We start from the raw sequence: 46472 nt of genomic DNA on the forward strand, positions 1-46472 counted from the left end.
ACCTCCTTTCTAGGGAGTTATCCCACTATCAGTATCGCTCTTGCTACGATGCTGCTGATGGATCACGCTTGCCTGTCCAGGTGCTACCCCCTGTCACGATGTGACAGGGGGTTTTTTTTATTGGTATTTCACGCTGCTATGTGAGGAGTTAGTGCGGCGATCTTCCTTTACCGGTGGCATGGTTTCTTGTTAATGTCAAATCTCTATTGATTCGGTTCATCACTGCTGAAGCCCGGTGATGTGTCGTTGCCTCGCGCCAGGGAGCGGAATTCCTACTTTCGCTTGTCTATACATCTATGCCACTGTTACAGAACGAGCGCGGAAGGCTGGAAGCCTGCTCAACGACTGTACTACCCGCTTATTAGAGCATCACGGACGATCTAACCAGACGAACGCGCTCTACTCACACGTCGTCCTTATGACCCGTGAGGAAATTGCTGCAACACGCTCCTGATCGCAGGCACAGCTTGGTGCGGGGGCACACTGCCGCACGCCAAATGATGCGCCACAGGTGCCCCCGTCGGCAACGCTACTCTTACCGAAAGGTGAGATCTCGGCGTGTGGAGCGGTGATACCGGTTACAGGCTTCCAAACTCGGGTGTAGTGGCAGGGTGATCGTCGGATCACGAGTTACGAACACTATGACACCTCTGGTAGTAACGAATGCCTGACACGCTACCCAACTATCACCCTGACGCTGCACTAGCCGCTGGTGCACTAAGAATACGGTTCACAACCGCTCCCATACCAGTTTGCGAACTAACTCAAGGAGATCACCCCGTCGATAATGCCCCTTCTGCAAAACGACGGCGCCAATACTGGCAAGAAATTCCAGCTCCTCACGCCGCAGTATCCGCTCTGATATCACAATCACCGGTGTTTCCAGATCAGCGCACACTTCGCGCAAGAGTACTAGGCCATCAACGTCCGGTAACGTCACATCCATGATCACCAGTTGTGGCTTATTGGTACGCCAGATGGTTGCTCCAATCTGCCCGTTGTTTGCTTCCAATACAACCCAACCATCACTCTCCAATGCCCGGCGGATCATCAGACGTGTCGGAAGTTCATCATCAATCACCAGAATGGTGCGCGACGTTGTAGTTCTTGAGCGGCGAGATAACACGACCTGCACCGTCTGAATAACCTGTTCCACCTCTCCCGGCCATACTGCATAATCAGTGCTACCGGTACGCTCAACGTTATCGGTCAACCAGATGATCGGTACATCTTGCCAGCCGGCAGCCTGTAAGGTCGCTACCACCAGATCACGATTTTCCGGGACATCAATCAGAATGGCAGCAGGTGGACGGTAGAGACGATGTAGCACATGTGAAAGACTGGCTTCGCTTTGCACCTGCCAGCCAAATTGTTCTAATGCTGCCTGTAGCACACGTGCCTGCGTTGCCGTAATCAACACCAGATCGGGTTGAGGGAGATACGTCGGCGGTGATACTTCTTCGGTATTGTGTAGCCTGCTAAGAGGGATACGAATAGTGAACCTGACACCACCTGTAGTACGAGGGACGGCCTGGAATGTTCCTCCCATCAACTCACACAACTGACGGCTCAGCGCCAGACCACATCCTTCATCAAACTGGCGTGTTGTGTCTGGAGGAACGGCGAATGGAGTGAGTAGTGCATTCAGATGCTCTGAACTCAGCGCGGGTCCAGTATCGGTAATTATGACTTCGAGTGTGTCTGTTTCATCGCCACTTAATCGCTGTACACGTAGTGTGATTACACCGCGTTTCGTGGTTGTGGCAGCAAAACGTAGCGGATAGATTAAGATCTGACGTAACCGATTCAGATCAGCCACGATCATCCCCACTTGCGCAGGGCGCTCAATGTCAAAACGATGTTGGTGTTGGTGGATGAGAGGTGATATTTCTTCAAGAGTATTGTCGAGCAGGGCATCAAAGATAAAAGGTTCTGGTTGTAAGCTGAGAGAACCGATCTCGATTTTTGCACTGTCGAGAAGGAGGTTAAACCGGTTCACCAGGTGACGTCCGGCACGCCGAATCTTCTCAACATCTTCAGCCATTGTCTGGGTAGCCAGCGTCTCGCGCAACAATTCACTGAGCGCAATGATGGTATTCAGCGGTTGACGAATATCGTGATCGAGACGAACCAGAAATGTACTGCGTTCCCGACTGGCTGCCTCGGCACGTTCTCTGGCACGCTGTAATTCAGTCATTATGAATGCCCGATTAAGCGCATAGGTTGTTAACTGTGCAGCCAGACGTAAGTTCTCAATATCAGCGTGATTGAAGGCGTGAGGCTGTGGACGATATACGACCAGTATAGCCTGGGGATGACCTTGCACAGCAATAGTTGCCACAATTGCCGATCCCTGAGCCTGGATCAGGTTTGTGATCTGATGCTGCCGAAGATCAGAGAGGTAGAACGGATTAGCCGTATGCTGCTCAAGTGTAGGCGGCGCTGTCAGTGTCAGTAGTGGATCATGCTGATAGCCATAGGTAATGTAGGGTAGCCATTGCCTTAAATCCGGATCACGGACGTAGATGCCAATCCGATCTTGATCTTCACGAAGGGTAACAAACATCTCAACGACAGATCGATAAATTTCCTCCTCGCTGTGCGCACTATTCAAACGTAAACTTAGATCAATCAGTGCCCGTTCACGCCATCGTTGCTGCTGCGAACGGACGAGAGCCATCTCTTTTTCGCGTAAGGCTTCTTGCAGTTGTACAGTACGCTGTTGGATTCGCTCTTCAAGTGTAGCAATCGTTGCATTCAAGCTGGCAGTTAGTCTCGCTAATGACCGGGCAAGGTCGCCAATTTCATCCGTACCCACGAGTGGGATTGGTGTCTCGCGCCATCCCTCGGCAATTCGGCGCGCTGCATTTGTCAATGTGATGAGTGGCTGGGTAAAGTAGCGGTTAATGAACCAGCCACCGCCGATGAAAATTGCGGCACTACTCCCGATCATCCACATCACGAGCCAGAAGCCAATCCAGATCGTTGTCGAAAAAGAAGCATTTACCTGTTGTTGTTCAAATTTTAGTATGCGCGAAAGTTCGTCGATAATCAGCAGTAAATCATCAGTCTGGTACTGTAAGGTGTTGGCGTGTTGCTGTAAATCGTGATCAAGTGTGGCTAACCGTAAAAAATGTTCCAGATAGTCAGCAACATCTCGTTCTACCACGACTCGTTCCGTATCCGGCAAAGTGGATGCAATGGCGTACAGTTGGTTAATCTGGAGGCGAACATTATCGATATACTCTTGCCGTCTGGTCGAGAGATAAGCCTGTTCGTCTAAGGAAAGACGTAAACCAAGTTCTTGAACGTCGGCAGGATTATGCTCAAGGTGTTGCCAGAGTTTATACCGTGCGTCACGTAGCTCTTGTTCAAGACCGTCAGTACGCTGACGTTGTTCAATCTGATCTTTGATCTGGTTCACCGTCGTCTGGTATTGCTCAAGCAGACGAGCCATTGCTTGTCGATGGAGCACCAGTGCCGGAACGTCTGCATCAAACGTCGCCAGTTCATGCAACCCTGTTACAACATTAGTGATGGCTGCTGAATGCTTCCTCTCAACAGTTGGATCGAGGCGCTGATTGTGATGCGCTAGCTCGATCAGGTCATAATCGTATTGGCGGGCTATCAGAAAGTCTGCCTTAAGATCGAGCGTTGTCTCCAGTATCTGTTCAAGTTGCCGTGAGCGCCGAATGGCCTGATCTTGAAGGAACAAGAACAAACCTAACCCAATGAATGAGATCAATAACGAAAACGAAACAGCGCTGGCAATTCCGACAACGAGACGACGTCGGCATGAAGGGGTTGATGACGTCATTGGCGTACCTCTATCCACGCCTCATGGTACAGCTCACGTATAGCAGGGTCTACATCAATAAGCCGAAAGAGTAATCCTCTCTGCTCCAGAGTTTGTTGATGTTGCATCTGCGCCTGGAGTTCAGCATCTAACAGCGGCCATGCAGCCTGATTGGGTGTGCCGTAGCGGGTGGTGTTGGCCAGAGCCGCACCGTTTTCAGCCTCCAGGATAAAATCGATAAACTGTTCGGCAGCCGCTTGCTGAGCAGAGCCGGTTGGTATGCACATGCTATCGACCGTAAACAGACTACCCTCTTGGGGAATTGCAAAACGCAGGTCATCATCGGTACGTGCCACTTGCAACAAATCACCGCTCCATTCCGCAGTGATGTCAACCCTGTCCTGTTGTAACATATCCTGCCCGTCATTCGCGGCAAGATGCTGAATATACGGTCGCACTGTTCGCAACCAATCCCGGGCAGTACCAATAGCGACTGGGTCACTGGTATTTGGGCTATACCCCAGCATAATCAAGACCAGCCCCAAACTTACCCGTGCATCATCGATCAAGGCCATTCGCTTGATTTGAGCCAGCTCAAACGCCGCTGCCAGGCTCTCGACCTCGCGACCGATGGCGGAATGACGATAGCCAAGACCGACGATGCGCCACAAGTATGGCACACAAAAGCGATAACCCGGATCAACACTCGATCTGGCAAAGGCCGGATCGATGTTGTTCAGATGTGTGATCCGTTCGCGATTAAGTACAGCCAGTCGTTGCTCACGACGCAAGCGCTCAGCCAGTTCATCGCTGACGATGATCAGATCGTAGCTTTGCTTGCTCGTTGTTAGCAGATTGTACGCCTCTTCACTACTCCTGTACGTATGATACGCAATATCTACCCCGTTTTCGGCAGTAAATTGCATCAGGAGCGCATGATCAATCGAGGTTTCCTGGTTCAGGATATACAACACCGGCAACGGAGGAGGCGGTGATGGCGGTGATAGTGGTATGGTACATCCGATCAGGATGTAGCATAGCAGGATTGCATAAGTGAGACGTGGTAGCATAAAATATGATGATAGTGCAACGATTTACCATTCTCAACGGTTTTAATAATAGCACTCCACTATTACCGACAAAGGGAGATACGTATGAAACATTGTTGCCATTACCTCTGAGCTGAAAACAGCGTATAATAATCGCCGCTTGCCATGACGCTATTGGCCAGGAGTTACAGTTATGTCAGCTCGCCGTCAGCGCTGGGAGATTCGTCCGCCAGCACCCACTTCGTTCGTTGAGCAACTTGGTCTGCACCCGTTGCTTGCCCACCTTCTTTATCAGCGTGGCTTGCATGAGCCATCCATCGCCAGGGCTTTTCTTGCTGCTGATTACAGCGCCGGTCTGCACGATCCGTTTGCTATGCGCGGTATGGCAGCCGCTGCCGGTCGCATTGCCGAAGCGATTGAGCGGGGCGAATTGATCGCTGTTTACGGCGATTTCGATGTCGATGGTATCACTGCGGTTGCCCTGCTGACGCAGGCGATCAAGGCGATGGGGGGACGGATTCGGCCATACATTCCGCATCGTGCCCGTGAAGGGTATGGTCTGAACAATCTGGCGATTAATCAGTTGGTCGCCGATGGTGTCACGTTGCTGATAACGGTCGACTGCGGCATTTCCAATTATGCAGAGGTAGCCGAAGCGAATCGGCTCGGCCTCGATGTCATTGTCACCGATCACCACCATCCACCGGTGTGGCTGCCGCCAGCCCTGGCGATAGTGAATCCACGCCAGCCCGATTGTGCCTATCCATTCAAAGGTCTGGTTGGAGTTGGGATTGCCTTCAAAGTTGTGCAGGCTCTGGCACGCTACGGTAAGCGGCCAGCCGGTTTACGTGGACGTGATCTGCTCGATCTGGTCGCGCTGGGCACCGTTGCTGATATGGGGCCACTCCACGACGAGAATCGGGTGTTAGTCCGGGCCGGCTTGATTGCGCTCAACGAAAGTTCCCGTCCTGGTGTCCTGGCGTTGGTGGCGGCTGCCGGCCTATCGCCGGGTATGATTGACAGCAGCACAATTGCGTTTGCTCTGGCACCGCGCCTCAACGCAGCCGGTCGGCTAGCCGATGCGCGTCGTGCGTATGAGCTGCTCCTGGCTGATGAGCGCATGAAAGCCGATCTGCTGGCTGCCGAATTGAACACCACCAATCGTGAGCGGCAGGCATTGACCCGGCAATTATATGCCATGGCTGAAACCATGGTGATGCAGAGTGGCCGCACCGAACATCCACTGATTGTCGTCTCGCATCCCGGTTTTAACGCCGGTGTTATCGGATTGGTCGCCGCTCGCATGGTTGAGACCTATCATCGTCCGGTGATTGTGATCGAGCAAGGCGAGGAGACGTCACGCGGATCAGCGCGCTCGATCCCCGGTTTTAGTATCATCGATCTGTTCGATCAATGTGCCGATCTCTTTGTCCGTTATGGTGGGCACGCTGCGGCTGCCGGTTTCACTATTCCCACGGATCAGATTACGGCGCTCGAACAGCGGTTACTGGCCCTGGGGAGCCAATACCTGTCAGCCGAACAGCTCGTACCACGATTGTTGATCGATGCTACCGTACCAGTAAGTGATTTGTCGTGGGAGCTATACGCTACCCTGTGCCAGCTCGAACCGTTTGGGCAAGGTAATCCACAGCCTGTGTTCATGACCCCCAATGTTACGGTCGTCGATCCGCAACCGACAACTGATGGCAATCATCTGCGGATGCGTGTGCGCGTCGGTCAGACCTCGTTCGAGGCCATCGGTTTTCATTTTGGTCGCTTCGCTGAGGCACTTCGCCGTCATCCAAACATCGATCTGGCGTACCAGTTGGCAGTTGATGAATGGAACGGACAGCGTCGCTTGCGCCTGCTGGTGCGCGATTTCCGGCGTGCAACGAAGAGCGAGTGAGTGGGGAAGACATCAGCAATCCTGGCATCGTGCAGATTGTTATGCCCGTGTCGGCGTGCTGTGAGGTTTACCATCGGTGAATCGTCGGTAGGTCGTCATCGGCGCACGAACTGGTTCACAGGTTATTGCGCTCAGGGGCAACGCCAGGATGATGTGAGGCTCACGTCTGAACGATGCATATTGTTGAGCAAGATTCGGGATACACCGCCCGCAGCAGTGGGAACCACCGGTGACGAATGGTTGCCACTGTCGCGAGCTAGTTCAGGTGGTGGGCGAGCCGGAGGCTTGCACTTCCAGGGGCGACCAGCGCTTGTAGCTGCTACGCGACGAGATATAGCACGTCGCAGCTCGCGCTCTCAGGGGCGACCAGCGCTTGTGCACCACGATGGAGCGCTCAAGGGCGTAGATAGCGTGCCATGACTTGATTAAACCAGACATAAGCCAACCCAACCATCGGATTAACGTCCCTGGCACTAAGTCGACCACTATACTGCCCCAAATGCAGGTCACTGCCTGCCGGCAGATACGTCTCCGTTGCGGTGTCGTGCCGTCAGGCTGGGCTATACTCGTCGCCCAAACTGGCGTTCGAGTTGGGCTGGTGTCATTAAAATCATTGTCGGGCGACCGTGGGGGCAGGTACGCGGACTGACGCACTGTTCAAGTTGTCGCAACAATTGACGCATCTCTTCGTAGGAAAGCGGTTGTCCGGCTCGTACCGAAGTATGACAGGCCAGCGTAATCAACATCGCCTCCCGCCATTCCAGCGGATCACTGCCGCCACGTCCGGCTAGCTTTTCGGCTATCTCGTGGATAGCTTGCGTCAGTTCATCGGTCGGTAAGGTGGCCGGGATAGCGCGAACCAGCACACCGGTGCCCCACGGTTCGAGGACAAAGCCCCATTCTGCCAGCCGCTCTGCATGACCCAGCAAGATCGCACTTGCTTCCGGGCTAACCTCAACCGCCTGTGGAATCAACAACTGCTGGGACTCAACCGCGTGTTGGGCGTACTGACTCATCAACTTCTCGTAGGTAATGCGTTCGTGGGCTGCGTGCTGGTCGATCAGATACATCCCTTCGGGGGCTTCGGCCACGATGTAGGTCAGGCCGACCTGCCCAACCACCCGTAACGGGGGCAGTGCAGAGGGTAGCGCTGCCGGAACTGCTGGGGCTGTCGGCTCGCTTGGGGCTTGCCGGGCAGGTTCGGGCTCAACCGTTGGCGATGGCGGTGGCAGCGGCGTTTCGGGCACAATGGGAAGGGGTGTGTTCAGAGCAGTTGCCGGCGAACCGACATCCCAGCGCGAGCGTTCGCGATCCCACGCCGAAGCCCCAACACTCCAGCCAGAGGAGGATGTGGCTGCTGCCTGACCCAGCCGACGTAACTCAAAGCGGCGCTGGGCCGTCGCTGGATCAGGGGCATCCCAGGTTGGAATATCGGCGCCGCGCAGCAAAGCGTCACGAATGGCGCGTCCTAGAACACTGTGAACGTGAGCAGCGTAGCGAAACTTCACTTCACTCTTGGTGGGATGGACATTGACATCGATAGCGGCTGGATGGACGCGCACATCGAGGATGGCAATCGGAAACCGCCCCTTCATCAGCATCGTATGGTACGCATTCTCAACCACCGCAGCCAATGCCCCCCGCGGTTGTAGCGCCCGGCGGTTGGCAAAAAGCGAAAGGTAATTCCGTGAACTGCGTGTCAATTCAGGTGGTGAAACCAGACCACTGACCGCGACCCACGTTTCATCTACGCCGGCTTCTGCCTGTACCGGCAATAGTGCTCGCCCGATTTCGAGGCCGTACAGCTCGACGACCACCGCCCGTAGATCGCCATCACCACTGGTCTGGAAGGCCATCCGGCCATCGATCAACAAACTAAAGCTCACTTCCGGGTAGGCCAGTGCGTATTGTTGAACAATTGCGCTGATGGCACCGGTTTCCGTCGCTTCGGAACGGAGATACTCCCGACGAACTGGCGTATTGTAGAAGAGGTTGCGCACCGTGATCGTCGTACCAACCGAGCAACCGCACGGCAAGCGGGATTGAATTTCACCGCCGGCAATACGCAATTCAACACCAAGTTCAGCATCGGCAACCCGCGAGATACAGATGACCTGAGCAACGCTGGCGATGCTGGGCAGGGCTTCGCCGCGGAACCCCAGTGTTCTAATTGCCCACAAATCATCAGCAGATTGCAATTTGCTGGTCGCGTGGCGGGCAAAGGCCAGTTCAATTTCGTCAGCCGGAATACCACAGCCGTCATCTTGCACGCGAATCTCGCGCAACCCGCCCCCCCGTACCTCGATCACGATCCGTCGCGCACCGGCGTCGATGGCATTTTCGAGCAGTTCTTTAACGACTGAAGCCGGTCGTTCAACTACTTCGCCGGCAGCGATTTGCGCGGCAATGGTTTCATCGAGGAGATGAATGGGCATATCACACCGTTGAGCTGTATTCCCGAAGTTCTACTGGTGTCTGATGAAGAGTCGTTGCTGAGTACCTGGTCAATGATACAAACAAATGTTCAATGCTATTGTACCATCTCTGTTCCTAAAGGGCAATCATCTGAATAAAACAAATTCATGCGTATAGCACTCTGCGAGCTGTTTCCCTGCCATACGCTGTATGTGCATATTGCGTTGAATAGCAGGTGAAGGCTGCGATCTATCCGCTTCCCATTCATCAGGGTGTCTCGGTGGGCCGTAGCAGGGGTGTTGGTGTTGTCGGTGGCAGGGTGGCGGTAGCGGCCAGCGTTGGCGAACTGAGCAGAGGTGGGATCGAAGGTTCATTGGTGACCAGCAGCGACGTTGCCAGCCCGACCAGCAACACGAGGATCAGGATGCTCGTGATCAGACCGGTTCGCGAAAGCGGACGGGCCATCGGTGGCGAAACCGGTACCGATGGTGATGTCACTGCCTCTGCCGACGTGTCGTGCCCGATTGGTTCAAGGCCATCAACCTGAGCAACAACGACGGTAATGTTATCCGGCCCGCCACGTGCATTCGCCTCATCGACCAGACGCCGACTCGCGATATCGAGCGGATGCATACTCGCAATGGCCGCAATCTCTTCGTCGCTCAGCAATCCATGCATTCCATCGGTAGACAGAACAACCGTATCACCCGGCAACAGTGGCTCACGGAAAATATCAACCTCGACCTGGGACTGATGACCGATGGCGCGGGTGATAATGTTGCGGATGTTTGATGTGCGTGCTTGCTCAGGTGTTAACAAACCGGCAGCAACCTGATCGCCAATCAACGAGTGATCGTTGGTCAATTGGCGGATAAGACCTTCGCGCACCAGATAGGCCCGGCTATCACCTACGTTGGCAACGTAGAGCATGTTGTGCCAGAAAAAGGCGGCTACCGCCGTGGTGCCCATCGTGCCACGGCCCTCGTGATATACGCGCTGATTGGCGCTGATGAGCGCCTGGCGCAGACCTTCGGCGGGGTCGTTGTCAGCGCGAAATGAGGTAATGATCGTTTCCACAGCCAGCCTGCTGGCAACCTCGCCGGCCAGGTGTCCTCCCATACCGTCGCAGACTACGAGCAGTGAGCCCTGATCGATCTTGGCACTGCCGTATGCATCTTGATTTACTTCCCGTCGCTGCCCGACATCAGTTCGAGCACTATACCGCACACGCATTGGCGACTCCGTTGCCTCCATGCTGATTGCTAGCAGTATACCATATGCTTTCTGTTATGTATGACGGGCCATCTGTGGTATTATTATGGCGAAGAATGTTTGACAAAGCAAGGATTGTCTTATGCCCGTAATTGATTTCACGCGCTATTACCGTCCACACGAAGTTGAAGTCGCATTGAAAGCCTGGGCCGAAGAGTATCCTCACCTTTGTTCTCTGCGTAGCATTGGTACCAGCTACGAGGGACGTTCGATCTGGTTGTTGACGTTGACCAATCAGGCTACCGGAGCCGATGACGAAAAACCGGCTTTCTGGCTTGATGCCAACATCCATGCGACCGAAGTGACCGGTTGTATGGGGGCGCTGCACGTCATTCAGACTGTGCTGACCGGCTACGGTCACGATCCTAACCTGACCGCTTTGCTCGATGAACGTGCGCTCTACATTGTACCGTGCCTCAACCCCGATGGCATGGAACAGGCTCTCACCTCACCGGTCTACGTGCGTTCAGGTACCCGGCGTTACCCATTCACCGACGACCGGGACGGTCTTTATCCGGCTGATATTGATGGCGACGGTCTGATTTTGCAGATGCGCGTGGTCGATCCCGATGGGGGCTGGAAGGTGAGTGAGCGTGATCCGCGGCTCATGCGGCGGCGGGCTCCCGATGAGCGCGGTGGCACGTACTACCGGGTCTATACCGAGGGATTGATTCGCAACTTTGATGGCTACGAGGTCAAGATTGCACCACCGGCCCAGGGGCTGGATTTTAATCGCAATTTTCCCTACATCTGGGCACCGGAAGGGGTACAGCGTGGTGCCGGCCCGTATCCAACCTCTGAGCCAGAGATTCGGGCGGCGGTTGAGTTTCTTACCTCCCATCTGAACGTCAGTGGTGCCATCTCATACCACACCTATTCCGGTGCTATTCTCCGTCCCTACTCCGACAAACCCGACGATCAGATGCCGATTGATGATCTCTGGACATACAAAGAGCTGGGGAATCGCGGCCAGGAGATTACCGGCTACAAACACGTCTCGGTCTACCACGGCTTTCGCTATCACCCGCGCGAAGTGATGCGCGGCGCCTTCGACGATTGGGCCTATGAGCAGCTTGGCATCTTTGCCTTTACCGTCGAGTTGTGGGATATGATCGGTGAGGCCGGCATTAAGGATCGTGATTTCATCGAGTGGTTCCGCGATCATCCCGAAGAGGATGATCGCAAGCTCTTGCGCTGGAATGATGAGCAGCTTGGTGGTGCCGGTTTTGTCAACTGGCGACCGTTCAATCATCCGCAGCTTGGCCCAGTCGAGATCGGCGGATGGATCGAGCGCCGCACGTTTGGCAATCCACCCGAACAATTTCTGCTACGGACGCTGGAACCCAATACACGCTTTGTTCTGGCCTTCGCTCAGACCGGCCCACGGCTCGAATTGCGTCATGTGCAGGCCGAAGCGCTAGGGGGTGATCTCTATCGCTTGCAGGCAGTTGTGGTCAACAGTGGCTATCTGCCGACGTATGGCAGCCGCAAGGCTTTAGAAGTAAAAGCAGTGCAGCCAATTGAGGTTGAGGTGTTGCTCCCCGCAGGCGGTGACATCGTGAGTGGTGAACGTCGCCAGGAGATCGGCCAACTGGAAGGGCGGGCGAACAAGCGCGCCTTGTGGGGAGGGAGTTTTCCAACCGATCATCTGCGCCGCCTGACCTGGACGGTACGCGCACCGGCGGGCAGTAGCGTCACGGTGGTTGCCCGTTCCCAGCGCGCCGGCACGGCCCGGGCAACGGTGCAGCTAGACGGTTAGCGTTGTGTTGTGGTATAGGCGGCACTGCACATGCACGACTTCTGGGAGGGTGGAACATCTGCTTCCGCCCTCCTGATACGTTACCCGGTGCAGATATGAGCCATCACGGCCCCGTAGTGTTGATGGCTGATGGTCAGGCTTGCAGACTGAACGGCAGGTGAAGGGTCTGATCGTGGTTCGTGGTTTATTGAACGGCGTTCCCAGTCGCGCCCCGGGATCGCGAGCCACCGGCTCGCTTATCGCCAGACATAGCACGCTCTGTTTACTCACCCTGACAGGCGTTCTCCCAACTCCAGCGGGGCACACCAGGCGAGGGCTTATCAAGATATAATACAACTCTGGCGTGGAATGCACTACCCGATGCGATCCCTGCCTCACACTCACCCACCCATCAAGACACCGCCGATCACAAGCGCCAGGCCAATCACCCCACTGGCAATAGCAGCGTAGCGCATATTTCTGGCCCAGGTCGCAGCGGAGTTTGCCAGTTCGTGTTCACTTTTGCGGCTGATAATAAAGGGCTGTTTACTGTTGGTCGGATGGCGGGCAATCACGACCTGCCCATTCTGATCGATGGCGGTACCAGACACGAAGACACGGGTCCCTACTTCCAGACCACGCTCAAACTGGCGTTGACCGAGCGTGCGGGTTGCGTCTGTCCACGGTTGAGTTGTTTCAACGAAGCGGTTTGCGGTTTCAATCAGATCAATCTGAGCACCATCGGCTACAACCAGCACTTGACCGCTATCATCACGAATGGTAAACGGCACGCGCCGCTCGTTCTGTTCGAGCTGCTCACTCCGGCGCTCAATACGGGTTGTACTCCGTCCACTCTCCTGGGTTGTGATCCGTTCCTCATATTCCCGATGAGTCGTGTACAGATACGCAACCAGCGCCTGTCCTGAAACCGGACCGGTGAGTGGTGTAGCACATTCGATCACTCCCATCACTTCGCAGGGTTGGGCAAAATCATTTGCCCCCAGCGCTGTCGTGATCCGACGGTGAATTGCCGACAGGGTGGCCGTATCGTAGGTGTCAACCGCATTCAGGGCTTGCAACTTGCCGGCATTGGCCCGTGCAATAAAAGAGAAGATGACGGCCAGCACAAGCAACAAGACACCGCCGACAATCATGGGTATACCTCAACGATAGCTAAAACGAGGTTGCCAAGGGGCTGAGATGGGTAGCGAACAACGTTGTTTACTGTAACACGGGCAAAGGCACTATCGATATGCAGTTAGGATTGCCGGCGATAGATGATCGAAGCGCTATTCGTTTTTCTTCCCACCAAACAGACCGCCCAGCATCGTTTTGGCTGCATCGATCTGATCGGCGAGGGCGCTGATGTCACCTTTCAACACCTGATCCACTTGGGCTGCAATCGGTTCCGGCAAATTCTCCTTGAGAAAACCAACCACCACATCAACCGCTTGTTGAGCCTGTTCGGCGCTAACCCCCGTCTTCTCGCGGATCAACTCAACCAGTGTCTTTCCTGAACTCATCGTTGACTCTCCTTAACTTTACCTGTATGCTCGGTGGAACAATCACCAGTATACCATCTGTCGCACACTCTTGCCGTCTGCTATAATGAGGTTTAGCATACGTTCATCTTGTTGCAACCCACCAGCAACACTGCTGACGAAAAGGAGGCAGGAGTGAATACTTCGCATTCTACCACAACCTTACGGCGCCGTCACACCAGTAGCGGTAGTGAACCGACGGCCAAAGAGCGCGAATATCTTGAGGTCATCTATTATCTGGCATCCCGTAACGAACCGGTTATTGCAGCCCGTCTGGCGCGTTGGATGAAGGTACAGCCACCTACCGTAACCCATATTGTTTCTCGTTTGCTTGAAAAGGGTTTGATCGAACGCAACGCCCATGGCGAGATTACGCTCACCGCAACGGGCTTTCAGTTGGCCGAAGCTATGGTGCGTCGTCACCGAATCCTGGAGCGTTTCCTCGTTGATGTTATGGGATTGCCCTGGCATCTGATTCACGAGGAAGCCGTTCGTTTGGAACATGCCCTCTCGCCGGTGATGGAAGAGCGGATTATGGCGCTGGTCGGCCATGCAACGACCTGTCCGCATGGTAACCCTATTCCAGGACAGAATGAAGTGTATACCGGGAATACCCGCATGGATACAGTCCAACCCGGGCAACAGTTCAGGATACGGCGGATTGCAGAAGAGGCCGAAGAAGAAACGCCGATTGTCTCCTTCCTTGAGGCAAATGGGCTGGTACCGGGAGCTATCTTTAGCGTTGCCGATAATACGGCGGCAATCGGGGTCACCCTTCAGCGACCGGGTTTATCGATTACTGTTCCGGCGCACATTGCTGAGATGATTTGGGGTGATGTTGAGACCACTGTGGAATAGGGAGGGTTTACCATCCACATAATTGTGAAAACCCGTGCTTCACCAATTGCCGCTTTCTCTACAAAACTATGCGCAATCAGGCAGCAAAAGATCGGCGATAATGTAACGCTCTTTTGTCAGCAGTGCCCTCTCGGCTTGGGGACGGTTCCAGGTCGAACCGTAAACCATTTTTACTCAGCGTATATCCTGTCACTTTCGTTGCTGTTTTCAGGCTTTTGAACGTGCGCTCGTACAGTAGATAGCCGGCTTCGTAGCAAGAGGAGAATACGCGCAGGCCAGAGAGCAACGAGGAACGAACGGTGACCGCCAACAGTTGGCAAGTAACGGGTACAGGAGAGAAGAAGCATGGCACGGATTACGGTCACCATTCATGGCGAACAGCATACCTTCCCGATTACCGAGCGCGGCCTGACAATTGGACGCCAGCTTGACAACGAGATTGTGCTCAACCACGCGATTGTCTCACGCAAACACGCACGGATTGAATTACGTGGCCGGCGTGCGTGGATCATCGATCTCAATAGCCGCAACGGGGTGACTGTTAACCGATTACGGGTCAAAGAAGAACAGCTCAACGATGGCGATGTAATTGGTGTCGGCCCGTTCGAGCTGGTCTACGAAGACCGGGCTGCACAAAGTGTTGTCCTGGATGACAATCGTTATTTTCCGGTCGCCTCAGAATCCCAGGTTGTTGCAGCCCACGAGTTGCAGTTGCTACCGTCTGATCTGCAAGCGTTCTACCAGATCAGTATGCGGGTCAACCAGGCTCTCGACTATCGCGAACTGCTCGATCTGGTGATGGAAGAGATTATCCGTCTGGTCCCTGCCCAACGCGGTTTTCTGCTCTTGCGCAAAGGTGATGAACTGGTTCCGCGCGTTATCTATCCCTCCGGTCTTGGTGATGTAGCCATCGCCGGGAGTATCGTTCGTAAAGCCATCGAGCGTGGCGAAGCTGTCTTGACTCACGATGCCCGTATCGAGTTTGCCGGCTCAAAGAGTATCATTGCCGCAAATATTCGCTCGGCTATCTGCGCACCGCTGATGACGCAAGGCGGTGCTATTGGGGTTATTCTGCTTGACTCACCGGGCCGAGAACAATTTTCGGTACGCGACCGGGATATTGTGGTAGCAATTGCCAATCTGGCTGCGGTTGCGATTGAACGGGCACGCCTCACGGAAGAGCTACGTATTCAGGGTCAGGTTCGGCAAAATCTTGAGCGATTCCTGTCCCCAAATGTTGCTCAGGCGCTGGCGCGTTATGTGGCTCAGCACGGTAAACTCTGGGAGGCGCAGGAACAAATCGTCACCGTATTGTTTGCCGATGTGAAGGGTTTCACCTCGCTCTCCGAACGGCTTTCCCCGCGTGAGGTGCAGGACTTGCTCAATGAATATCTGCACGAAATGACCGATGTCATTTTCCGGTACAATGGCACCGTTGATAAATACATTGGTGATGGAATTATGGCCGTGTTCGGAGCACCACGCTTACCGGAAGACCCTCTCGATGAACAACACGCCGTGCGGGCAGTGGCAGCCGCCGTTGAGATGCAACAAGCTCAACAACGGCTGGTAAGTCGGCTCGATCCCGATAAAGTTTTTACCATTCGGATCGGCGTCAACACCGGCCCCGCCTTCACCGGCTTTTTCGGTACGCGCCACCGCCTGGAATATACCGCCATCGGTGATACGGTAAATACCGCATCGCGGTTAGAGTCGGCAGCTGAACCGGGGACGGTCTTTATCGGCGAAGATACGGCCCGTCTGGTGAGTAGCGAGTTTGAACTGCAAGAGATGGGAGAATTGCAGTTGAAGGGTAAACAACAGCGTGTCCGCGCGTTTAAGGTGCTTGGGCCACGACCCAAGCCGGGTGGATTGCAAACAATAGCGTACACCAGTTCATAAGGCATCTCGCCTCGTAATTAAGAAAGACAACCTATGCCTGTCGTAGTTGGCATTCGCTTCAAAGATAGTGGCAAAATCTACTATTTCGATCCACGAGACCTTGAGCTGCACGTTGGTGATCAGGTCATCGTTGAAACGGTACGTGGCTTTGAACTGGCGAAAGTTGCCTTTGAGCGGCGCGAAGTTGGCGATGATGAGATTGTCGGTGAGCTAAAGCCGGTTGTGCGGCGTGCCGAGGCGAGCGATTTAATGCGTATGGCTGAATTGCAGCAGTATCACGCCGAAGCGCTGGCTCGCTGTGCCGAAAAGGTGCAAGAGCATGGCTTACCGATGAAGCTGGTGAAAGCCGAATACTCATTCGACGGCTCGCGTTTGACGTTCTACTTCACTGCTGACCAGCGCGTCGATTTTCGTCAGCTTGTGCGCGATCTGGCCCGTACCTTCAAGACGCGCATTGAGTTGCGGCAGATCGGGCCGCGCGATGAGGCAAAAATGCTCGGCGGCATCGGGCCATGCGGTCGTATCCTGTGCTGCACTTCGTTTCTACCTGATTACGCCCGCGTGACCATTAAGATGGCTAAAGATCAAGACCTGCCACTCAACCCCAGTAAGATCAGTGGCGTTTGTGGCCGTCTGCTGTGTTGTCTGTCGTATGAGCACGAGCAGTATCTTGAGATGCGTGCGCAATTGCCTAAACGGGGGAGTTGGGTTATGACCCCCGACGGACCGGGTGAGGTGATCGGTCAGAACGTTTTGAAGCAACAGGTCCTGGTACAACTGGCCAGCAGTGGAATGATCGAGACCTACGATTTGAGCCAGATTACGCTGGCAACCGAGCAGGTTGCAGCGCTGGCGCGCGCACGGGCTGCCGAGGGAATTACACCAGCCTCACCTACTAAACCTGATCGCGGTGAGCGCCGTATGCTGCGCGACGAGATTGATGCCTTTGACTGGAGTGACGATCTCAGTCTGCTGGAAGATGAAGACGTGCTGCCATCTCCACCTCCTGCACCGGTGTTACCGGTGTTACCGCCACGTGTAGAATCAAAGCGGGATACAGAACAGAAGCCAATACCCAAATCACGACCAACCCGCCGCAACGATCAGCCGATGAAAGCCAAAGTAGAAGTGGCTGCCAAACCAGCCAAAACGTCTGCATCACAGCAACCGACAACTGCTTCCAAAGCAACACCGGCCATAGAGTCACCGGAAAAAGCGACGCCACCCGCTGGCAACAGTGCCGGTAAGCGTCGCCGACGACGGCGGAATTAGTCAGGGCCGGTCAATATCGATCTGGCTTTCTGGATGTATTCCTGTTTCCTGATCGCCTGCCGGGGCGAGGGGTGGTTGTTTTATTGTGCAACGAGCGAAGGTGAGGGATGGAAGTTTTTACGGTAGATCATCACATTTGGGCTATTGACCACGAATTGCTCGGCCTGCCTGGAGTTGGTGTGACGTATGTGGTGCGGGGGGAAGAGATTGCACTGATCGAGACAGGAACGGCGCTTACTGTACCGCAAACATTAGCCGGCCTGGATGCACTCGGTATCGAGCGGGAAGCAGTCCGCCACATTCTCTGCACACACATTCACATGGATCACGCGGGTGGTGCGGGACATCTGGCCCAGGCATTACCGAGCGCTGTTGTCTACATCCACAGCAGTATGGCTGAACACCTGGCGAATCCCACTAAACTCATGGCCAGCGTCCGCCGCGCTGTTGGCGAAGAGGCCTGGCCACTGCACGGCGAGATGTTACCCATCGCTACCGAAAGGATTCGACCTGCCGAGCATCTGCACCTTGATCTGGGTCGAGATATTGTCCTGACGGCTATTGCGACGCCGGGCCATTCGCCTGATCACCTCTCGTACCTTGACCACAAGAGTGGTGGTCTGTTCATCGGTGATGCCGCCGGTCTGGCAATGGATCGGTGGGGATTGGCCTTCCCGGTTACCCCGGTTCCTACCTACAACCTCGAAGCTCATCGTGCGACGATTGCCATGCTGCGCACCCTTAATCTCCCTCGCATCTTCCTCACGCACTACGGACCGCACGATGACGTTGCCTATCAGCTTGACCGGGCAGCTCATCGGCTGGATGAACTGGTTGATCTGGTTGAACGGGCGCTCGCCGATGGTGATCCCGACGTTGTAGCACTGGCAGCTCGTTGGATACCTTACCCACCAGACGGCCCGGCTGGCGTAGTGGCGCGCAGTTGGACACAGATGAGCGTAGCCGGTCTCATTCGTTACGAATTAAAGCGTCGTCAGGCCACCAGCTAGACCTGTTGCGTCCCTGGAGACCAGCGAATTAAAACCCCACTTCACGTCGTGGCAGGCTGGCAGGGCTGGCCTGCCGGCGAGAAGGGGGTGCATCCAGCCCCAACGGGGCTCCCACGCTATCAGGCAAGGCTTCAGCCCGCCCGACCCGGCGGGTTAACACGAATCTCCCCTGGCCTCCATGCACGTCCTTAAACAACCCATACTCTGCTTGCGTTTGTGCCTGAAATATAGTACACTTGTTCGGTAACAAGTCCTTTCTCCTGAAGAAACCGACGTAGTGCAGAAAGCGTGCAACGAGATTGACGTATTCTAACCAAACGACCAGACACGGGCTGTGTCGGGCGCACAAGGGGAAGCACTAGCCGGAGAATCTCTGCGTCGTAGTAGCAGTGTCCATCTCGTGACACCATTCTGACTAAATCATATGCCTGCTGGAACAATCACCGCAATTCGGCAACAAACGAACGACGCACAGCGCGTTAATATCTTCATCGACGGTGAGTTTGCGATTGGGATTAGCCTCAATACTCTCACCCGTATGCGCCTGGCGGTTGGCGTGTACCTCGACGATCACGGCTGGCAACAGCTCGTTGCTTGCGAAGAGGCTGATCAGGCTATGCAAAAGGCACTGCGCCAGCTTACACGACGGCCGCGTTCCGTCAATGAAATCTATCGCTATTTGCAACGTAAAGGCTTTCGCGAAGAGATCTGTCAACAGGTTGTCGCCCGGTTACAGGAACTGGATCTGCTTAATGATGCCGACTTTGCCGAGCGTTGGGTCGCAAACCAGCGTACATTGCGCCATCGAGGCGAACGGGCTTTGCGCGCAGAACTACGCCAGAAAGGGATCGCGCCAGCGTTGATCGAGGATGCATTATCCAGTGAGAAGGATGAACTTGGAGAAGCATTGCGGGCAGAGCAGGCAGCTCGTGCTGTGTTAGCACGCTACCTCAAGCACAGTGACTGGTTGACGTTCCAACGCCGGCTGGGGGGATATTTGCTGCGCCGAGGCTTCACGAGCGATCTGGTGCGTCCATTGCTCTTTCGCCTCTGGCGAGAAGCCCATCCTACTGACGACATCGATGATGAAGAAAGCTATTGAACAGCGTGCGGGATTACTTCGGCTGCGGTTTCAATGACGTTATTTGAGCAAAGGTCACTGTTTGTGCTCAATTTGGCGGCAGCGGCGCAGCTGGAACTCGGTTTCAATGACGTTATTTGAGCAAAGGTCACTGTTTGGGTAGAATACTGTGCGTGAAAAGGATACCAGGACGGTAAGGAATTATCTTTATGGCAGAAGTACAGTTTCTCGGTCATTCCTGTTTTCGATTACGCGGTCGCGATGGCACTATCGTCTGTGACCCCTACCATCGCTCAATCGGCCTCGATATTGGTCGACCCACTGCAACCATTGTGACCGTCAGCCATCATCATCCTGATCACGATAATGCTGCCGCTATCCGCCCGTTGCGAGAGCGTGTGTTTGTGGTTGATGGTCCTGGCGAATACGAAATCGGTGGTGTCCTGATTACCGGTGTGCGTACCTTCCACGATCAGGTAAAAGGTGCCGAACGTGGTTTTAATACGGTCTATATCATCCATTTGGACGATCTGGTCTTTTGTCATTTGGGCGATCTTGGTCATGAATTGACAACCAGCCAGCTCGAAGAGATCGGTTCCAATGTTGATGTCCTGTTTGTGCCGGTGGGGGGTGGTGAGACGATTGGACCAGCACTCGCCAGTAATGTAATCAGCCAGATAGAACCGCGGTTTGTGATACCGATGCACTATGCGATGGGGCAAACAAACTTCGATCCTCCCCTGGCGCCAATCGAGAAGTTTATCAGTGAAATGGGGTTGAAAGAGTATACGGCCGAAGACAAGTTTGTGATCAATGCCAATGCACTGCCGGCTGACGAAGAGCAAACGCGGATTGTTATTCTACGACCGGTGAATGGATAACGAACAGGTTTTGTTTATGGTATACTGAGCGATTGAGGTGAAAAACGCTGTCTTGATCAGGGACATATCTGACCGTTCGTATCATCAATAAGCAACGATTGTGAAGCATGCAATCGTCCTGGCTACAAGTGAAACGAGTACCGGTGTGGGTCGGTTCAACCCGAAGGTTGACCGACCCACAAATCTTTAAGATGGGGAGTACCGCTCTATGACAAAGTACATTTTTGTGACAGGTGGTGTGGTTTCATCGGTAGGGAAGGGCATTGGCGTCGCCTCCATCGGTCGCCTGCTGAAGAGTCGTGGCCTTTCAGTTTCGGTTATGAAGCTCGATCCATACCTGAATGTCGATCCTGGCACGATGTCACCGTATCAGCATGGTGAGGTCTTTGTCACGGCTGATGGGGCTGAAACCGATCTCGATTTAGGTCACTATGAACGATTCATCGATGTCAATCTCAGTCGGCTGAGCAACGTCACCACCGGTCAGATCTACTCGGCGGTTATCGCGAAAGAGCGGCGGGGTGATTACCTTGGCGGAACGATTCAGGTCATTCCGCATATCACTAACGAGATCAAGTCGCGGATCGGATCGCTGGCCAGGAGCAGTCAGGCCGATGTAGTGATTGTTGAAATTGGTGGTACAGTTGGTGACATTGAAAGCCTGCCGTTTCTGGAAGCCATCCGCCAGATGCGCAAAGATGTCGGGCGCGACAATATCCTTTACATTCATGTGACCTTGCTGCCACATATTAGCACGGGCGAACTCAAGACAAAACCGACCCAGCACTCGGTGATGGCGCTGCGCAACGTCGGGATTAGTGCCGACATCATTCTCTGCCGGGCCGACCGTCCGATTGACGATGAGATTCGCGAGAAGATTGCCTTCTTTGCCGATGTGGACATGCGGGCCGTTATTCCGGTGCCAACGGTCGATTCGATCTACGAAGTACCACTGGTGCTGGAAGATATGGGATTAGGCGATTATCTGGTCGAACGGTTAGGGTTACCGGCTACCCCACCCGATCTCGAAGAGTGGCGCACACTGGTTGCCCGCATCCGTCAGGAAAGGCGGCGGGTGCCCATCGCGCTGGTGGGCAAATATGTCGAGCTGCACGATGCCTACATCAGCGTTGTTGAGGCACTGCACCACGCCGGTCTCGAACAGTCGATTGATATTGACATTCGTTGGATTGCTGCCGAGGAAGTGGAACGGGAAGGGCCGGCGCGTTTGCTATCGGGAGTGTATGGGATACTGGTACCGGGCGGTTTCGGCGAACGAGGGATCGAAGGCAAGATTGCGGCTGCTGACTATGCCCGAACTCACGGCATCCCCTATCTGGGTCTTTGTCTGGGAATGCAATGCGCCACCATCGCCTTTGCCCGCCACGTCCTTGGCACCCACGATGTTAACAGCACCGAATTCAACCCGCAGACCGCCCATCCGGTGATTGATCTGATGCCCGACCAGCGTGACATTACCGAAAAGGGTGGCACCATGCGGCTGGGTTTGTACCCATGTGATTTGGTACCGGGGACGCGAGCGCATGCTGCTTATGGCTGCGACCGGGTGGAAGAACGGCATCGCCATCGGTTTGAGTTTAACAATCGCTATCGCAGCGTGCTCGAAGCTGCCGGTCTGGTGATCAGTGGCATCTCACCTGATAAGCGACTGGTCGAGATCATCGAACTTCGCGACCATCCCTGGTACGTTGCCAGTCAATTCCATCCCGAATTTCAGTCCCGGCCCGGCAAACCGCACCCGCTCTTCCGCGGCTTTGTAGCGGCAGCCGCGCAGACACTCCTCGCCGGTGAAGCGCGCCAGTTGCCGCTGGTGGAAAGTACGTCGTAGTTCAGAAGTACAGACAACGAATACGTAGCGCCAGTCTGGAGGTGCGGAAGTATCACTTCCGCACCCGGCGTGGTTCGTTATAGCGGTCTCCTGTGAACGTAGCGCATAGTGATCTTACGGCGAGAGTGGCAACAAAGAGCCGATGATGCGCACGTATCCCTGATGAAGAGGGGTAACCACAGATAGTCACGGATGGTACATTTGTCCGAATCTGTTCGAACTACGGACATTCGTAGTCAATGCAACACAGGCGCTGGTAGCGATCATGCTTGAATAACGTTCTGCACCGTCGGTGGTGCTGCGGTGGCAACAGTAAACCAGACTCACATCAGGATAGCCAGCACATTCTGAAAAAGCGGATTGGCATAATTGAAAGAGTATCGAATTGCGAACCTCAAGAACCATTGAGGTGTCAAAAATTTTGTCGCATCTTTCGACATCTCAACAACTCATGAGATCAAGCAAAGATCAATCTCATGCACATATTTTGCACAGGCAAAATGTTTGACATCTCGCCGATCCCTGTGATACTATTCCGGCAGTTATATGGTAGATATCCCGTGAGTATAGGCGTTCTCTTCTACCAAAAGAACTTGCTGCGGGCAGTGGAGATTTGGCATGAAGTTGCATGAATATCAGGCTCGCGACCTGTTAGCCCGTTTTGGTATTCCGGTGACAGGTGGCGGGGTAGCAGTTACACCGGCGGAAGCACGTACCATCGCCGCTGAGATCGGTGGCCCGGTCGTGGTGAAAGCCCAGGTACATGTTGGTGGCCGTGGTAAAGCCGGTGGCGTAAAGCTGGCGCAAACCCCAACGGAAGCCGAGCAGGTTGCCAGACAGATTCTTGGCATGAACATCAAGGGGTTGACGGTTGAGAAGGTATTGGTTGCCGAAGCGGTAAGCTACAAGCGCGAGCTGTATCTCTCAGCAATCCTTGATCGCGGCAGCAAGCGCGTGATGATGATTGCCTCGGCTGAAGGCGGGGTTGAAATTGAAGAAGTAGCAAAGACGAACCCCGACGCTATCATCAAGATTCCGGCCCATCCAACAATGGGTCTGCTCGATTTTCAGGCCAGGGAACTGGCGTTTCGCATTGGCTTAAATGATGGCAAGCAAGCGCGTCAGTTCGCGCAAATTGCCAGTGCTCTGTATCGAGCTTTTGTTGAGTGTGATGCCTCACTGGTCGAGATCAATCCGTTAGTTGTCAAGGCCGATGGCAGCCTGCTCGCTCTCGACTCGAAAATTCTCCTCGATGAGAGTGCGCTATTCCGTCATCCCGATCTAGCTGCCCTGCATGATCCCTCTGCTGAGCCAGAAGCTGAGCGGCGTGCCCGCGAAGCGGGTATCACCTATATTAAGCTCGATGGCAATATTGGCTGTATGGTCAATGGTGCCGGTCTGGCGATGGCCACCATGGATGTGATCAAGCTGTCAGGTGGCGAGCCGGCCAATTTCCTTGATATTGGTGGCGGTGCCGGCAAAGAGAAGGTCAAAGCCGCTTTACAGATCATTCTCTCTGATCCAAACGTTAAGGCGGTGTTGTTTAATATCTTTGGCGGGATCACGCGGGTCGATGAGGTGGCACGCGGGATTATTGCTGCGCTTGAAGAGGTGCCAACCGATGTGCCGATGGTGGCCCGGCTGGTGGGGACAAATGAAGAAGCCGGACGGGCACTGCTGGCCGAGTCGAAGTTGATCCCTGCGGCAACGCTGGCTGAGGGTGCGCAGAAGGCAGTAGCAGCCGCTCGCGGTGAGTTATAAGTATCGGTCAAGATTGCGGCGAGCAGCGGCAAGTAAGTCCAGCTCACGCCGGTCGGTTGTCTCCTGTGTGAGGCGTTCGAGCCGGATACGCCATTCGTCAAGGATAGCCGCTGCTCGTCCGGTCGCAATTGGCCCAACTGCCGCAATCCACTCACAATCACGGGCCAACAGCGCAAGTTGTAGTTCGACTTCAGTATAGCGACAGGTTACAAACGGTAAGCGCTCAGCACGTGCCGGTGGGTAATCGGTACCGGTAACAAGCTGCAACGGCTCGCGCTTAAATAAACCGGCTAATAGCGTAATGGTACGCTCTCCAGGCACTGATAGCCCCAACTCGATATGCGATACAGCTACTCGCGAGATGGCAAGCCGTTCGGCAAGCTCTTGCTGCGTCCAGCCCAATTCATTGCGGAGGCGGGCAATCCGTTGTCCTATTGGTTCGTTCATACGGGTACATGGTAACTCACTTAGCAGACACACAACGCATTTCATTGTATAGTAGCATCGTTTGTCTCAGTGCGAGAACGTTTGCTCGTGCTGGTTTTGTGCTGCTAACGTGAGAGGATAAAAAGTATGGCTCCAAAGCGTGCGTTGATCACCGGTATTACTGGTCAAGATGGCAGTTACCTTGCTGAGTTCCTCCTTGCTAGGGGGTATGAGGTGATCGGTATGGTGCGTCGCTCGAGCACCGTCAATTTCGAGCGTATCAGGCATATTCAGGACAAAATCACGCTGGTAAGTGGTGACCTGCTCGATGAAGTGTCGCTGATCCATATCCTGCGCGAGCATCGCCCACACGAGGTGTACAATCTTGCCGCGCAGTCGTTTGTGCAGACATCGTGGCCCCAACCTGTGTTCACCGGCGAAACGACAGCTCTGGGTGTGACCCGCTTACTGGATGCGGTACGGATTGTTGACCCCGAAATCCGCTTTTATCAGGCGTCGAGCAGTGAGATGTTCGGCAAAGTGGTGGAGGTGCCCCAGAAGGAGACGACTCCCTTTTATCCGCGAAGCCCCTACGGGGTAGCTAAAGTCTATGGCCACTGGATCACGGTCAACTATCGTGAGAGCTACGGTATGCACGCTACGTCGGGTATTCTGTTCAATCACGAGAGTCCCCGTCGTGGTCTTGAATTTGTGACGCGCAAGATTTCGTATGGCGTGGCACGGATTAAACTCGGTCTCGATGAAGAGCTACGCCTGGGTAATCTCGAAGCGCGGCGGGATTGGGGGTTTGCCGGCGATTATGTGGAGGCAATGTGGCTGATGTTGCAGCAGGATCAGCCCGACGATTACGTGATCGCTACCGGTGAGACCCATTCAGTTCGTGAGTTTTGTGAACTGGCATTTCGTTGTGTTGGTCTTGACTATCGCGATTATGTGGTGATCGATCAGCGTTTCATGCGTCCGGCTGAAGTCGATTTGCTGATCGGTGATGCCAGTAAGGCGCGCCAAAAACTGGGCTGGCAACCACGCACTACGTTCCCTGAACTGGTGCGGATGATGGTTGAGGCTGATCTACAGTTAGTTAAGGAGCAGATGCGATGAATCAAGCTGAGACTCGGTTGATCGAGGAAGGATGGGCAGCATTGGTTGAGCGTCTGGGTTTGGCAAATGCAAGTCGGTTTATTATGTTGCTGGATCGACGCACTGGCGGTGCGCGTCAGCATCTCCAGTCATTGTGGGGTGTACGACCTCATTCGTCGCACCGTTCGCAACCTCCGGTTGTCAATCATTCTGACTCGTAACTCACCTCGCATCCGGTCTCAATTCACCGCTCTGCCTGGATATAGGTAGAGCGGTTTTTTGTTTCATCACAGGAATATCTCAGGTTGCAGCAGCGTGATTCACGCTATTGTTGCCTGCATTCGCACCAACTCTTGCTCAACGGTAGGCACTGGCACTATCCCCGTGCTGAAATACTACTGGCGAGTCGCTGTTCATCCCTGCGCCGTAGCCTATCCCACTGCGGGTCGCCTGCCATGGTATCGCGGTTGGCCAGGATGTACCACGGCCCGGCATACCCTCGCCCCACCACGCCAGCAGCGCACAGTCCAGACGATCATCACCTGAGCCGCTGCTATGCCTCGGCTGTGCCAGCGCTTCCTGCCCCCCTGTAACGGCGTTGCATCGGTCGCTATACCGTTATGGGGATGATGTGTGTGATTGTTGTGATCATCTGACTTGTCAAATAAAATAGCTGCTACATCGAATTGGCAAACAGTGCTGAGGCGCGTCTGTGGTAAGATGAACAGTGACATCATCGCAGCAAAGGACTCACAGCTATGTTCGACTTTGATCCTACGTCTGCACTCCGCATATTGGCCGCCGAAGTGATGCTGGTACATTCCAGTGAAGAACTGGTAAACGGTGATCAGCGGGCGGTGCGTTGTCGAGGGCAGTTACTGCTGGAGGCACAGGCAGCCCACGATGCTATTGTTGCCCGTGCTCAGGCGCTTGGGTATACGCCACTCTTTCAACACGATCCTATCGGGGCCGCGATTTTGTTTATTCCGAAACCGCCAAAGGCACCGCCGTCGCGACTCTGGCTGGCGGTCTTGCTCTTTGTGCTGACGATTGCTTCGACGATGCTGGTCGGCGGACAGGAATATATCGAAAGTACCGGCCAGATCGTCTTCAACTGGGGCTACGCTCTAAGCTTTAGTGCGTCGTTGCTGGCAATCCTGCTTGCCCATGAACTCGGCCATTTCATTGTGGCCCGACGTGAGGGTGTGGCCGTCAGTTATCCGTTCTTTATCCCGATGCCGTTCTTTTTACTCGGCACCATGGGTGCTTTCATCGCGATTAAAGACCTCGTCCCGAATCGACGGGCACTGCTGGCAATCGGTATTGCCGGCCCACTCGCCGGATTGGTCGTCGCGATTCCGGTTCTGGCAATCGGACTAAGTATTTCGGAAGTAAAGCAGGTGGTGCCGCTCCCCGGCAGTTTTACCGAAGGCAATTCATTGCTGTATGCCGCAATGAAGATTCTTATCTTCGGGCGCTTCCTGCCCTCAGGCGGTGAAGATGTCTATCTTCATCCGGTAGCTCTGGCCGGTTGGGCTGGTTTGCTGGTGACCGGCCTGAACCTGCTGCCGGCCGGTCAACTTGACGGTGGTCACGTCTTTTTCGCTCTGTTTGGTGCGCGAGCGGCACGGATTATGAGTATGGTTGTTGCGGTCGTTTTGCTGGGGCTGGGGTTTCTCTGGTCGGGCTGGTTCATCTGGGCAGTTATGGTCGCGCTGATCGGTCAGCAGCGTAGCCCGTTGTGCAATGAGATTTCACCGCTTGAAGGCCCATGGCGCTGGCTGGCGTATCTTGGCCTCTTAACATTTATCCTGGTCTTTACACCGGTTCCGATTACGGTCATGACGCCGTAAGTGTGGGTGATACGGAGGTTACATGAAGCTCTTAACCTATCGGTATGGTGGAGTTGAACGGGTTGGTGCCCTGCGGGGCGATGAGGTGATCGATCTGTCGGCGGTAGCAGCGTCAATGCTCGATCTGATCGATGGTGGACCAGAGTTGCTGGCTGCGGCACAGCAGGTCGTCGCTACGGCGGAAGGAGGGGTGGCACTGGCTGCGGTTGAGTTGCGGGCGCCAATTCCGCGCCCGCGCAAAAACATCATCTGTCTGGGGATGAATTATGCTGCTCATGCGATTGAGTCGTTGCGGGCGAAGGGGTTGCCGGAAAAGCTGCCCGAATACCCCGTCTTCTTCAGTAAGATGCCCACGGCCGTCAATCATCCCAATGCACCGGTACCGTTGATGGCTGATGTCTCGGCGCAGCGCGACTGGGAGGTTGAGCTGGCGGTGATCATCGGGCGGCGTGGACGGAATATTCCGGCAAGTGCTGCGCTCGATTACGTCTTTGGCTATACCATTATGAATGATGTGAGCGCACGCGATCTTCAGACGCGCCATCAACAGTTTTTTTACAGCAAGAGCCTCGACGGCAGTGCTCCGCTAGGGCCGTGGATCGTTACCGCTGATGAGATTCCCGACCCACACGCGCTCGGTATTCGGCTGCGCCTCAATGGCGAGCTGGTGCAGAATTCAGTGACGCACGATATGATCTTTGACATTCCCACCTGTATTGCTACCTTCAGCCGTGGCGTGACGCTCGAACCGGGTGATATTATTGCGACCGGTACACCTTCGGGGGTCGGCATGGGCATGACGCCACAACGCTGGTTGAAGGTGGGTGATGTGATGGAGGCCGAGATTGATGGGATTGGGGTGCTGAAGAATGTTGTAAGCGAGTAGATCAGGTTGCTCCTATTCCATATTCACGATAGACGAATGCACAGAGCATTTTTCTGTGCATTCGTGCTTGAAAACCCACGTACCTGGCGTAGTGCAGCCATCAGGCAATTGTCGTCAGATAGTGAGCAACGTGATATAATGCGCGCCGATGTTAGTAATTACATACAACACTAAGGAGTAATCATGGATCGACGGGTGGTGGTGACCGGAATGGGGGCAATCAGCCCACTTGGTCTCAGCGTAGCCGAACTCTGGCAGGGGATCGTCGCAGCGCGGAGCGGCGTCGGTCCGATCACATTGTTCGATCCAACCGGTTTTGATACCCGGTTTGCCGCTGAGGTGAAAGGCTTCGATCCCACGAATTATATGGATCGCAAAGAGGCACGACGCACCGACCGCTTCGTGCAGTTTGCGGTGGCTGCTACCAGAGAAGCGTTACGCGATGCCGAACTTGAGATCACACCCGCCAATCGCGATGAGATCGGGGTCTTTATTGCCAGTGGGATCGGTGGCATTGGCACCCTCGCGGAGCAGTTGGACGTTTTGCGCAGTCGCGGGCCGGGGCGGATCAGTCCCTTCCTCATTCCGGCGATGATCACCAACCTGGCTGCCGGTCAGGTTTCCATTGTCACCGGTGCTCGTGGGCCGAGCTATTGTGTAACATCGGCCTGTGCCAGTTCAGCCCATGCCATCGGCGAGGCGGCAGAGACCATTCGCCGTGGATGGGCAAAGGCGATTATTGTTGGTGGCAGTGAAGCCAGCATTACCCCCATTGGCGTAGCCGGCTTCAATGCAATGCGCGCCCTCTCGACGCGCAACGAAGATTTTGCCTACGCCTCACGACCTTTTGACGCCGAACGTGATGGGTTTGTGATGGGTGAAGGTGCAGCGGTACTCATCCTCGAAGACCTTGAATTTGCTCGCGCCCGTGGTGCGCGCATTTTAGCCGAGGTGGTAGGGTATGGAGCAACATCTGATGCCTACCATATCTCGAATCTGGCCGAGGATGGCGAAGGCGTCGCACGGGCGATTCGGCTGGCCCTGCAGCGGGGTGGCCTGGTACCAGAGGATGTGGATTATATCAATGCGCACGCCACCTCAACCCCAGCCGGTGACCCGGTTGAAGCAACTGCTATCAAGCAGGTTTTCGGTGGGCGTGAGAAATCACCACCGGTGAGTGCCAGCAAGTCGCAGTTCGGGCATCTGCTCGGTGCAGCCGGTGCTATCGAAGCAGTCGTGACTATCCTGGCGATGCAGAACAATCTCCTGCCGGCAACCATCAACCTTCAGCAACCAGACCCGGCCTGTGATCTCGATTTTGTGCCTGGTCAGCCACGTCCGGCTCGGATTGAGGTGGCCTTGAGCAACTCGTTTGGCTTTGGCGGACACAATGTGTGTCTTGCCTTTCGTAAGTACCACGGATAGGCGCTATGAGTGATCAACTGGCCGAACTTGAGCGGGCAATCGGGATTACCTTTCGTGATCGAACGCTGTTGCAGACAGCATTTATGCACCGTTCGCTGTTTAACGAACAGCCGCATCTGCTGCATCACCTGACCGATAATGAGCGGTTAGAGTTTCTCGGCGACTCGGTGCTCCATTTTGTAACCACAACCTGGTTGTTCGAGACTTTCCCCAACCAGGATGAGGCCACCCTGACCAACTGGCGGGCCGCATTGGTGAGCACGAAGGGATTGGCCGAATGTGCTGCTCAGTTCAATTTAGGCCAGTATGCCTATCTATCACGAGGCGAAGACAACCCTAGCGGTCGTAGCCGCCAGAAGCTGCTAGCCGATCTGTTTGAAGCGCTGGTAGGGGCCATCTACCTTGATCAGGGGCTTGAGACGGCACGGGCGTTCATTGTGCCATTCTGGCAAGCCCGGATTGAGCAGATTATTCACATCGATCTCGATCCAACAACGCGCTTACAGGAATTGATGCAGGCGCGCTTCAAACAACTCCCCGACTATTCAATGGAAGAGGAGCGAGGTCCTGAACACCAGCGCGAGTATGTGATGGCGGTCACTGTAGCGGGTCGCAAATTTACCGGCTCTGGTTCGAGCAAGAAAGAGGCCAAGCGTGCGGCTGCGCGCAGGGCGTTGGCGGCCTGGGATAAGCACGGCTTCACTGCAACAGCCATAGACGCTCAGGATGAGCGCAACTGAAGCATACCACGATGAATGGCGAACGGTATCTGATCACCGGTGGCACAGGGTACCTGGGGCAGGCGTTGATCCGTCACGCCCGTCGTCTGGGTGGGCAGGTTGCTGCTACCTTTCACTCGCAGAATCCGCCATCGGTAGCAGATGTTACCTGGCATCCGCTCGATCTCCGCGACTCGGCGGCGGTTATGGCATTGATCCGCGAGGTGCAGCCGACCGTTATTGTCCATACCGCATTCCGTCAATACGATCCCGACTTGATGGCGGTAACCGGGGAGGGTGCCGGCCATGTGGCCATGGCTGCTGCCCAGATTGGCGCCCGCCTGATCCACATGTCGAGCGATGTCATTTTTGATGGTGAAAAGGGCGGTCCATACACAGAAGATGATCCGCCCAATCCAATCACCGATTATGGTCGCGCGAAAGCGCGGGCTGAAGCGTTGGTGCAGGCAGCGTATCCGGCAGCAGCCATTGTGCGCACGTCACTCATTTATGGTTTTGAGCCGATGGATCGCCATACGGCTTTTGCCCTGGCCGTGGCACGTGGAGAGCGACCGGAACGATTATTTCGTGATGAGTTCCGTTGTCCGATCTTTGTTGACGATCTGGCCGTAGCCCTGCTCGATCTGGCGCGGCGGGATTACCGTGGTGTGATCAACCTTGCCGGCGCCGAGATACTCAGCCGCTATGAGTGGGGCTGCCTGCTGGCGCAGGCTTACGGCCTCGATCCAGCTCGCATACGTGGTGCGTGGAGTGTTGAAAGTCCTACACCACGGCCACGCAACTGTGCGCTCGACATCAGCCGGGCGCGTCAGTTCGGTTATCGTCTGCGAGGAGCACGCGAGGTGTTACAGTCGCTCGGTCGGCGCTAACCCTGAAACTCTGTAATCACCGTCACTCCAGAACCACGGAAACTATCGAGATCGACCAGGGCCGCTGGTGCTTCACTCAGGCTAATCGTGCGGCCGATCAGGCGTTGCGGCTGTACTTTGCCAGACTGGATGAGATCGAGCATCGCATCATAGCGGTAAGCCTGCATTCCATGGCTTCCCATAATCGTCAACTCACGAGCGACGACAATATCCATCGGTAACGGAGGCATCCGTTGGTCAGCCAACAGCAGCCCAACCTGCACGTGGCGCCCGCGCTTCCGCAGACTGGCAATGGCGTTGGCGCAGGTCGTGGGACTGCCCAACGCATCTATCGCGAGGTGTACGCCACCGCGACTGAGATCGCGAACCACGCTTACCACGTCCGGTTCGGTGGTAGCGTCAATCACTGCCGTTGCGCCTACCGTCTGGGCCAATGCCAGCCGTTCCGGGTTAATATCGATCCCGATCACCTGTCCTCCAAGGGCAGAGGCTAACATTATCGCCGAGAGACCAACACCGCCACACCCATAGACCGCGACCCACTCCCCTGCATGTACCTGGCCTAAATCAACCACGGCTCGAAAGGCGGTTGCAAAGCGACACCCCAGACTGGCAGCAGTCGTGAAGCTCATATCGGCAGGCAAGTGAACCAGATTCAGATCAGCGCGATCAATGGCAACGTATTCAGCAAACGATCCCCAATGAGTGAATCCCGGTTGAAACTGGTTGTCACATACCTGTTGCTGACCGGCCTGACACTGCGGGCAAAAACCACAGGCACACACGAAGGGAACAGTAACCCGATCACCGATTCGCCAGCGCCGAACCTGTGATCCAACGGCAACGATCTCGCCGGCCAGTTCGTGCCCTGGCACATGCGGCAGCTTAATATCGGGATCATGCCCCATCCAGCCATGCCAGTCGCTGCGACACAGGCCGGTAGCGTGTACTGCGAGCACGACACCATCTGGCGTTGGGGCTGGATCGGGCAGATTGGCGATCCATGGCATCTGACCAAACGCTTCATAATAGACGGCGCGCATGGGAGTCTCCTTACGTAGCAGGTGAATGTTTGTTCGCTCTCACCCATGCTAGCACATCTTGCTATGTATACCGACAGTCGCCACTACGTACCCAAAAGCGTTCACCGTAGAGCGTACCCGGCGGTGCAACCTGCCGGGCATACGTGCGCACGGCATCGGCCATCACATCAACCGCCTCACTATTCGAGACTGGATGGCCTAACTGGCTGCGGCTCAGTTTGGCCAGTTGACTGGCATACGCCGTAATAGCAGCCAGACGTGTCGTCATTCGTTCGTCAATAGTCCGAACCAGTGGACGTAATGGCCAATCGAGGGTTTCCAGTCGTTGTTCAAGCGCACCGGGGCGTACTACGTAGGGAAAATCCTCGTACCACATCACCGGACCCTCTATCGTCGCCGCAGCCAGACAGGTCAATTGGTGATCGACGTGATTCCCCACACCCAGTGGTGCATAGACGGTAGCGTGGGGAAAGCGGTGGCGAAGCTGGTGACACAGATCGTGAAGGGTGGTGAACAGCGGATCACCAGCAATCGGCTCGCCGAAGAGGGCTGCACGACTATTGTACACCTCTGGCATGCGGTAGATGGCATCAAGTGCACCGCCCCACAACCCATCGGCTCCCAATATCGACAGCGCTGTCTCCTCTTCGCGGTAGCGGGTTTGCATCACCATCGTCGGTGACAACCCCCAATCAGCATGAAATTGTTGGGCCAGCGCACTAAACTGCATATCAGTGGGGGGCGTTGCGGTACAGATCGTCACCACCAACACCGGTTCGCCGGCAGCCACTGCGGCGGCCAGCGAACCGCCACAGGAGAGGGCAGCATCATCGAGATGAGGTGAAAGCACAATATGGTGATACGAACGTTGAAGATCAGCGAGATGCGAGACAATCATGGCTGAAATGACCTTTCATGCCTGAAATGCTGACAGCATAGCTGATAAGCTGCTGCGCATGATAGACGCTTTCGTTCTTTCAGCGGTTTCATCATGAGCCGACGATGAATAAGTTGCAATCAGGCAGGTGTCTGTTCAGGCTTATCATATCTGTGGGTGCATGGTATTTTTGGTAACCCGCGGGGATGCATCGGATCGACGCCTCGTGTCAGGGCTAGATGGTGACAGAACAGTTGTACCAATACTGCCGGTGTAATATGTAAGACCAAAATCACGTCCAGCCTTATTGAGATTTTGCTGAATGACCGGTTCTTCGTTAGCAGGTGTTGCATCAGTTGCCATTCGTTCGTTGTACCCTGCTCTCGCACATCTCTGCTCTAAGAATGTCTGAAGGCTGGATTCTGATGTGTTCCCGTAACTGGAGTTGCTGTCTACCTGATTGGATTTGTTATGTTACTGACAAAATTTCTAAATTAAGGATGACAGGTTTGTCAACCGAAGTGATACTGTACTCAAAACCAACAGGTGGCCTCTATGGGCCACCTGTCCTCATTGTTTCGCCTTAGCTCACATCGATACCATTCGCTCACGGGTACGCCGGCGAGTGGCGAGTACTGCCGGGCGGGCCGACTGACGGAATGGCAACGGCAGTGCTGTCGGCTGCGGACGATAACCGAGCAAGCGCATAATGGTCGCCTGATCCTGCTGTGGCACCAGCCGTGAACTGAGACGCCCATCACGCTCTTCAACGATGAAGCGAGCTGCTTCGGGCGTCAGACAGTGGTGAGCACCACCACGGCCAGAAATCATCTGCTGGTATGCACCAATGCCGAAAATGGCCAGGACCAAACCACCATCAGTCTCCGGCAACCACAATGGCGGCTGTTCCGGTCGTGGATAGATGTCATCGCTGTCGCATGTGCGCCGACCGGCAAGCCGTACCGGACGAACTGGTCGATGCCAGTCACTAAGCGGCAGGATGACAAATTCCTGCCCACTGACGAAAAGGGTGTCCGGCAACATGACCATCAGTGAGCCATTGATCAAATACCAGTCCGGTTGATCGGGTTGTCCCGCTTTCACGGCACCCACCTCAACCAGATAGGCGCTGTGGGTGGCGACGGTGTAACGGCCAAATTCACCGATTAACTCCGGCGCTGGTACATCGTATTCGGCACATAGATCACGAACCGTTGCCATCAGCCGGGCAAGAAAACGCTGGTAATCGAAGTTGAACGTCAACTGATACCCGGCAGTTGGTACACCACCGCCAAAATTGAAGTAGCGCAAGGTTGGTACCCGGCGGCGTAGACGACAATAGTTTTCAATCGAAGCCCGCAGGGTGGTCAGGAAGTGCCCTTCGTCTTCGATCTGGCTGCCGATCATAGCGTGGTACAGCACAAGCCGGTGTTCGGTCGTTGCAATCAGATCGGCAGCCTGTTCGATCTCGACCATCGTCAGGCCAAAACGATCATTGCCGGGGTGTCGGCCATCCCGATTTCCGGCAGCACGCTCACGCACACCAAATTGTAAGGGTGCTGGCGTTGTGATCAGATCGTGCAGTTCACTAAGATCATCGAGGACGGGTATCACCGTCTCGCAACCGTCGAGACGCAATTGCCGAATCGCGTTGCGGTAGGCCGGCTCTTTTGAGCCATTGCAACAGATCAGTCGATCAGGTGGCAGGATACCCTGACGCCAGAGACCATGGGCAATGATCAGGTCGGCAGTCGCCGAGGTTTCATAATGGGCACCAGCCGCCAACGCCGTTTGCACCGCCTCGGCAGCAAAGTTAGCCTTGGTCGCATAGGCGTAATGGAAGGGGGCTGCGTATTCGGTAGCGGCACGAGCCTGCGCGGCCCAGCCGATCATGCGTTGAATTTGTGCAGTAATTTGCGGTGTGTATACGACTTCGAGCGGTGCACCGTGTTGGCGTACCAGTCGGTTCAAGTTGAGACGATCACCAAAGTAGAGGTCGCCGTCGTAACGGCTCACGAAATCGGTCAGGCGGCCCTCACCGGCAAAGCCGGTCTGCTGTGCAATCAAGTCGGCAAAGGTTAGCGTCTTCAACTGTACCACATTCCTCCATTCATACCGCGGGAGCAACCCGCACCACGAAACCAGGGCAAAATAAGACCTACCCCACCAGAAGCGGGCAAGATCACGAGCGAACACCGGCAATGGTCGTGACAGGCACTAGATTGCCGTGAGCATAGCGATTCAGCGTCAGGGGATGAAAAAAGGCCCTGCACCTGATGCAGCGGCCGGAGAAGCGAGAACGCGCAGCGTCACTCGCGCACGTCTAGCAGGCGGAACCTACCGACGCACGGCGTACAGGTGTGCAGTTTGGGGAGCGCTGAATCGCGCGTAAATTGTATGCGCCGTCCATACTGCCTCACACTAGCCCGCCCGACGTCGTCTTCTCCACGGGGCATCAGCGTGCCGTGACGACGATTTCCGCTCGGCGTTCGGTGTTGCGTGTTACGTGTGTCGGGTGCCTTCCCGAAACGCGAAACCCGTAACCCGAACGTAACGGGGGGCGCGAATGACATGGTCGATTGGCTCGACCGAGTGCGCATTATACATCTATCAGGGGTAATCGTCAATAGGGTAACGGGCTTAAATCTTGAGCAGATACGCTGCAAGCCTCGGCTCCCTCCGTGTCGTTGTGGCGCATCTCTCACACCGGGAAGCCCATCGATGCATGCACCATGGCTTCCGGCTGTGGTAGACGTAAATAAGAGCCGGCGGTTCACGTCTCTGTGCCCTCTGTGTCTCTGAGGTGCATCTCCCATCACTGGCTCAGCAGGGGTTCGTCTTGCCAGACACGCCTCGCCTCTCTTTCCAACGTCTCACCAAACTCTTGCTATAATGCTGCTATGCGCTACCTGTTACTTACCCTCGCTATCGTGCTAACTGCATGTGCGGCTCCGCTGCCGCCTCCGCCGACAAATACACCGCAGTCGGTGATCACGCCGACTGTTGTCAATCAGGTGCCGACCGCTGCCTCAGCCACCCCGGTACCAACCGCGACACCGTTAGCAACACCAACGCCAGCACCGACGGTCACACCGCAACCCGCCGTGCATCCCCTCTTCGATCCACAACGGCTCAGCTACGACCACAATTTCAGCGGACCGGAGATTCAGGCATTTCTGGAGGCGCGCCAGAGTCCGCTGGCAACGCTGCGTACCACTATTGGCGGTCGCAGCCATTCGTTTACCGATGTTCTGGTGTCGCTGAGCAATCTCTACAGTGTCAGTCCGCGATTACTGTTGAGTCTCATGGATGTGCAGAGTGGTATCCTCAGCACACCTAACCCAAGTAGTGATCAGATGGCCTGGGCCGCTGGGTTTCAGGGCGAGAATGGTAACCGGCGTGGTCTGTTTGCACAGTTACGCTGGCTGACCCGCGAACTACGGGCTGCCTTGCGCGACTATGCATTGCTGGGGCCGATGGCTTTGCCTCCGCTCACGTTTGCCGATGGGAGCACTCTGGCGCTCCCGCCTGGTACGGATCTGAGTCGCTATGTGCTTAGTCGAGCGTTGGCACCGACAACGACTTCCAACCGTCTCGAAGCACTGCTCGTAGTCGTTGCACCGACCTACCAGCGTCTGTTTGACCTCGATCCACGGCTGGAGCCAACCGATTGGCCGCCACCCGCTGAACCGTTTCTCACCCGTCCGACTGAACGAAATTTCCCGGTTACCTCCTTTTTCGATCACGATACCCCTTTTCTCCGCACGAATGGCTCTCTGCATACCTTTTGGGGGCGTGCTGAAACTGACCGGGCGTTCGCCTACGATGGTCATACCGGTTGGGATTATGCGATGGGACCTCCAGATCGGGTATTGGCTGCGGCACCCGGTCAGGTCGTGTTTGCCGGCTATTCTGATGATGGCTGTGCAACGCCCGCCGGGGCAGTGATTATCGAACACGGTAATGGCTATCGCACGCTCTACTGGCATCTGGCACGGGTGAGTGTAACAGTTGGGACGATGGTGGAGCGGGGGGCAGTGATCGGGGTTGCCGGCGATACCGGCTGTGCCCGTGGTGCGCATCTCCACTTGCAGGTGCAGTATCTTGGACGTGATGTCGATCCGTATGGCTGGTGTGGTACCGACCCCGATCCATGGGCGCTGAATCCGGTTGGTCAGATCAGTGTCTGGCTGTGGGCCGATATGCCATCACCTTGTGCGCCACCGCCGCCGGGTGTGGTCGTGGTTGATGATCGCGATCCCGGCTTTTTGCTGAGTGGTGACTGGCAGGTGATTGATATGGGCTACGCCGGTGGTGCCCGCTTTGCTCCATCAACGTTAACCCCCAGCATCGCTCGTCCCTGGCGCTTCAGCGATTTCACGGCCCCCCTGGTGGCTGTCTGGCAACCAGTGCTTCCGACCGGCGGGCAATACCGGGTGCTGGCATACGTACCGTTTGCCCTTAACGGCTATGACGACTCGCGTGAAGCCCGCTTTCTCATTCGTCATCAAGACGGTGAGACAGTGGTGACCGTTGATCTGGAAGCCGAACGCAACTGGTGGGCAGATTTGGGGGTCTATACCTTTGACCCGGCGTCCTCACCGCTGGTTGCGACCGGTACCATTGCCGGTGATCGCCGACGTGGTATCTGGGCTGACGCGGTGGCGTTCGTGCCGGTGACTGATGCTACGACACGCTGAAGATCATGTCACGCTGGTTAAGCGCATAGCGGGCCAGTCCTAGAAATGCCAGTAAGAGTGAACTCTGCGCGACCAGGTTAGCCCAGACCGAGACCTCACTGAAACTACCGCTGATGCTAATCTGGTAGCCGTAAAAGATTGGAACCAGTGGCCCGCTCAACACGGTTTGTACGGCGCGTAAGATGGTAACCAACAAGGGATTGATCTCCTCGAGTTGATTGATGATTGGGCCGCCGATCACGTTGCTCGATAGTGCCAATGCAATCAGGGCCAGCACGAACAAACGCCAGCCAGTACCCAACACCAGAGGCGAAAGTAAGAACGTCAGGGCGGAGAACAACCCGATATTGAGAACAAGTGGTAAGCTGGCCAGGAGCCAACCGATGAGATTGAGGTCCACCACTCTATTTGTTACTGCTACCAGCAGGCAGAGTATTCCATACATTATCAGCACAACAAGACAGGCAGCGTAGAATAGCCCAATCAGATACGCACCACGGCTGACGTTGTGCGACAGGACGATATAGCCTTGGGGGCGATCACCTAAGCCGATCATAAAACCGGTACTCAGAATGGCCAGGACTGGCCCCATGATACCCGCCACAGTAAACAGATATCCGGCATTCATTGGGGTGCCGGTGGGGCGTAGGAATGCAACATAACCGGCAATCACGATGCTCAATTCAAGAAAGAACCGGCCAGATCGCAAATACTCAAGTAGAGTGAAGCCGGCCAGGAGTATAGCTTGTTTACCGGTTCGGATCATTGGTTGCCATCCTTTTGTCTGGAGTCGCCCTCTCTCCGTTGCAGTAATCGTTTCAAGAGCGGATCAATATCGTCAGTTGGTAGTGGATTGATGGCCTCGTTCAGGACAGCACGTAGCGGTGACTGGTCAGTAACCAGCAGGTTATTCGCCGGTTCACCACGCACTGTACGCATATAGATCTGTGCCAGACGACTCAACTGTGGCTCTAGCGCCCGGATTGTTACATTCGCTTCGATCAAGACCTGAAGAACTTTTGCCTGTAATTCAGGCGAGTGCGGACTGATCACAACCGCCTGTTCGTCACAGCGGATCTCGCGTCCGATCATCTCTAATCGCTGGCGTAATGGTAGGTCGAGTGGTCCGGTTTGGACGACCATACTGCCGGTCATGTGTCGTACATCGGCAACATTCACCTCGAGCGCAACCTTACCATTGGTCAAAATACCGACCCGGTCGCAGAGATATTCAACTTCAGCGAGGCGGTAGGTACAGAGCAAGACGGTGTGCCCGCGCTGGCGAACATCGTTCAGCAAGACGAGTAATTCTTTCTGACCGTCGAGATCCAGGCCGCTGGTTGGTTCATCGATCAGCAAAAGATCGGGATCGGTAAGCAGGGCCTGGGCAATGCCCAACCGTTGAATCATGCCTTTCGAGAGGGTGCGCAGGTAGCGGTTGGCAACAGTGGTTAAGCCGGTTAGCTCTAGTAACTCATCGATCCGCTTGTGTAAGATGGTTTCCGGCATGCCATCGAAACGACCGAGGAAGGTAAGGTATTCGCGCGGCGTGTAGTAGTTGTGATAACGCTGCCGTTCGGGGATGTAGCCAACCTGCCGACGCTGTGCTTCGAGATCAGCGCTTCCCAGTACGCGAATCCGTCCGCTGTCGGGGTGTAAAAAACCAAGTAACAGATGGATAAGCGTTGATTTGCCAGCGCCATTCGGCCCTAGCAAGCCGTATACTTCACCTGCTGCAACCCGCAGATGAACACCGCGCAAGACCGAGACATGACCGTAGCTTTTGGTAAGTCCTTCGACAACGATGACATCGGTCATGAAGTTGATCTCCAATTAGGTAGCTACATTTGTCCCACAGATATGGCTACCAGGGCCAGTCCGGCCAGGCTACCTGCCCCAATGAGGGTGACCCGCAGAGCGGCTGGCACGCTAAAGCGTGGAAAGCGTCCGTTGAGCCACCGTAGTCCCAGGGTGGTGATGATACTCCCAATACCGATCACCAAGAGACCCAGCCACACCGGTAGCACTGCTATCGGTAAACTGGCCAGCCAGATGGCGGCAATGAGTGCCGCAGCCAGGGTGTCACGAGTGAACGTCAGCGTTGTTGCTGACCGGGTGGAAAGACCTTCCGTGATCCCCTGCGGGCCAAGTGATGGTTCAGGGCCGAATGGTCCCCAGTTGATGGCTGCTGGCAGGCTCAGGAGAGCACTTAGTAGTATGCAGCCGTGTCCGCTCAGTGACCAGCCATTGAGATTGTCGGCGGCTGCCAGACCGGTGGCAATACTTCCCCACAGTATCGCCCGTGCCAGCATGCCGATTTGCGCTTCCCGTAGTGCAGCACGGACTGTACGAGGTGCACCTGCCATCAGGGCCGGCAACAATGGTAACCATGCAGCCAGTTCAAACAATGCCCAGCTGCTGATCCAACCGAACGGTAATGACCACGGGTGCCCTGGCCAGGTCAAACCGGCCAGTCCTCCACCGATCAACGCCAGCGATGTCACCCCCAGACCGCCGGTCAGATCAGGACTGACGATCATTTTTCCGGGAAATGGCAGTGGCCGACCGGATAGAATCCGATAACCGATACTTAACCCTATTGCAAATAATATACCCGGATACAGCAAAAGTGCAACCAATCCGGCTACAACTACGTCAGTTGTCAATTTCGCCTCCCATGACCACCGGTTATACCGCACTCAGTGCTGCCAGGCTGCGCACGGCGGCTTCAATCGTGGCCAGTAATGTTTGCGGGGTCATCCCAATCATCAGCATAGCTGCTATCAATCCAATAATCAGCCATCTGGCAGTCCACGGCTCTGGTGAGAGCCGAACCGGAGGAGGACGGTCGACCTCAGTTTCACCCAGCAGACGCGGCTCGACTTCGGCAACCTTACTACGAGACCCGATCAGGTACTGGACGGTCAGTTGGATCAGGGTCAGTGTCGCCAGGCTCATTGCCGCTACCAGAATGAATACCTCGCCCAGACCGGCGTCAGCCGCAGCCTGAAGCGCCAGCAGGTACGCGCTTCCGCCTGGTGATGGCAACCATCCCGTTAATGCCAGTCCGCCTGCCAGTAAGCCTGCACCGGCAACCGGGCGCTGCCAGATCAGGTCGTTGTACGGCTCGCTGGTGCCACCGCCAATCGCATGCTCAAGCATGGTCAGACTGATAAGTACCGTTGTGATGGCCAGCGCGATATTGATTGCACCGAAGACGGCTCCGCTTAGCCCAATGAGTGACAGAGATGCAAAACTGTAGAAAATAACACCGCAATGGCCGGCAATCAGATAGGCCAGCCGTTGGCGCAGTGAAGCAGCGGTAAGCGCCAGCGCACTGCTCAGTAAGGCGCTGAACGCGGCTCCAATGCGTAGCACAGTCAGGTCCTGCCCGCCTTCAAAGAGCAAGGTGGGGTAGCTTTGCAGTGTGAGTAGGAAAACGAGCAAACTGGCCGGCACCGGTAAAGCAATGATCAACACTGACGCCAGTGAACCGGCATAGGTGATGAGATCGACCAGCCAGGCGTGGAAGGGTACGAGCGCCATACGGAGGGCAAAACCGGCTGCGAGCAACGCCAGGATAAAGCGAGCCGGTGAAATTCGACCTGGTAGTTCGCCCGGTCGGAACAGATCGGTGAGCACGTAGGCGGTGTAGAGCAGGATGCCGGCAACTACCATTAACACCAGATACTTCAACGCGGCTGCCAATATTTGCCTGCTTACCAGTACACCTGCCCCAACCGGCAGATCGACAATTGCCAGCACCGCAGTGAGCGCGATTGCAACCAGCATCAAAGCCGTCACAAACGAGTCTTGCATGAGCAGGATGGCGACGGTTTGGGCGATGATGAGCAGGCCGATTGCGCTGAAGTTCTCACCGTGTGGAAATACCCATGCCGCAATCAGCACCACAATCCCTATGCCCAGAAAGAGAAATAGAAAAATCTGGTGCAATGGGCTGAGTAGCATGGTAACGCCGAAAATCCGCACCGGATCATCGACTCGTACCTGTACCGCGAGCAATAGTTCAACTATCAGCGTGCCAATGCCCAAACCGACGGCAATTCGTGGCATGCGGCGTAGCAGAAAGGTGCTAAACGCCATACTAATCGGAAAGAAGATGAGCAGCAGGTATAGCATAGTTATCCGCGGTATAGCTCACTGATCGTAAGCGTCTTCAACCGCCCGTAGACTAATCCGGCCAGGTAGGCAATGGCCAGCGCCAGCAGTATCTGCACAATACTGAGGAGCAAGAGTGGCATGATCTTTAGTCCGCTTGCGGTTGGGGCACTGATAACCGAACTGTACAACAGATCGATGCCACTCGTGCAGAGAAGCATCCCCAGGCCGATCTTCAACACATCGTTTGCGGTTGCCATTGCCAGCACGCCACTGAGAACCAGCCAGTACCAGGCAAAATCGAGATTGGGACTGGGGGCAATCGGGTAGATGATGGGCAACATCAGGCTGGCAGTCAATCCGGCAACCCCCGATAAGAACGGCAGGAGATATTCATTCAGGCGGGTCGATTCGGTTGAACGCTGCCGTGTCGCGGCACGTAACGCACGTCGCAACTCGGCCTGCCCGAATTCATCGAGGTTTTCCAGGCCGTAGTCGCGCGAAAAGGTCAGTGCTGTAACGGCCAGGATAAGCGCAGCACAAACCCCGGTCACCATCTTGCTCAATGCCAGCGAGCTAACGTTCAAGGGGGTGAAATCGGTCGCGATGAACGGCTGTTCGTTGAGCAGGCCGGCCAGACCAAAATAGTTGAGCAACAGCAACCCAATAGTCAGGCGCCAGTCGCGTAACAGTAGGATGCCGCCGGCTGAGATACCGATCACGATAATCCAGGGGTCTATCGTCATACAATGTTGTCCTTGACCAATCCAATCTTGACGTCTATCTGAACAAGCTGCAACAGGTTTTATTTTGAGTACGTGAAGGTTGCTCTTCGCCTATCCGGGCCGTGTCTTGCTACCGGGTTGCTATTGCGCCATCAGAAACAGGATTGCCAGTAGACCAATCATCACCCCAAATAGATAATACCGTTGCTCAAAGATGATCATAACGGTATGGAGCGAGCTGCTTACTCGGTCGATCCCACGACCGAGCAGGCTCAATAGCTGACGGGCATCGGCCAGCTCGCTCAGGCCCTGCAAGAATTCGCCCATACCTTGCCAGGTTGGACTGACTGCCGGGTCTTCGAGCACACGCTCTGTCTGGTAGGGATTGGCCTTGTGTAACAGGAACCAGCTTACGATGCCGGTCGCGATGGCCGTGCCGATGAAAGGCCAGGCAAGTGGTTCGGCAGGTATTACCGGCGGGGCGAACGGTGACCAGCTCAGCCAGAGTGGCCAGGCCAGCCAGGGCACAAACCCGGCCAGGATCAAAGGAATCAGGATCGGCAGGCTTAGCATCCCCTCTGGCCAATGTGTATAAACCGGTGTTTTCCCTTGCCAGCAACGAATGAGTAGTGGCAATCCGGCGGCAAAACCGATCACTGCCGCAGTCATTAAAGGGCCAATAACCCACACGTGATGATTGGTGGCGGCCTCTATCAGCCAGCGCCATCCCCAAAAACTCCAGGTCAGCGGTAGACCGGTTGCAGTTGCCGTTGTTATCAGCCAGATCAGGCCAATGAACGGTAGTTGTGATGTCGGTTGTTTGCCATCGAGCAGGTCGGAACCTTGCAGTCGTTCAATCGCAGCATTTACTAATCCGCCGGTCACGGCGTGCATCTGGATCGACAACAACAGGGCTGGTGCGGCCAGGCCGGCTAACGGTTCATTAAGGGCCGCCGCGCATACGACAACCCCTGCCTGCAACATTCCGTGGCGAGTGACCAGCTCGCGACCGGACTGCGCATTGAGCGCGTTGAATGCTGCCCCCATCGCTCCAAATGCGCCAACAGCAGCCATGATGAAACCGGTCGATGCCGGTAATGGCGGTAGTTGTGGTAAGAGACGAACAACAAAGCCAAGCCCAACAGTGGGCAGGGTCAGTCCGCTTATGAGTGCAGCCACCAGTGCCGGTGCCGTGGTAAAGGCGCTGCGTGCACCGCCAAAGGGAGGTGCGCCGGCCAAAGCCAATGCACCGAATAGCGCCAGTCCGACCAGCGTAGTTGGTGGTAGCGTGTCTGGTGGTACCATGGCGCTCGCCGCAACCAGACCTGTCACAGCGACAACGGCCAGCCCGCCGGCAATCAAATGGGGCGGTAGCTGATTGGGTGTCGGATCAACGCCGGCGGCAATCAGCCCTCCATGAGCGGCAATCACCGCCAGTGTCCAGCTCAAAGGGGTTAGAAAGCTGAGTGGTGGGATGGTTAAGCTGATCAGGGCGGCAGTCAGGGCCAGCAAGAGCCAGCCGAACAGTGCACCAAATCCCTCTACCTCCGGCGGTACAACGACGGCCAGGGCCAGTAAGCCAAGGGTGCCTCCAACCAGTAATACGACCGCGATTGCTCGTTCACTCAGATCGGGCGCTGCCGGCAGCATGAGCGATAATGCACCGATGCTCGATAACGGTTCTGCCGGGGTTGTTTCGAGCGGATTGGCGATGACACCAATAGCTGCCAGGCCGGTTGCCAGAGCGGCCAGCAAGGCCAGACGGCGGGTAATACCAATCTGGGCCAGCCCAAAACAGAACACGGTACCTGTGATCAGGCTGATAAAGCTAGCGATAAGACCCATGCATCCTCGGTATAACAACCCGGTACACCACCGGGTGACACGCTACATAGATACCGCTCTACAACGCGGCATCAGGTTTTGGATACTAATTACGTCCGATCAGGTAAGTTGCCGCCTGCCAGCAAGCCGTACAGGGATCGGTCGAAACGGCGATCAGCATCACATCATCAACCGCTGCCTGCTGCAACAGCGATCGCGCCAGTAATCGATCAAGCTGCGGCGCAATACCAATCTCTACCCCGGTCAGACGTTGACCATCGCTACGCACAGTATAGCGCAATGAGCCACGCGGTGCTTCAACGGTTACCGTTGCTTCGCCGGCTACCAACGGAACCTCTTCATACACGTTGCCAATCGGGAGATTCTGCAACCAGCGGACAACCAGCCGCAACGATTCTATTGCTTCGAGCAACAGAACCACCGCCCTGGAATGCACATCGCCACCCTCCTCAGTTACCAGTGCTGGGGCGAGGATGCTGTAAGCAGCATAAGGTTCCTGAATGCGAATATCGGTAGCAACTCCACTCGCTCGTGCCAATGGGCCGGCCAGGCCGAACTGCCGGGCAGCGGTTGACTGCAACACGCCAATGTCTACCGTGCGCGCCAGCAGAGAGCGGCGTGGGATGCTCTGCTCGGCAATCGCTATCATCCTCGGCAATAAATCGTTGATGGCCTGAGCCGTTTCGGCTAGTGCCGATTCACTGGGATCAGCCAGCAGGCCGCCTGGTCGAATCAGCGCGGCCTCGTCATTGCCAGAGAGTTTCAGCGCGATCAAGCCCAAACGGGTCGTTAACCGACTGAGCCGGGCCGCATCGGTCAGGCCGAGCGCAGTTGCCAGTGCCGCCAGCGTATTGATGTGAGAGGTTGCACGTTCCAGTTCGGCCAGCATAACGCGCACCGCCTGCGCACGGAGCGGTGCGGTGACGCCGGCGAGTTGCTCGATAGCCAGGCTGAATGCCAGGGTGTGGGCCACATGGCAATGTGGGCAAACCTGACGCGCAGCCTGTAATGCGCTTGTTATCCCCCCTTGTATCAGGCGTTGGGCATACGCACCATCACCGACCGAAGGGCGATATTCAACATCAACAATGCGCTCACCCTGAATCGTCAGTGTCAGGCGTTCGCTGTGCCAGGCTCCTGCAACCGGATGGAGTGTCAGTTGGTACTTCAAGCAACCTCCTTTTCTGTCGCGGCGCATTATACCACGCACGTCTTATGTGATATGCCAGCAGGTAAGCCGGACACACATCGGTATACCTGGATCACGGCGTTTGGGGTAGGGAAGTCCGGTTTCCATGCAATGGGTGGTAGGGAGGCACGTCCGCCCTTACATTCTGGATATCCACCCGTCGCATCGACCTGCTCGCAGGAGGATGGCGGCCCGTCGGTATGGAAGAGAGCAGTGCTGACGGCAATCTACGGTGCACCATACACCGGATTGGGTGCCGTGCCCGCTCGTCATGCGTGCGTCGCAAGGTTTGGCGTGCGGCAGCCATGCTGCCACAGCCGCCGTGCTCACGATCTGGCGCGGG

General features: G+C 55.5%; 35 protein-coding genes. 18 read left to right on the top strand and 17 right to left on the bottom strand.

All coding sequences use genetic code 11. The features are described from left to right. Positions 1 to 730 precede the first annotated feature (730 nt). Positions 731 to 3817 carry a response regulator gene (locus VAE57_RS03680; protein WP_322820551.1) on the bottom strand — a complete coding sequence of 1029 codons (3087 nt, stop codon included), beginning with the start codon at positions 3815 to 3817 and terminating at the stop codon, positions 731 to 733. Continuing rightward, positions 3814 to 4866, bottom strand: coding sequence for a spermidine/putrescine ABC transporter substrate-binding protein (locus VAE57_RS03685; protein WP_322820552.1), 1053 nt, complete (start codon positions 4864 to 4866; stop codon positions 3814 to 3816). The genes VAE57_RS03680 and VAE57_RS03685 overlap by 4 nt, the downstream gene beginning before the upstream one ends. A 172-nt stretch (positions 4867 to 5038) precedes the next feature. Here VAE57_RS03685 and recJ point away from each other — a divergent pair, with 172 nt between their 5' ends. Then, positions 5039 to 6751: a single-stranded-DNA-specific exonuclease RecJ gene (gene recJ, locus VAE57_RS03690; RefSeq protein ID WP_322820553.1), complete on the top strand. Its 1713-nt coding sequence runs from the start codon at positions 5039 to 5041 to the stop codon at positions 6749 to 6751. Positions 6752 to 7311: 560 nt separating this feature from the next. Here recJ and mutL read toward each other — a convergent pair. Both mutL and VAE57_RS03700 read right to left on the bottom strand, forming a co-directional pair. After that, positions 7312 to 9186 (bottom strand): DNA mismatch repair endonuclease MutL, encoded by a 1875-nt coding sequence (gene mutL / locus VAE57_RS03695; protein ID WP_322820554.1) that lies wholly within the window; start codon positions 9184 to 9186, stop codon positions 7312 to 7314. 247 nt (positions 9187 to 9433) lie between these two features. After that, a complete protein-coding gene (locus VAE57_RS03700; RefSeq protein WP_322820555.1) occupies positions 9434 to 10399 on the bottom strand; it encodes a PP2C family serine/threonine-protein phosphatase in 966 nt (321 codons plus the stop codon). 121 nt (positions 10400 to 10520) lie between these two features. Here VAE57_RS03700 and VAE57_RS03705 point away from each other — a divergent pair, with 121 nt between their 5' ends. Beyond that, positions 10521 to 12197 (top strand): M14 family metallopeptidase, encoded by a 1677-nt coding sequence (locus VAE57_RS03705; protein WP_322820556.1) that lies wholly within the window; start codon positions 10521 to 10523, stop codon positions 12195 to 12197. A gap of 380 nt (positions 12198 to 12577) precedes the next feature. Here the strand turns inward: VAE57_RS03705 and VAE57_RS03710 are convergent, their stop codons facing one another. Together VAE57_RS03710 and VAE57_RS03715 are read right to left on the bottom strand one after the other, a co-directional pair. Further along, complete coding sequence (locus tag VAE57_RS03710; protein ID WP_322820557.1) at positions 12578 to 13330, bottom strand: E3 ubiquitin ligase family protein; 753 nt, start codon at positions 13328 to 13330, stop codon at positions 12578 to 12580. Positions 13331 to 13465: 135 nt separating this feature from the next. Continuing rightward, positions 13466 to 13699: a DUF2267 domain-containing protein gene (locus tag VAE57_RS03715; protein ID WP_322820558.1), complete on the bottom strand. Its 234-nt coding sequence runs from the start codon at positions 13697 to 13699 to the stop codon at positions 13466 to 13468. Positions 13700 to 13852: 153 nt separating this feature from the next. Here VAE57_RS03715 and VAE57_RS03720 point away from each other — a divergent pair, with 153 nt between their 5' ends. The 8 genes from VAE57_RS03720 to sucC all read left to right on the top strand — a co-directional run bounded on the left by VAE57_RS03720 (position 13853) and on the right by sucC (position 24331). Next, on the top strand, positions 13853 to 14575 hold the full coding sequence (locus VAE57_RS03720) for a metal-dependent transcriptional regulator (protein ID WP_322820559.1): 723 nt from the start codon (positions 13853 to 13855) through the stop codon (positions 14573 to 14575). 345 nt (positions 14576 to 14920) lie between these two features. Next, the gene (locus VAE57_RS03725; protein ID WP_322820560.1) at positions 14921 to 16477 is read left to right on the top strand and encodes an adenylate/guanylate cyclase domain-containing protein; all 1557 of its coding nucleotides are present in this window, start codon (positions 14921 to 14923) and stop codon (positions 16475 to 16477) included. A 33-nt stretch (positions 16478 to 16510) separates the two neighbouring features. Further along, entirely contained in the window at positions 16511 to 17749 is a 1239-nt protein-coding gene (locus VAE57_RS03730; protein ID WP_322820561.1) for a stage 0 sporulation family protein, read from the top strand. 107 nt (positions 17750 to 17856) lie between these two features. After that, complete coding sequence (locus VAE57_RS03735; protein ID WP_322820562.1) at positions 17857 to 18759, top strand: MBL fold metallo-hydrolase; 903 nt, start codon at positions 17857 to 17859, stop codon at positions 18757 to 18759. A 424-nt stretch (positions 18760 to 19183) separates the two neighbouring features. Further along, positions 19184 to 19861 carry a regulatory protein RecX gene (locus VAE57_RS03740; RefSeq protein ID WP_322820563.1) on the top strand — a complete coding sequence of 226 codons (678 nt, stop codon included), beginning with the start codon at positions 19184 to 19186 and terminating at the stop codon, positions 19859 to 19861. 188 nt (positions 19862 to 20049) lie between these two features. Next, positions 20050 to 20721: an MBL fold metallo-hydrolase gene (locus VAE57_RS03745; protein ID WP_322820564.1), complete on the top strand. Its 672-nt coding sequence runs from the start codon at positions 20050 to 20052 to the stop codon at positions 20719 to 20721. Between the two features lie 208 nt (positions 20722 to 20929). Then, positions 20930 to 22570: a CTP synthase gene (locus tag VAE57_RS03750; RefSeq protein ID WP_322820565.1), complete on the top strand. Its 1641-nt coding sequence runs from the start codon at positions 20930 to 20932 to the stop codon at positions 22568 to 22570. Between the two features lie 618 nt (positions 22571 to 23188). Beyond that, a complete protein-coding gene (gene sucC / locus VAE57_RS03755) occupies positions 23189 to 24331 on the top strand; it encodes an ADP-forming succinate--CoA ligase subunit beta (RefSeq protein WP_322820566.1) in 1143 nt (380 codons plus the stop codon). Here sucC and VAE57_RS03760 read toward each other — a convergent pair. Next, the gene (locus VAE57_RS03760) at positions 24326 to 24778 is read right to left on the bottom strand and encodes a helix-turn-helix domain-containing protein (protein ID WP_322820567.1); all 453 of its coding nucleotides are present in this window, start codon (positions 24776 to 24778) and stop codon (positions 24326 to 24328) included. The two genes, sucC and VAE57_RS03760, sit on opposite strands and share 6 nt — an antisense overlap. 126 nt (positions 24779 to 24904) lie before the next feature. Between VAE57_RS03760 and gmd the strand changes: the two genes are divergently transcribed. The 7 genes from gmd to VAE57_RS03795 all read left to right on the top strand — a co-directional run bounded on the left by gmd (position 24905) and on the right by VAE57_RS03795 (position 31631). Further along, positions 24905 to 25879, top strand: a complete 975-nt coding sequence (gmd, locus tag VAE57_RS03765) for a GDP-mannose 4,6-dehydratase (RefSeq protein ID WP_322820568.1) — start codon at positions 24905 to 24907, stop codon at positions 25877 to 25879. Next, a complete protein-coding gene (locus VAE57_RS03770) occupies positions 25876 to 26079 on the top strand; it encodes a hypothetical protein (RefSeq protein WP_322820569.1) in 204 nt (67 codons plus the stop codon). Before gmd ends, VAE57_RS03770 begins: the two co-directional genes overlap by 4 nt. Positions 26080 to 26616: 537 nt before the next feature. Continuing rightward, positions 26617 to 27711: a site-2 protease family protein gene (locus tag VAE57_RS03775; RefSeq protein WP_322820570.1), complete on the top strand. Its 1095-nt coding sequence runs from the start codon at positions 26617 to 26619 to the stop codon at positions 27709 to 27711. A 22-nt stretch (positions 27712 to 27733) separates the two neighbouring features. Then, entirely contained in the window at positions 27734 to 28597 is an 864-nt protein-coding gene (locus VAE57_RS03780) for a fumarylacetoacetate hydrolase family protein (RefSeq protein WP_322820571.1), read from the top strand. Between the two features lie 183 nt (positions 28598 to 28780). Beyond that, entirely contained in the window at positions 28781 to 30022 is a 1242-nt protein-coding gene (gene fabF, locus VAE57_RS03785; protein ID WP_322820572.1) for a beta-ketoacyl-ACP synthase II, read from the top strand. A 5-nt stretch (positions 30023 to 30027) separates the two neighbouring features. Further along, the gene (rnc, locus tag VAE57_RS03790) at positions 30028 to 30762 is read left to right on the top strand and encodes a ribonuclease III (protein WP_322820573.1); all 735 of its coding nucleotides are present in this window, start codon (positions 30028 to 30030) and stop codon (positions 30760 to 30762) included. 11 nt (positions 30763 to 30773) lie between these two features. Continuing rightward, complete coding sequence (locus VAE57_RS03795; protein ID WP_322820574.1) at positions 30774 to 31631, top strand: SDR family oxidoreductase; 858 nt, start codon at positions 30774 to 30776, stop codon at positions 31629 to 31631. On the opposite strand, the gene VAE57_RS03800 is transcribed toward VAE57_RS03795, so the two are convergent. The 3 genes from VAE57_RS03800 to VAE57_RS03810 form a co-directional block, all read right to left on the bottom strand. Next, complete coding sequence (locus VAE57_RS03800; RefSeq protein ID WP_322820575.1) at positions 31628 to 32674, bottom strand: zinc-dependent alcohol dehydrogenase family protein; 1047 nt, start codon at positions 32672 to 32674, stop codon at positions 31628 to 31630. The two genes, VAE57_RS03795 and VAE57_RS03800, sit on opposite strands and share 4 nt — an antisense overlap. Positions 32675 to 32735: 61 nt before the next feature. After that, a complete protein-coding gene (locus tag VAE57_RS03805; RefSeq protein ID WP_322820576.1) occupies positions 32736 to 33572 on the bottom strand; it encodes a PIG-L deacetylase family protein in 837 nt (278 codons plus the stop codon). A gap of 567 nt (positions 33573 to 34139) precedes the next feature. Beyond that, complete coding sequence (locus VAE57_RS03810) at positions 34140 to 35651, bottom strand: arginine decarboxylase (protein ID WP_322820577.1); 1512 nt, start codon at positions 35649 to 35651, stop codon at positions 34140 to 34142. Between the two features lie 800 nt (positions 35652 to 36451). Between VAE57_RS03810 and VAE57_RS03815 the strand changes: the two genes are divergently transcribed. Further along, positions 36452 to 38251: a peptidoglycan DD-metalloendopeptidase family protein gene (locus tag VAE57_RS03815; RefSeq protein WP_322820578.1), complete on the top strand. Its 1800-nt coding sequence runs from the start codon at positions 36452 to 36454 to the stop codon at positions 38249 to 38251. Here the strand turns inward: VAE57_RS03815 and VAE57_RS03820 are convergent. From VAE57_RS03820 to VAE57_RS03850, 7 genes are all read right to left on the bottom strand, one after another. Beyond that, on the bottom strand, positions 38238 to 39017 hold the full coding sequence (locus VAE57_RS03820) for a hypothetical protein (protein ID WP_322820579.1): 780 nt from the start codon (positions 39015 to 39017) through the stop codon (positions 38238 to 38240). The two genes, VAE57_RS03815 and VAE57_RS03820, sit on opposite strands and share 14 nt — an antisense overlap. Further along, positions 39014 to 40069, bottom strand: a complete 1056-nt coding sequence (locus VAE57_RS03825) for an ABC transporter ATP-binding protein (RefSeq protein ID WP_322820580.1) — start codon at positions 40067 to 40069, stop codon at positions 39014 to 39016. Before VAE57_RS03825 ends, VAE57_RS03820 begins: the two co-directional genes overlap by 4 nt. A gap of 23 nt (positions 40070 to 40092) precedes the next feature. Beyond that, positions 40093 to 40917, bottom strand: coding sequence for a hypothetical protein (locus tag VAE57_RS03830; RefSeq protein ID WP_322820581.1), 825 nt, complete (start codon positions 40915 to 40917; stop codon positions 40093 to 40095). A gap of 22 nt (positions 40918 to 40939) precedes the next feature. After that, a complete protein-coding gene (locus VAE57_RS03835) occupies positions 40940 to 42391 on the bottom strand; it encodes a proton-conducting transporter membrane subunit (protein WP_322820582.1) in 1452 nt (483 codons plus the stop codon). Between the two features lie 2 nt (positions 42392 to 42393). Next, complete coding sequence (locus VAE57_RS03840; protein ID WP_322820583.1) at positions 42394 to 43116, bottom strand: hypothetical protein; 723 nt, start codon at positions 43114 to 43116, stop codon at positions 42394 to 42396. 120 nt (positions 43117 to 43236) lie between these two features. Continuing rightward, the gene (locus VAE57_RS03845) at positions 43237 to 44940 is read right to left on the bottom strand and encodes a proton-conducting transporter membrane subunit (RefSeq protein ID WP_322820584.1); all 1704 of its coding nucleotides are present in this window, start codon (positions 44938 to 44940) and stop codon (positions 43237 to 43239) included. 85 nt (positions 44941 to 45025) lie between these two features. Continuing rightward, complete coding sequence (locus VAE57_RS03850; protein WP_322820585.1) at positions 45026 to 46111, bottom strand: hypothetical protein; 1086 nt, start codon at positions 46109 to 46111, stop codon at positions 45026 to 45028. Positions 46112 to 46472: the final 361 nt, after the last annotated feature.

Source organism: Chloroflexus sp. (assembly GCF_034434295.1).
Taxonomy (GTDB): domain Bacteria; phylum Chloroflexota; class Chloroflexia; order Chloroflexales; family Chloroflexaceae; genus Chloroflexus.

Excerpts from the sequence above, each read along its gene's own strand:
- VAE57_RS03680 (WP_322820551.1), bottom strand. The coding sequence starts at position 3,817 with ATGACGTCATCAACCCCTTCATGCCGACGTCGTCTCGTTGTCGGAATT.
- VAE57_RS03685 (WP_322820552.1), bottom strand. The coding sequence starts at position 4,866 with ATGCTACCACGTCTCACTTATGCAATCCTGCTATGCTACATCCTGATC.
- recJ (WP_322820553.1), top strand. The coding sequence starts at position 5,039 with ATGTCAGCTCGCCGTCAGCGCTGGGAGATTCGTCCGCCAGCACCCACT.
- mutL (WP_322820554.1), bottom strand. The coding sequence starts at position 9,186 with ATGCCCATTCATCTCCTCGATGAAACCATTGCCGCGCAAATCGCTGCC.
- VAE57_RS03700 (WP_322820555.1), bottom strand. The coding sequence starts at position 10,399 with ATGCGTGTGCGGTATAGTGCTCGAACTGATGTCGGGCAGCGACGGGAA.
- VAE57_RS03705 (WP_322820556.1), top strand. The coding sequence starts at position 10,521 with ATGCCCGTAATTGATTTCACGCGCTATTACCGTCCACACGAAGTTGAA.
- VAE57_RS03710 (WP_322820557.1), bottom strand. The coding sequence starts at position 13,330 with ATGATTGTCGGCGGTGTCTTGTTGCTTGTGCTGGCCGTCATCTTCTCT.
- VAE57_RS03715 (WP_322820558.1), bottom strand. The coding sequence starts at position 13,699 with ATGAGTTCAGGAAAGACACTGGTTGAGTTGATCCGCGAGAAGACGGGG.
- VAE57_RS03725 (WP_322820560.1), top strand. The coding sequence starts at position 14,921 with ATGGCACGGATTACGGTCACCATTCATGGCGAACAGCATACCTTCCCG.
- VAE57_RS03730 (WP_322820561.1), top strand. The coding sequence starts at position 16,511 with ATGCCTGTCGTAGTTGGCATTCGCTTCAAAGATAGTGGCAAAATCTAC.
- VAE57_RS03735 (WP_322820562.1), top strand. The coding sequence starts at position 17,857 with ATGGAAGTTTTTACGGTAGATCATCACATTTGGGCTATTGACCACGAA.
- VAE57_RS03740 (WP_322820563.1), top strand. The coding sequence starts at position 19,184 with ATGCCTGCTGGAACAATCACCGCAATTCGGCAACAAACGAACGACGCA.
- VAE57_RS03745 (WP_322820564.1), top strand. The coding sequence starts at position 20,050 with ATGGCAGAAGTACAGTTTCTCGGTCATTCCTGTTTTCGATTACGCGGT.
- VAE57_RS03750 (WP_322820565.1), top strand. The coding sequence starts at position 20,930 with ATGACAAAGTACATTTTTGTGACAGGTGGTGTGGTTTCATCGGTAGGG.
- sucC (WP_322820566.1), top strand. The coding sequence starts at position 23,189 with ATGAAGTTGCATGAATATCAGGCTCGCGACCTGTTAGCCCGTTTTGGT.
- VAE57_RS03760 (WP_322820567.1), bottom strand. The coding sequence starts at position 24,778 with ATGAACGAACCAATAGGACAACGGATTGCCCGCCTCCGCAATGAATTG.
- gmd (WP_322820568.1), top strand. The coding sequence starts at position 24,905 with ATGGCTCCAAAGCGTGCGTTGATCACCGGTATTACTGGTCAAGATGGC.
- VAE57_RS03770 (WP_322820569.1), top strand. The coding sequence starts at position 25,876 with ATGAATCAAGCTGAGACTCGGTTGATCGAGGAAGGATGGGCAGCATTG.
- VAE57_RS03775 (WP_322820570.1), top strand. The coding sequence starts at position 26,617 with ATGTTCGACTTTGATCCTACGTCTGCACTCCGCATATTGGCCGCCGAA.
- VAE57_RS03780 (WP_322820571.1), top strand. The coding sequence starts at position 27,734 with ATGAAGCTCTTAACCTATCGGTATGGTGGAGTTGAACGGGTTGGTGCC.
- fabF (WP_322820572.1), top strand. The coding sequence starts at position 28,781 with ATGGATCGACGGGTGGTGGTGACCGGAATGGGGGCAATCAGCCCACTT.
- rnc (WP_322820573.1), top strand. The coding sequence starts at position 30,028 with ATGAGTGATCAACTGGCCGAACTTGAGCGGGCAATCGGGATTACCTTT.
- VAE57_RS03795 (WP_322820574.1), top strand. The coding sequence starts at position 30,774 with ATGAATGGCGAACGGTATCTGATCACCGGTGGCACAGGGTACCTGGGG.
- VAE57_RS03800 (WP_322820575.1), bottom strand. The coding sequence starts at position 32,674 with ATGCGCGCCGTCTATTATGAAGCGTTTGGTCAGATGCCATGGATCGCC.
- VAE57_RS03805 (WP_322820576.1), bottom strand. The coding sequence starts at position 33,572 with ATGATTGTCTCGCATCTCGCTGATCTTCAACGTTCGTATCACCATATT.
- VAE57_RS03815 (WP_322820578.1), top strand. The coding sequence starts at position 36,452 with ATGCGCTACCTGTTACTTACCCTCGCTATCGTGCTAACTGCATGTGCG.
- VAE57_RS03820 (WP_322820579.1), bottom strand. The coding sequence starts at position 39,017 with ATGATCCGAACCGGTAAACAAGCTATACTCCTGGCCGGCTTCACTCTA.
- VAE57_RS03825 (WP_322820580.1), bottom strand. The coding sequence starts at position 40,069 with ATGACCGATGTCATCGTTGTCGAAGGACTTACCAAAAGCTACGGTCAT.
- VAE57_RS03835 (WP_322820582.1), bottom strand. The coding sequence starts at position 42,391 with ATGCTATACCTGCTGCTCATCTTCTTTCCGATTAGTATGGCGTTTAGC.
- VAE57_RS03840 (WP_322820583.1), bottom strand. The coding sequence starts at position 43,116 with ATGACGATAGACCCCTGGATTATCGTGATCGGTATCTCAGCCGGCGGC.
- VAE57_RS03845 (WP_322820584.1), bottom strand. The coding sequence starts at position 44,940 with ATGGGTCTTATCGCTAGCTTTATCAGCCTGATCACAGGTACCGTGTTC.